We start from the raw sequence: 57,671 nt of genomic DNA on the forward strand, positions 1-57,671 counted from the left end.
CGCATTCTAATAAAGAGTTACTCGCCAAGCGGTTTGCGCCATGCAAACCAGTATAAGCTACCTCGCCAGCAGCGTATAATCCTTGTACATCGGTTAAGCCGTTTGCGCAAGTAACTATGCCACCACAACTATAGTGGGCGGTAGGCGCAACAGGAATGGGATCGGTGGTTATATCAATACCTAGGTCTAATAAGGTCTGATAAATCTGCGGAAAATGCTGCTGCAAAAAGTCTGCTGGTAGGTGACTGACATCGAGATAGACATAACCCATACCATTATTCTTAATTTGCTCAGCAATGGCACGCGCGACAATATCCCGCGGTGCCAGCTCAGCGCGTGCATCATAATCTAGCATGAAGCGTTCGCGTGTCTGCGGACAATATAAATGTCCACCTTCGCCGCGCAAAGCTTCTGAGATTAAAAAACTACTTGTCCCTAATGCCAAGCCTGTCGGGTGAAACTGAATAAATTCCAAATTTGCCAACCGACAGCCCGCTTGCCATGCCATCATTACTCCATCGCCCACACAGACATTGGGGGCGCTGGCACGTTGAAACAGGTGTCCTAAGCCGCCACTGGTCAGTACCACCGCGCGACTAACAATACTCAATTGCTGCCTAGTATTATGGTCAAAGGCTATCGCCCCTCGGCAATATTGGGGCTTGCTTGACGCTTTCGATTGAGAAGCAAAAGTAGTTTCATTGAGTGGCTTATTCAATAACGTCAGAGCTTCATGGTAAGGCAAAATAGTGATGTTAGTGGCTGCCTGAGCTTTCGCAGCTAACGTTTGCATGATATGCCGACCCGAGGCATCGTCAGCATGCGCTACTCGCCGGCAACCATGACCACCTTCATGAGTCAAATGCAAATTAGCCGTTTTTAAGGCAGCTAGAGAATTTGTATTGCTGTTTTGCTGGGCATCATTAATTTTAGAAATTTGGGTAAATGGCACGCCTTGCGCACATAGCCACTGTACTGCTTGTTGCCCAGCGCTTAAAATACGAGTGGTGTTATCAGGAGCACATAGGCCTGCACCTGCGGTCAGCGTATCTGCCACATGCGCGGCGATAGTGTCATTTTTATCTAAGCTAGCTGCGATACCACCTTGGGCATAATGACTTGAGCAGTTCTCAAGCGCCGCTTTGCTTAATATGGTAATACTAAGTGATTTTGGCAACGCTAGTGCGGTACTTAGCCCTGCTAATCCTGCGCCAATAATAAGAACATCTGTTTTGATAGAAACATGAGGTCCAGTAGTCGTTGTTTTATTAGTGTTAGGCTTTTTAATGCTGAGCTTTTTGAAATCAGGCTCATCAATACTTAAATTCTTAATGCTTACTATCGCGCTCATGTTAGGCCGCTCCAACATTAGCAAATAAAGATCGGTCTTTGACAATATCGCCACTCGTTGTCACGCATTGCTGTTGATCTTTGGCAAAATCAAGCATACGTTGTAATGGCTTTCTTGCCGCTGCTGCCAGCTCAAACGTTAGCGTCACTTCGCCGCTATGATGAGTTAAGCACTGCTCAATACCTTGCAAGCCATTCATTGCCATCCATGGACAAAAAGCGCAGCTTTTACAGCTTGCGCTCTCGCCTGCAGTGGGTGCTGCTAAAAAGCGTTTGTGCGGTGAACGCTTTTGCATTTCATGTAGGATACCTAAGTCGGTGGCGACAATAAAGGTATCGGCATCCATCTCATAGGTTGATTTTAGTAGCTTACTGGTAGAGCCCACCACGTCCGCTAGCTGCACCACGCTATCAGGCGATTCAGGATGTACTAAGACTTTAGCTTGTGGATAATCTGCCTTTAATTGCTGAAGCTCCGTTGCCTTAAACTCATTATGTACCATGCACGACCCTTGCCATAACAACATATCCGCACCGGTCTCACGGGCGATATATTTACCTAAATGCCGATCCGGGCCCCAAATAATCGTTTCGCCTTGCGCATGCAAGTGACGGACGATATCTATGCCAACTGATGAGGTCACTACCCAATCTGCGCGCGCTTTGACCGCGGCGCTAGTATTGGCATAGACCACTACCGTACGTTCAGGGTGGGCGTCACAAAAGGCGGAAAATTCATCAGCAGGGCAGCCCAAATCTAAGGAACATTCCGCTTCCAAGTCGGGCATTAACACTGTTTTTTCCATACTCAAAATTTTGGCAGATTCACCCATAAAGCGTACGCCTGCGACCACTAAAGTTTGTGCGCTATGAGCTTGGCCAAAACGTGCCATCTCCAACGAATCACCGACACAACCACCGGTTGCCAGTGCCAAGTCTTGAATGAACGGATCAACATAGTAATGGGCGACCAACACTGCATTATTATCTATTAATAGCTGCTTAATGTTGGCCTCAACAGCCTGTCGCTCGGAACGGGATAAATCTGCTGGCATTTTAGCCTTGGCATATTCGACATTAAGCTGAATAGCGCTGCGATTATCAGTGCTTAATAGTGGCGCGTCATAGGGATAAGTTTTCATAAGTGCAAACCTCTGGTGCGATAGCGACGATAAATGAGCTGCTAAAATGGAGCACATGACAGCAGCTACTTAATAAACTATGTCAATTATGCTCATTTTGAGCATAAAAACAAGTAATTTTTATAGAGTTTATAACTGAGGATCACTTACTCTTATTAATTAACAGGGTTATAAGATTAATTTGAGTGAGTAGTCCTGTGTTTTTATTATAATAATTACTACCGTCGCCTACGATAAAGTGGTATTCACGCTATACTGAGTCCTATTCTCAATACCTTTTATCAATACCTTGTTTTATTCCCATATTATTAACATCCATCATGACTAACAAAGGGTAATCATTAAGAGCTATGACGTTGTCTTATTCACATGCGCACCAGCAAGGTAGTGGTACGACCGAAGTGGTGGCGGTACTGATTGCTATCACTGATCATACGGCGCGCGTTTTAACGGTAGATCAAGGTAAGCTATTACCCAATGGACCTCTTATGCCTCTGCATCGCTCATTGCAGTCAGGTGTGCGTCAGTGGGTTGAGGAACAAACTCAGCAACAGCTCGGTTATCTTGAGCAGTTATATACCTTTGTCGATACCAATCGGCGCAATATTGATGGTCATGCGTTGGTCTATGTTAGCTATTTAGGATTGGTACAAGAAACTCAAACAGCCCAGCTACAAAGCCAAGCGTTATGGTGCGATTGGTACGACTATTTTCCATGGGAAAATCATTTGAATGGTGAACCCGAAATAATTAAGCAGATGATTGTCCCAGCGTTATCGGATTGGGCAAAGACAGCGGTAGATGCTGCCACTCAGCATCGTCGACAGCAGCGCATTTGTTTATGTTGGGGCGTAGACGACAAGACATTAGATGAAACAGCCAATAATCAGAAAATAGCTGATATGCCTCATCGTTTTGGGCGGACAGATAATAGTGATTGGGTCGCAGAGCACGTCTTGCTACGTTATGAGATGTTATATGAAGCGGGATTGATTCAAGAAGCGTCAAATTATCAGCCTAATAAATTGCCTGCGGATTGGTCACAGATGATAGGTGCGCCGATGTATTATGATCACCGCCGTGTGATTGCCACTGCCATCTCAAGGCTACGCGCCAAGATAGAATATCGCCCACTAATTTTTGGTTTGATGCCGGATGTATTTACCTTATTGCAGCTTCAACAAAGTGTTGAAGCCTTGTCAGGAGTGCGTTTGCATAAGCAAAACTTTCGTCGTTTGTTAGATTCACAGAACTTAGTTATGCCGACAGGGAACAGCAGTAGTGCTCAGCGTGGGCGTCCAGCGAAGCTATATCGCTTTTGCCATGATATTGAGCTCCAAAGCTTATTAATGGACAGTAAATTGCCCAAACGTAAATAGTTTTTATACTAATCCCAAAAAATAAGCTAATGTGGTCAGACGCTTTAAGCCCAACAACGTAATGCTGATTATCCTAATACTTACAGTTATTTTTCTGGTTATCTTTAAGTTTCGGAAACGGTATTAATTATAATAATAAACAGCTATAAAAAGTACCTATAAAAAAATGTCGCCTTATCTTGCGGGTAGGCTTGCTTTACGCTATATTTATGCTCAATTTGAGGGTAAGTAATTAGTATTGATACTGATAAAAAGTGAAATAAGGGATAAATATGACAGATAAAGCAGAGCCAGCGTTAGATGAGATATTACTCAAGCCCTTGGTTGAGGCCGCATTGATTGAAGATTTGGGACGGCGCGGCGATGTGACTTCGCAAGCGACTATCCCTGCTGATATGCAAGCACAACTGCAAATTCGAGCGCGGCAGGCAGGTGTGATTTGCGGTATGGATTTAGCACGCTTGGCCTTTGCATCAATTGATACGCAAATTGAGTTTATAACGCAGGTTGTCGATGGTGATTCAGTCGAGGCCAATATGGTATTAGCAATTGTTCGTGGCAATGCGCGGCATCTACTGACCGCAGAACGAACCGCACTAAATTTTATGACCCATTTGAGCGGTATTGCTACCGCCACCCAGAAAATTGTTGATAGTGTGGCAGATTATCCAGCGCAAATTACTTGTACCCGCAAGACCATTCCCGGGCTGCGAATTGTGCAAAAGTATGCGGTACGCTGCGGCGGCGGTCGCAATCATCGCTTAGGATTAGATGACGCGATTTTGATTAAAGACAATCATATCGCGATTGCCGGCGATATCACCACTGCCATTCAACAAGCGCAAGATTTTGCTGGGCATTTGATTCCGATTGAGGTTGAGGTCGATACCTTAGCTCAGTTAGAATTGGCATTAGACGCTGGCGTCAGCTTGGTGTTATTAGATAATATGGCACCCAAATTGCTGCGGCAAGCGGTTATTCTCTGTCAAGGGCGGGCAAAGACTGAAGCGTCAGGTGGCATTACGCCTGCAAGTGTTCAAGCGGTCGCAAAAACAGGCGTTGATTTTATCGCCATGGGTTATTTGACTCACAGTACCACCGCCCTAGATATTGGCCTTGATTTCAGTGCGTAGCTCTAAAAGCACTCTTATGCGTTCATTTAATAATCGCTTTATTGTGGTTTTTAAGGTAGGCATTGATTAGTACTGTAGCGTTCAAAAGTCATATGAAGTTAATGATTTAATTGACTTATCCGCCTATGCTACAATACCCCTGCTAACCGCCTATTGGGTCATCGTTGCACTCGCACGATGGCCTTATCTTTTTGCCGATCGACAAGCGAGCGCTCAGTGAATACTGAAATTATCAAAATTATCTTAGCTTTTATGGTGCTGATTAACCCGTTTAGTGCTTTGACGCTATTTTTAGATTTAACCCGTGGCTACTCGATGACCAATCGACGTAAAGTTGCGCGCGTTGCCTGTCTGACTATTTTTATTACTATTAGTTTTTTTACGGTGGCAGGTGAGTCGTTGCTCAAAATATTAGGCATCTCTATCGGCTCGTTTCAATTGGCAGGCGGGATACTGGTATTTTTGATTGCTCTTAATATGATGAATGGTGATGGTAATCCGGTCAAACCAGACCAAGAAAACTTCGATGTTGATCATGTGCAAAGTTCACCGCCAACCACAGCAGCAGCGGTCGTACCACTTGCTATTCCGATGATGATTGGACCTGGCGGTATCTCAACCGTTATTATTTATTCTTCACAAATCTCCGGCTTACTGCGGGTCTCTGCAGTACTTATTGCGGGTCTATTAATTAGTATTTTTTGTTATTTGGCTTTGATGGCAGCAGGCCGTATCAGTCGTTTGCTGGGTGATACCGGACTTAATATCATGAGCCGGATTATGGGGATGCTACTGGCAGCGGTTTCCATCGAAATTATCGTCAGTGGCCTACGCACGCTGTTTCCTGATTTGATTTAATGATATTGCTTACTATTAATTCAAAATAGTATTCAAATTAATGTCGCGCTTTATAACGATTTATTAAAGAAGCTATTTAAGAGAAAACCTTTAACTTCACTGCCCGTGAATGCTCAAAGTTGCTCGTTTATCTCTAACAAATCGCATCTACCGCTTTTTTATTCAGCTTCAATATAAATGTTACGTCAAGTACCGTATTAATATGCCTAGATCAACCCTGTTATGATACTAATTATATCAGGCATCGAATATATAAACTCTAAATTACATGCCACGCTTTTAGCGATCGCAAACGGTGATCTTAATAGCGGTCATATAACATCCCTCCAGCACTTGTATTAATTACCAAAATTTCTCCTCTAAACGCTATCTATAAAAAAATGTTATAGTAACAACCCCTTATTTTTATAGGAGCTAGTGTTGAGTAAGCAAAAAATTGCTATATTAGGTTCAGGTCCAAGTGGTTTGGCACAATTGCGGGCTTTTGAAGCGGCTCGTTTAGCGGGTGTTAAAGATTTGCCAGAGATAGTTTGCTATGAGAAGCAAAACGATATTGGCGGTATGTGGAATTACACTTGGCGTACAGGCTTAGATAAAAATGGTGAGCCGGTACATGGCAGCATGTATCGCTATCTGTGGTCTAATGGTCCAAAAGAATGCTTGGAGTTTGCAGACTATTCTTTTGAGGAACATTTTGGTCAGGCTATTCCGTCGTATCCACCGCGTGAAGTGCTTAAAGACTACATTATGGGGCGAATTAATAAGCAAGATATTCGTAAATATATACGTTTTGAATGCCCGGTACGTTGGGTAACTTTTGACGATGAAACAAAGAAGTTTACGGTCACGGTTATGAATCATAAAACCGAGGAACAGGAAACGGAAGAGTTTGATTACGTAATAGTTGCTACCGGTCATTTTTCAACACCGAATATGCCTTATTTTGAAGGGCTAGAAGAGTTTCCTGGCCGCGTTATGCATGCCCATGACTTCCGCGATGCTCTAGAGTTTAAAGACCAAGATATTTTATTGGTGGGCAGTAGTTATTCAGCAGAAGATATTGGGACGCAGTGTTATAAGTATGGCACCAAATCTGTCACTATTAGTTATCGCAGTGCAGCGCTAGGTTATGACTGGCCCGAAGGCATTTGTGAGGTGCCATTAATTACGCATTTTGATGGTAATATGGCTCATTTTGTAGATGGCACTAGTCAGCGTTTTGATGCTGTGATTATGTGTACGGGTTATCTATTTCACTTTCCTTTCTTGCCTGATGAACTGCGTTTGCAAACCCATAATTGCTTGTATCCCGCTAATTTATATAAAGGCATTTTTTGGCAGCCTAACCCGCAGTTGATTTATTTAGGTATGCAAGATCAGTACTTCACTTTTAATATGTTTGATGCCCAAGCTTGGTTTGTACGTGATGTCATTTTAGACCACATTCAATTGCCTGATTTAGCGACACGGGAAGAAGGTGAACAAAGTTGGTTAGCAGAATATGAACAGGTAAAAACAGTTGAGAACGCGATAGATTTTCAAGCCAAATATATTCGTGATTTGACCAATGCGACAGATTACCCAGAGTTTGCCGTTGAGAAACAAGCCGATATCTTAAAGCAATGGCAAAAAGATAAGGTCGCAGACATTATGGGTTTTAGAGAAAAAGCTTACCGTTCTACTTCGACTGACACCTTAGCGCCCGAACTACCAGAGCCTTGGTTGGATATTCTTGATGACTCACTAGAACACTTTCTGAATTTATCATTTATTAAAAGTAAAAAGACCAAAAAAGCATCCTAGATACAGGTAAATTGTTTGGTTGCCGTCTTTGCTGATAGCTACCTTGGTTACTATCAATGAGATGATCTACTAAAACCAAATACGTCAATTAGGCGTGTTTGGTTTTTTCATTTTATATGCTTATGTTTATTTTAGCTCTGATATAAATGCCAGGCTAAGTACAGCATTAGTATGCCTACCAGTGCATCCAATATATTCCAAGCCTTTGGTTTCGAAAAAATTGGTCTGAGTAGCTGCGAGCCATAACCCAGTGCAAAAAAGAATAAAAACGAGGCACTGACGGCACCACTGGTAAACAGCAATTTGCTGCTTGCTCCTGTCGACACCATACCGACCAGTACCAAGGTATCTAAATAGACGTGCGGATTCAACCAAGTAAAACCAAAACATAATAGCAGCGCTTTTTTTAAGCTGGTCACTACTTGGCCTTCGACACTCAGCGCATGCGATAGGCGTATACTGGCATATAAGCTTTGTAAGCCATAACCGAGCAAAAATACCACCCCAGCAAGCTTGGCTATATTGACCAACTGTGGATAGCGTGTCGTCACTGTGCCAAATCCTGCCACACCTGCCGATATTAATAACGCATCACTAACGGCACAAAACAGACAGATAAAAAAGATATGCTCACGCTTAAGCCCTTGTTTGAGGACAAAAGCGTTTTGTGAACCGATGGCAATAATCAGTGACAATCCAAGTAGAAAGCCGGAAAAATAATCAGTGACATTCATAGTATGTGCTTTTTAGATAGTAGGAACATTGACGTTTGCTTACTGGCAGACACGCAAAAAACTGTTAAGATACGCTATTGAATGAGTACGTGCAATATGGAATAAATAGGCGAGGAGCATAGTAGGTTATGGTCATAAGTTTGACGAGAATGCTAAAGTCATTTGGACAAGCACAAGATGACCTGCCGACGACGGCTGCCAAAAATGCCAAGCAAGCTGCTGCCAGTAGTATAAACAGTAATGTAAATAACGAGGCTAGTAGTGACGGCGATATCAGGGTCAGTGATAAGCAAGCACGTACTGACGAGTCGCCGCTTACGGCGCCTCAACGTGTCGACCGTATTTGTACTGCATTAGCACAAGTGAGTGATATCCGTACGCCAACGCCGCTAACCGATCGCTACTTAGCCAATCGCGCGCAGCTGCGCCCGACCAATCGCCCGCCTTTTGATCCCAATACTTTATGGACTCTCAAACATGGACGCTGCCCGATTATGACTGAACTTATCGATGTGGTCGATGAAGCCACTTTAAACGCTATGCCCATTGAAGCGGTAGCAATTCTCGACCGAATTAACAGTAAGTTGAAACGTTACCATGACTGGAGCAAAGAGCTCAACGAGCAGCAACAACAGCAGAACAATGAACGGCAATTTGTCATTGATAAACTGGTAACCGAGAGTATTCCGGAGGCACTGCACCATTATGAACAGCTATTGCGCTTCAGCCCCCATCGAACTAAAAACAATACGGTACAGGGCAATATGACGGCAGGTGGGATGCTAACTGATTTGTTTTTAGAAATTGATTATGAGCTGGATGAATTATTAGATGACCTGCACCAAATGGTACTTAATCGCTTAGCCTCAACACATCGTTATGTTAAAAGCCGCACTAAAAATTGAGCTTGATTTAATTTTGGTATCACCTCATTAAACACAAGTGGTGACTTGTATACTAAGTCGCATAACAATATAGGGCTTTAACAAGGCCTTATTTTTTTGTTTAATATCAAAGGTAACTATCTAGAAAAAACCTTAATTTAACCAAAATTATAAAAATAATGAAGTCTCTATATAAGTGAACAATAAGGACCATACAATGACTCAAATAACGGCGATGTTAGTGATGTTTGTGTTGTACGGTGTACTACCAGTAGCTGGGTTATATTTGGGCTATCGTGGTATCAAAAAAGTCACGGCGCCTAAAATGTTGGAATATAAAGCGATGCCACAATTAGGTTATATTCCTGAAAAGAGCCTACCGGAAGCGGTCAAAATATCACTTGCTCAAATCAACCAAAAAGGGGAGAAGCTGCGGGTGATTTATGGTGATACCAATAACGACGGTAAAATTGATGATACTGATACTGTGACCGAAACCTACATCATGATCCAAAACTTAATGGATAAACATATCCCGCAAGCGGTAGCTGATTACCGCCGTTTACATGATTTAGAAGGTGCGCGCGCTGACAATACCAAAATTAAAAACTCTGATGTCACGGGTAAAGAAGCGCTATTAGAAGTGCTTGGAACCATTAATACCCAGTTTGACGACTTACTTGATGCGTCATATCACCAAGATGGGCAAAAGTTATTGGTGACCAACCGTTATTTACAGCAGCGTTTTGATAACCCCTCATCTGACGTTGAGATGCTCCATTCTACGAGTATTCATTCTAGCGATAACGTTAATATTGATAACAGTAAAGGTTAGGCGTCGATAATAGGGGGTAGCGGATAAAGGGTCAGCAGCTATGAGCATACTACTAGGCATTGGCATAACGGCTACCATTACCGTCTTATATTTAGGTAAAAAAGGCTGGCAAATGCTGCATAAAGTGGTCGGTATCACTCCAGGCGTGCTCACTTACCAAGACCCTAACGCCCCTTTATTATTGTCTGATATGACTTGGCAACAGCTTACTTTAAATGTGCAACATCTTAGTGGTTTGTCAGATTCGCAACTGCGCCAACTGCAGCGCATCGATGCAAAGGTAGCCACTTATTATAATTACCAGCAGGTTCGGCAAGCGCAAAACATAACGCCAGCAGTTAACGAAGCACAATTTGTATTACATAAATTGCTGTATGCTCGCCTTCCAGAGATGCTTGCTAGCCACTATCATCTGCTAAATATCATCGATAACCCAAAGGTTAATACGGCTAATAAAACCCAATGTATTGAAGCGGGTCAATTACTGCAGGACGCCTTAGATAGTATTGAGAGGCGCGTTGATACAGAATTAATGCAAATAGAGACGCAGCATTTACAAGACCTGCGAGTGATGAAACGTTATGTAGATAGCCATAAAAATTAAACCATTAGATCGCCATAGCATACTATAAAAAAACCGCCAACGATAAGTTATCATTGGCGGTTTTTTTATAAGCAAGGTTGTTAAACTTGCAGTAAGACTATTATAAAGGACAGCTAGGCCTTTAATTTAACGCTGGTTGTTACGATCACGGGTATTACGCGAACCACGACTAGCAGGGCTTGCACTGCTCTTAGGTTTCGCGCTATGACTACGCGTGCTATCACTGCGGCGAGCTTTGAGTGGCTTATTTTTAATACGTTCTTGCTTGTCTTTAGCGGCGCCGTGCAGCCCAGTACCATGGCGCGGACGTAAGCTAACCAAGTCAGTTAGGGTATTGATATCTTTTTTATCCAGCTCTAAAAAACGACCAGTACGCAACTCTTTTGGTAGTGCAATGCTACCATAGCTGGTGCGTAATAGACGGCTAACCTTTAGGCCTTGCGACTCAAATAAACGGCGCACTTCGCGGTTACGGCCTTCTTGTAGTTTGACGTGATGCCACTTATTGACACCCTCACCACCACCTTCTTTGATGTCCTCAAACTTGGCCAAGCCATCTTCTAACATGACACCTGTAGTCATCGCCCGTGCCATATCTGGAGTGACGTCACCCAATACGCGTACGGCGTACTCACGAGTAACTTCACTGGAGGGATGCATCAAACGGTGCGCCATCTCGCCATCGTTAGTAAATAATAACAAGCCTGTAGAGTTGATATCCAAACGCCCAACCATGACCCAACGATCGTGAGTCAGTTTAGGCAGACGCTCAAACACCGTTGGACGACCTTCTGGATCGTTGGCGGAGCAAACCTCACCTTCAGGCTTGTAATACGCTAATACGCGGCGACGCTTTTCATTCTCAGCGGTATATTTAATCTGACGACCATCAACACGAATCTCATCGCCTTGACTAACGCGATCGCCAATAGTTGCCGGGCCACTGTTGACGGATACGCGTCCCGCTTTAATCACTTCTTCCATCTGGCGGCGTGAGCCAAGTCCCATACGGGCGAGGGCTTTTTGCAATTTTTCATCTTTCATAATGATGTCCTTGAGTCGGTTGGGTTTACATTTCGCAATGTATGAATTTTCAGGGAGAGATTATACGCTATTTTAAGATATTTAGCACACAAATTGATATTTTTCCTCTATAGCAGGTCGAAGGTTACTTGCCTGATTAAAAGCGAACTTAAGTTTTTATTTTTTTCTAAAAAGCTTAAATAAACATCTATTGTTAGTATGTTTTTTGCCAGATTTTCAACTACTTTTTCTCAATAAAGAGACCTATTATTTCTTTATTTGACAGTGGATAGTGCTGACAAATTTCCTACCTATTTTGTGCTTGATTCAGTCTCTTGTAAGAAAGTATATATGACTTTATACCATTGAAAGCAGTATAAAGACCGTCCATACCGTTTCTTGATGCTTTATTGTGTTGATTGAGATATCTTAAATCTTGATAAGAAGTGTTGTAAATAAAGGCATACAGCCATGCTATATAATGATTGATTACTTTTCGATTGCAAAAATTTATAGATATTGCACTGTGTTTAGTTTGCGTGTATATTCAGTAACCATTAATTCACATTTGTGAATATACAAGTAACTTAATCGTTTTCCCGAATATAATTTTGAGTGACTACTATGGTCTATAAGTATTTTGTCTCTGTACGTCAATCAGCTACGTTAATAAGTGCTTCGTGCTTATTGTCTATTAGTATGCTTAGTGGCTGTGTAGCTATAAGTCCTGGACTTCAATCTGGAGATTTACCTCCTATTGGCGCATTTACTGCAGCTAATGGCTTACAGTTCAATGTACAACCGTTAAGTCTACTTACTCTGCCTCCTAAGCAAGTCGCTATTCCAAATAATGATATAAATCGTTTAATCCAAGGATCTAGAAAAGCCGACTATCGCATTGCCCAAGGAGACGTTCTGAGCATCATGCTCATTGGTTATCCGGATATTACGCCTGCAGCTACTGCTGGTTTTCCAGTAGATCAGCAAGGCTATGTCCAATTTCCATTAATTGGACGTATTAAAGCCAGTGGTATAAGTGTTCCACAGTTCACTACGAATTTGCGCAGCAAGCTGCAACGCTATCTTAAGTACTCGGACCCACAAGTGAAAATTACTGAGTATCGTGGTAATAAGTTTTTTATCGATGGCGATGTTAAACAGCCAGGTGAATTTGCTATTACGGATGCACCCGTTTCACTATATAGCGCAATTTCCATGGCAGGCGGGGCAACATTGACTGGTGACTCAGATAATATCGTATTGAATCGCAAAGGTATCAGCTATCCACTGGGTCTACAATCACTGCGTGAAATAGGATCGTCAGCCAATCAAATTTATTTACAAAATGGCGACTCGATTCATGTCAATAGCCAAAGCCGTAACAAGGTTTATGTCTTAGGTGAGTTTGGTAAGGTTGAGCCGGTAGCGATACCGGAGCAAGGGCTTAGTTTGGCTCATGTGCTAGGCGAGTCAAGAGGACTAGACCCTAATACGGCCAATGCGGCCAAAGTATATGTTATCAGGGACAATCTGAATGAACAACGTACTAATATTTATTATGTTGATATGAAAACCGTGACTAACTTTGCTCTGGCGAATCGTTTTGATATGCAGGCAAATGACATTGTCTATGTCGACCCAACTGGTTTAGCTCGTTGGAATCGTATCATCAGTTTAATATTACCATCTACAGCTACGGCTAGTACGATTTCAGGTTTCTAAACCGAAGCATACCAGCATTAGCAGTAAGCGTTCGAAGTGGCTAAACAAGGTATTATTGAGAGCCTTTATCAATAGAATGATGAATTTAAGTAGCGGGTATTTATGAGCAACAATACACAGAGTTTACCAAAAACTGCCGTCGATCAAGGCAATGATGAAATTGATCTATCGGCTCTAATGCTAACGCTATTACGTGGCTGGAAAGTCATCGTTCTGTTAGCTATATTAGGCCTAATAGTAGGTATGCTATATACCCGATACGTTAACCCAATATTTGAAGCAGATGCCCTTATTCAAGTTGAAGATAACAAATCTCAAGGTATATCGGCACTTGGTGCCAACATCTCTCAGCTGGTCGCGCCGATATCCAGCCAGTCTCAAACAGAGGCGGAGCTGATAAAATCGCGCATGGTACTAAAACCAGTTGTCGATTTGCTGCATTTAGATATCCAGTTGAGTGATCCGATAATCGGATATCTAGGCCGCTTGCAAAAAGACCGCATCAACACTCAGATAAATACGCCAGAGGGAATATCTCTAAAAACTAGAGATGGGCAAGTACGAATCAGCGAATTTGTAGTACCTCAAGCGTATTTGAATCAGACTTTCACTTTAATGCGAACTGATACAGGATTCGTTCTCAGTGACGACATCAACCGTTACGAAGGCAGTTTTAATCAACTAAATAGCTTTAGAACCACTGCCGGTGAGATTCAGATCATTGTCACCGACCTACCTACTGATCAACATCCTATTAAGATAACCAAACAGACGCTACAGACCACCACCGATGCTATTAATAAGTCTTTGACTGTAGCTGAAATGGGCAAGCTAGCGCCAACAGGCATTATAAAGCTGTCTTTGAAAGGCACGAATCAGCAGCAAGTCAGCTTAATCTTAAATGAGATTGTTCTGTCTTATATCGATCAAAACCAATCTCGGGGCTCTGAAGAAACCACTAGAACACTTAAGTTTATGGAAACACAAATTCCTGCACTTAAGCAAAAACTTGATATGTCCGAGGCTGCCTATAATAAATTTCGTGAAAAATCTGGCACTATCGATATTGGCAAAGAAGCAGAACTATTGGTAACAGAGAACTATCAAATTGATGCTCAGATTAATGAGCTGAAACTAAAGAAAGCGGAACTGACCACTTATTATACTGGAGAGCATCCGCTTGTTATTCAGATCAATGATCAGCTTAGAACCCTAAATGCTAGACAAGCTGAGATAAGTAATACTGTTGAGCGGCTACCTGAGATACAAAGAGAGTTCTTGAAGCTATCAGAAGATGCCAATATTAATAAAGAAATCTATCTGACCATGCTCAAAAACTATGAGCAATTAAAAATTGTAAAAGCCGGACAAATTGGCTTCGCGCGTATTGTTGATTTACCTATCAGTACCTTCAATATTGTTGCTCCTAAAAGTTTATTAATATGGTTACTGGCTCTGCTGATTGGCGGAATACTAGGAACGCTGCTAGTACTGTTTAGAAGTTTAACGCGCAACGTTGTCACAGACCCTGAGCGTCTTGAAGCGAAAATGGGGGTTCCGGTAGTCGCGACGATTCCGCGCTCAAAATCGCTAATACGCTTAAGCAAGAATAAACGCGCTACTAATCCGGTGAAAGCAGGGCAGGTTGGAAGTCTAAATCTGAGCAAGAACAAACGCGCTACTAATCAGTTACTGTCATATGTTGATCACAACAGCTTAAGTTATGAAGCCATTAAAAGCCTCAGGACGTTCTTGATGTTTGGTATGCTCGATCAAGGCAAAGTAGATCAAATTAGCCAAGTCATTGTCCTTACCGCTGAAAGCCCAGACGTTGGTAAATCATTCATCTGCGCCAATTTAGCAGAAGTGTTCTCTCAGCTAGACAAGAAAATTCTCATTATCGATGCTGATATGCGTTTAGGAGATATGCACAAAACCTTCAATGTAGAACAAGATACCGGCCTCGCTGATTATTTTTCATCAGATAATAATACGGTTTCTAGCATTACACACTCGACCAATATAGATAACATTGATCTGATCCCTTGCGGCGAGCGGCCATCTAATCCATCTTCACTACTGGCCAGTAATAAGTTTGGCAAATTGATGGCTGAGCTGACTACCCACTACGACTATATCTTTATCAACTCACCACCTATATTGGCTGCTACAGATGCAGTGATATTGGCGCAGTATGCAGACAAAGTACTGATGGTGACCAGATATAACGACTCATTGGAAGGTCAGCTGGCTTATGCAATCAAACAGATGAATAAAGCGAATGTCGAGGTAGATGGCATTGTATTAAATGATATGCAGCAAGGGATGCTGGATAAGCACAGTTATAACTATGCCTACACCTATGGCAATAGTAAGTAGCGATAACATAACCAGGTGAGTCTTATGTCTATGAAGCCAGAGCTTAATAATACTTATTCTGTATCCAGTAACGCTGGTAGTTGGTACCAGCGTAATGCTCGGCGGTTGTTGTCCCTGCCACGGGGAGCGAAGCACAGCATTTTAATTGGTGCCGATTTCTTAATGTCAGTGGTCTGCCTGTTTCTTGCCTTGTCATTGAGATATGGTTATATCGCTAACCATGTTAGTCCTTTAACGCTGTGTCTTTTTGCATTACCCCCTGTAATCTTATTATATGTTATTGGTTTCTATCGAGGTGTATCGAGAATATTTTCTGACACTGTAATGCGTAATGTATTACAGCTATTTATTGTACTCATCATCGTCTATGAAATCGTTCACTCTTTTGAGATGTTTTCTGCTATCCCACGCTCGGTTCCTATCTTATATTTATTTTTATTCTTTATTTGGTTATGGAACAGTCGATTAAGTATTCGAGAAATATTAGAGCGTAGTAACGGGGGGAAAAATAAACATCATAAAGACAACGATACTCAAGAAAACGTCATTATTTATGGTGCTGGTTCAGCAGGTAGAGAGTTATTTGATGCCTTAGAACGCTCTCATAAATACCATACAGTCGCTTTCGTGGATGACAATTCACAACTGGCAGGCGGGTATCTACTGGGTAAGAAAATTCACGCTGCTGATGAGACTATAGGACTCGTGGACAAGCTAACCGTCTCGCAAGTATTTTTGGCAATGCCTTCTATCAGTCGAACCCGTCGCAGACAGATTATTGAAAATTTCTCAGAAGTTTCTGTCAAGATTAAGCAGTTGCCTAGCCTGCATGAGATTGCCGATGGAAAAGTGACTGTTAGTAATATGCGTTCAGTGGACATATTAGACGTGTTAGATCGGCAGACAGTCGAACCTGATGTCATGCTATTAAGCAAAAACATCGAGGGTAAAAACATACTGGTTACTGGTGCTGGTGGATCTATTGGTAGTGAATTGTGTCGCCAGATTATTAAAAATAAACCTCAATGCTTGATACTTTATGAGCTATGCGAATACGCTTTATATGCTATCCACCAAGAGCTCAAAAGCCAGCAAGCACTTAATCATGCCTATGAAGACATTGAGATCATTGGCATGATTGGTAATGTGACCAATGAAGACAAGCTACTTAGAGTATTTAAAAACTATCGTATACAGACGGTATATCACGCTGCTGCTTATAAGCATGTGCCAATTGTTGAGTTCAACCCTTTTGAGGGCGTTATCAATAACTCTAAAGGCACTTATCATTGTGCTTATGCGGCGATGCAGGCTAAAGTTGAGACCTTTGTACTTATCTCTACTGACAAAGCGGTCAGACCCACCAATATTATGGGGGCCTCCAAGCGCCTAGCTGAACTGGTATGTCAGGGGCTCAGCCAAGTGAATAGCAAAACTTGTTTTAGCATGGTGCGCTTTGGCAATGTATTAGGCTCATCTGGCTCTGTCATCCCTTTATTCACTAAGCAGATTGAGAACGGTGGCCCCATTACGGTGACTCATTCAGAGGTGACACGATATTTTATGACCATCCCAGAAGCGGCAAGTTTAGTAATTCAGGCAGGCGCAATGGCAAAGGGTGGTGAAGTGTTTGTTCTTGATATGGGAGAGCCTGTAAAGATTGTGGATCTTGCCAAGCGGATGATTTCCTTAACAGGTTGTAAGCTAAAAGATGATAATAATCCCGATGGTGATATGGAGATTGTCGTTACGGGATTAAGACCAGGTGAAAAGCTCTATGAAGAACTTATCATCGGTGATGATAATGTTGAGCCCACTCATCATCCGTTGATCCGGCAGGCGATAGAGCATAGCTTCCCATTAATGGATATTGAAAATATGTTGTCGCAGCTTACCCACAGAGCTCAATCAGATGATGTTGATTGGCTCAAGCAGGAATTTACATACTTTGTAGAGGGCTATCATGAAGGATCTGCACCTACATTACAGTGCAATTCACAAGCCAGTCTATCTGTTGTGACTTCCCAGAATCAGACATCAAAAGAATGTCCTAGTAGATTAATTCAAAATTAAAAGTTAAATAAGGTTTTTATGAGAATATTAATTACTGGTGGTGCAGGTTTTATCGGTTCTGCTGTGGTACGCCATATTATAAATAATACCGATGATACCGTTTTAAATATTGATAAATTAACCTACGCCGGCAACTTAGAATCGCTCATAGATATTGAAGACAACGCTAGATATGAGTTTCAGAAAATTGATATCTGCGATACAGAAGCGTTGGAAGAAGCGTTTGATAACTTTAAACCCAACTTAGTGATGCACCTAGCTGCTGAATCGCATGTGGATCGTTCAATCGACGGGCCAGCGGAATTTATTACCACCAATATCGTCGGTACCTATACGTTACTCGAGGTTGCGCGTAGATACTGGCACAGTCTTAACGAAGCAGAAAAATCTGAATTTAAGTTTCATCATATCTCTACCGACGAAGTTTATGGCGATTTAGAAGGAACGACAGATTTGTTTACTGAGTCCACTCCTTATGCGCCAAGTTCGCCATATTCTGCTTCTAAAGCAAGCTCTGATCATCTGGTTCGTGCTTGGTATCGTACTTATGGTTTTCCTATGTTGGTAACTAATTGCTCCAATAACTATGGTCCTTATCACTTTCCTGAAAAACTTATTCCTCTTGTTATTTTGAATGCCTTGGATGGAAAAGCACTGCCCATTTATGGTAAGGGAGATCAGATTCGTGATTGGCTCTTTGTTGAAGATCATGCACGGGCCTTATATAAAGTAGTGACAAAAGGAGTGATCGGTGAAACCTATAATATTGGCGGCCATAACGAAAAACAAAATATTGAAGTGGTCAGAGTTATTTGCAAAATTCTAGATGAGCTAAAACCTCAAGCTAATGCGGTCCCCTATGACTCATTAATCTCTTTCGTAACAGACCGCCCAGGACATGACTTACGTTATGCGATTGACGCCAGCAAGATTGCAAATGATTTGGGCTGGACACCAGAAGAGACGTTTGAGACCGGTATTCGTAAAACAGTCAATTGGTATTTAAATAATTTAGAGTGGTGCCGCCGAGTACAAGACGGTAGTTATCAACGGGAAAGATTAGGGGTAAGTGAATAATGGACACAAAAGGTATCATTCTAGCAGGTGGTTCAGGGACACGGTTATATCCAATTACTAGAGGTGTGTCTAAACAATTGCTTCCCATCTATGATAAACCTATGGTTTATTACCCTTTATCTGTACTTATGCTTGCCGGTATTCGTGATGTGTTAATCATTAGCACACCTGACGATATCGAAGGCTTCCAGCGTTTACTTGGCGATGGCACGGAGTTTGGCATCACGCTCAGTTATGCCATTCAGCCAAGTCCAGATGGTTTGGCTCAAGCATTTATCATCGGTGAAGAATTCATTGGCAATAGTAATGTTTGTTTGGTTTTGGGTGATAATATTTTCTACGGGCATAGGTTTACAACCATGTTGCAACATGCAGTCAATCGTCAAAAAGGGGCAACCGTTTTTGGTTATCAGGTCAAAGATCCTGAGCGTTTTGGGGTGGTTGAGTTCGATGAAGAACTACGAGCAATTTCAATAGAGGAAAAACCAAAACAGCCTAAATCTAACTTCGCAGTGACTGGCTTATACTTTTATGATAATGATGTCATTCAAATGGCCAAACAAGTAAAACCTTCTGAGCGCGGTGAACTTGAGATTACCACCATCAATCAGATGTATATGGAACGCGGTGACTTAAATGTAGAACTGCTAGGGCGAGGTTTTGCTTGGTTAGATACGGGTACCCATGAAAGTTTACTAGAAGCAGCACAGTTTGTAGAGACTATTGAAAAACGCCAAGGCTATAAAGTGGCGTGTTTAGAGGAAATTGCACTCAACAACGGCTGGTTGAGTAAACAACAAGTCTTAGACGTTGGCAAAAGTATGAGTAAGAATTCCTATGGTCAATATTTAATTTCTTTAGTGGAAGATCAGATATGAGTAATCCCATTTATGTTACTCAGCCTGTCCTGCCAGATCTAAAAGAGTTCATTCCTTATTTAGAGCAAATTTGGGCAAAAAAAATACTAACCAATGGCGGCCCACTCCATCAACAACTAGAGCAAGAGTTATGTGACTATCTTAATGTCGATTACATTTCGTTATTTAACAACGGCACAATTGCGCTCATAACGGCCTTACAAGCTTTAGATTTAAAAGCAGGTGAAGTCATTACCACACCTTATACCTTTTTGGCGACAGCTCACGCTATCGTTTGGAATAATCTAACCCCCGTTTTTGTAGATATTGACCCCATTACCTCAAATATTGATCCCAAAAAAGTAGAAGAAGCCATCACTGATGACACCGTTGCTATTCTACCAGTACATTGTTATGGCATACCTTGTGATGTAGTAGCCCTACAAGTACTAGCGACAAAGCATAAGCTAAAACTTGTTTATGATGCGGCGCATGCTTTTGGTGTTACATGTAATAACCACAGCCTATTAAATTATGGGGATTTAAGTACTATTAGCTTTCATGCTACCAAAGTCTTCAATACTTTTGAGGGTGGTGCCATTGTTTGCCATAGTGCGGAGATGAAACAGCGTATTGATCAATTAAAGAACTTTGGTATTGTTGATGAAACGACAGTTAATGATATCTCACTGAATGGAAAGCTCAGTGAAGTCCATGCAGCGCTAGGTTTGCTTCAACTCAAAACTATTGATCAAACGCTGCAAGCCCGCGGAGAGGTCGATCATTATTACCGTGAATTACTAGCTGACATAGATGGAATACGCTGTATTCAACGAGAAAATTTAGAAAAAGACAACTACGCCTATTTTCCAATTGTAATATCTGAGCCTTATCCGCTAAGCCGTGACGAGTTGTTCGAAAAGTTCAAGCAACACAATGTTTTTGCACGCAAATATTTCTATCCCCTCATGACCGAATTAAGTGTTTATCAGCAATACCAATCAGACACGCCAAATGCAAAGCTGTTGTCTGAACAAGTACTTTGCTTACCCATGTATCCAGCTCTAGAGGGTAGTGATATTCAGAAAATTGTACAAATAATTAAAGGTAGGATTTAATAATGACTAAACGAATTCTTTTCTTAGGTGCAGCACCAACACAAATACCACCAATTAAATATGCCTTAGAACAAGGTCATTACGTAATTACTTGTGATTACCTACCTGAAAATCCAGGTCATAAACTTGCTCACGAATACCATAATATTTCAACGACAGATAAAGAAGCAGTGTTGGCGCTTGCTCAAAAATTAAAAATAGATGGCATTGTTGCTTATGCTTCTGATCCTGCAGCGCCCACAGCAGCTTATGTAGCTGAAAAAATGGGGCTGCCAGGTAATCCTTATGCATCGGTAGAGATACTTGCACGCAAAGATTATTTTAGAGCTTTTCTCGCAGAAAATGGATTCAATGTTCCAAGTTCAAAGTCATTTTATGAACTAGAAGAAGCACGTCGTTGGTTAAATAAAATTGGTGTCCCTGCGTTCATAAAACCTATCGACTCTTCAGGTAGTAAAGGTGTTACACACATACAAAATTATGAAGACTTTGACAATGCTTTTGAGTATGCACTCTCTTTTTCCCGTGAAAAGAAAGTGGTTGTGGAAGAGGTAATACCAAGGAGCGGATATCAAGTAGACAGTGATGTCTTTATGAGTCGTGGGAAAATAGCTTTCTGGCTGTGGGGTAATCAACATCAAGATACCCTATGTCATCCCTATGCGCCTATTGCTATTAGTTTTCCTTCTATATTGGATTATGAATTACAACAAAAAGCAAAAAACGAAATTGAGGCAATTCTAAAAAAGCTAGGTTTTGAGACAGGCGCCTTTAATGTTGAGTTTGTCGTTGATACAAATGGTGAGGTTTGGGTTATTGAAATTGGGCCAAGAAATGGTGGGAATCTAATTCCGCAAGTTATCAAGTATGCTTCAGATATAGATACTATTGCTGCGACAGTAGATGAAGCTATTGGCATAAAGTTTAATGAAAAAAATGAACAGAAATCGAATGGATATTGGTCAAGCTATATCGTACATGCGCGTGAAGATGGTGTGTTCAAAGAAATATGGCTGTCAGATAGAGTAAAGCAATATATCGTAGAGCAAGATATTCAAGTTAAGCCGGGAGATAAGGTAAGAAAATTTAGTGGCTCGCACGATACATTGGGTACTATGATTATCAAATTTCCATCGATGAAGGTAATGTTAGAAATGGTAGATAATATGGAGCAAGATATCTATGTTGCTGTCAAGTGATGGAGGAATTGGAGGGTATTTTGAATTTGATCTACCTAACCTTGGACAGTTTCCTTATCCTCAAGCAAAAAAATATAATTCTGCGCGCTCAGCTTTCTTTGACTTATTAAGCCAGAGTGACATTAAAAAGATATGGATGCCTAAGTTTATTTGTAACTCTATGATTGAGCCGTTATTAATATTAGGTATAAAAATCTATTATTATGACTTAAATAACGAATTCTATCCAAAAATACCAAGCTATTTGGGAGAAGATGAATATATTTTTTATGTTAACTATTTTGGATTGTGTACCTCTGTGCAACAGAAACTGCTGAGCATTTACCCTAATAAAAAGATAATATTTGATCATTCACAAGCTTTTTTTGTTGAGCCTTTTGAATGCTTTGGCACTATATATTCTTTGAGAAAGTTTTTACCTTTAGCTGAAGGTGGGTTGCTAATTAGTAAATCGCTTACCACTCCAAGTTACAATGGTAGAAGTATAGAAGAAATGATTCAGCAGTATAACCATCTATTTATACGACGTTTGTCAGATTCATCTCAGGCATATGAGGTTTTTAAAAAAAACGAAGATTCACTAAATGACTGCGTACCTAAAAATATTTCGAAAATTACTCAAGATTTGATGGATTGCTTTGATTACAAAAATATTAAATCAAAAAGGTTGGAAAATTTTACATTCTTGCACGATCAATTAGGAAAAATAAATCAGCTAAATATAGATATTGATAAAATTGAATCGCCTTTAACTTATCCATTATTATTAGATAAAAAAATCTCTAAAGAATTAATAATTAATAAAGTGTTTACGCCTACTTACTGGTTTGATAGCTTGGAGAGAGTAACAGTCGGTAGTTTTGAGCATAGATTAATTTCAAACACTACCCATTTAATATGTGATCAAAGATATTTTCAAAAAGAAATGCAAATCCAAATAAATATAGTCAAGGAGTATTTATAATGAATATTAAAGGTAAGTTAGTAATATTGCGTGCTATAGAACTAGATGATTTAGACCTTTTAGTAAAATGGTCAAATTCCCCTGAACTTTGGCATGGTCTAGGAGGGTGGCATTTTCCATACTCTAAGTTAAGTACTGAAGCCTATATTAAAAATATTGATCACGGTAATATGAAGAATCAAGTTTTTGCTATAGAAGCTAATGATATTGGGTTAATTGGTACGTACAGCCTAACTGATATTGATTGGAAAAATAAAAGTGCCGATCATGGGATTATGCTGGGTGATGTTGATACTAGAGGCAAAGGATATGCTTTGGATGCAGTAATGACTATCATACGGTATGCATTTAAAGAGCTAGGGTTAAACCGTATGGGTGCAGAAATAATAGACTACAATATTAGATCTCTTGATTTTGCCACTCAAAAATGTGGATTTCAGATTGAAGGTAGGAGAGCTGAAGCGGTTTATCGTAATGGTAGATACCATGACCAATTTCTACTTGGTATGACTCATCAGCAATATGATGAGTTTATGGAAAACAATGACTACTGGAATAACTAAGTGTTAAGACCTTCATTAAAGCTTAACGTTATAGCGAGTTATACTAGCCAAATTTACTTAATTATTATTAGTATTGCAATTTTGCCATTGTATATAAAATATATGGGGGCAGAAGCATACGGCTTAGTGGGTTTCTTTGCGATGCTACAGGGCTTATTTAACCTACTTGATTTTGGTCTAACGCCCACTATTAGCCGCCAAACTGCGCAGTATAATGCGGGTATAGAAACTGCTTTAAATTTTAGACAATTATTTAGAGCCTTAAGTTTAATATTCGTAGTAATTGCAATTATAGGCGGTGGTATTTTATTTTCATTAGATAATTATATCGCTGCGCATTGGTTGAAATTAGAAAATTTAAGCATCAAAGACGTCTTATTTTGTCTTCAAGTTATGGCAATATGCGTGGCCCTACGCTGGATGACTGGCTTATATCGTGGCGTAATATCTGGGTTTGAGCAAATCGTTTGGTTAAGTGTGGTCAATAGTATTATTGCCACTTTGAGGTTCCCAGGTGTATTGCTATACATGTATTATTTTGGCTTTACTGTCAAAAGCTTTTTCGTTTTTCAGTTACTTATAGCATTATTAGAATTCTTGATTTTAGTGATAAAAAGCTACTTGTTATTACCTAAGCTACCTTCACAGCATCCAATTGGGTGGTCTATAAAACCAGTTAAGCCTTTATTGAGTTTTGCTTTGACTATTGCTTTCACTTCTTCAATTTGGGTATTATTTACCCAGCTGGATAAATTTGTACTATCTGGTATTTTGCCTTTAGCTGATTACGGGTACTTCACTTTAGCAGTATTAGTAGCAGGTGGGGTATTACAACTTAGTGCACCAATCAGTTCGCCGATTATGCCACGTATGGCGCGCTTAGATGCTGAGCAGCAATATGAGCAAATGCGTCAAGTCTATCTGAATGCAACGCAATTTATTGCTGTGATTGTAGTTACCGCAGGTATAGTACTGGCTGGTTTAGCTAAACCAGTACTATATGCTTGGACTGGAGATATCGCTTTGGCAGATCAAGCCGGCCCAGTTTTACGGTTATATGCATTAGGTAATGCGCTTTTAGCACTTGCCGCTTTTCCCTACTACTTACAGTATGCCAAGGGTAACTTAAAATATCACTTGATAGGGAATATTGTAAGTGTGGTCATATTGGTACCTGCTGTCGTTTGGGCAGCGACCCATTATGGGGCTATTGGCGCCGGTTGGGTTTGGTTCTTAATGCAGCTGATGTATTTAGTATTTTGGGTAAGTTATGTCCACGTAAAGCTCGAGCCCAATATTAATCTGCTATGGTTTAAAACCTTTTTACCAAGTTTAATAGCAGTATCTATTTTTGTATTATTATCAACACAATGGGTAGAGTATTCAGGTGACCGCTTACTGATCTTGCTCAAAATTATTATTATCAGTTTTTGTAGTGTACTGATTGCAATGTTGAGTTCTGTTCGAGTTCTAAATATATTCAAAGCAAAAATCTATAGGAGAGCCATATGAATATTAATAACCAAATCCAAGTGTCAGTATGTGTGGTGACTTACAACCAAGAAAAATATATTGCAGAGTGCTTAGATAGCTTAGTAACCCAGCAAACTAATTTTAAGTTCGAGATTATTGTTGGTGAAGACTGCTCCACTGATAATACGCGCGCGATCGTACAGCAATATGTAGAGAAATATCCTGATTTGATCGTTCCTATTTTTCATGTGGAAAATGTAGGAGCTGTTGAAAACATCAAGCAAGTCTATAAAAAAGCCAGAGGCAAATATATTGCACATGTGGATGGCGATGATATGGCATTGCCTAATAAGTTGCAAAAGCAGTTTGATGTTTTGGAGTCGAATCCAGATTGCTCCATGTGTGTACATAATGTGAAAGCAGTAGACTCTAATAGTAAACCCATGAAAGAGTTTTTTAAATTATTCGATGAGAGAAAATTTAAATTACTAGACATGTATTTAATTGATGCACTTTTTATCCATTCATCTAAAATGTTTGTGAATAAAATTGAAGATTATATAGATGATAATAAAATATTAGATATAGAGTTTCATATTGAACAAGCAAAGCAAGGGGATATTTATTTTCTAAAGGAAAAGCTTGGTGTTTATAGACAGTTTGTTGGAATAACTTATGAAAAAAACTTTGTTAGTTCATTTGTAAGAGATAGGATTATATTTGTTTATGAAAATATTGACGAAAGCTATTTTTCTATCGAAGAGATAATTAAAATAAAAGAAAGATATGCAAAAATTCTTTTAGAGTATGCTTATCAATGTTCTATTTCTATAAAAGACAAAGAGTTATTCAGTAAATATGTCATTAGTTCCTGGAAGACAAAAAAAATAGGAATAGTTTCTTACGCCTTTAGGATATCGTTATTAAGCCCAGATTTATTTTTTATCTTATTTGACTTAAGGAAAAAAACTCGTACTAAATTGGGATTACAAAAATGAAGAAAATATGTTTCCTGATAGGAGATCTTAATAATTGTGGTGGAACCGAAAGAGTAACGAGTTTAATTGCTGATAAACTAGTTAAAAAAAATTTTAATGTTTCAATCCTAAGCCTTACGGATGGAATGAGTCCTTTTTTCGCTTTAGATAATGATATCCAAACTTACTCTTTATATTCTAAAAATATATCCTTTAAGAAGAATTTTATCGGAGTGATTTGGAAGATACGTCAATTTGTGCAACAAAATAAAATCGATACGCTCATTGTAGTGGATAGTATCTCGTGTATGTTTACAGTGCCTGCCCTCTATGGTTTAGAAGTGAATCATATTTGCTGGGAACATTTTAATTTTAACGTTAACCTAGGCGTAAAGGCACGAGATTTAGGCCGAAAGTGGGCTGCAAAACATTGTGATTATATTGTTACGCTTACCAAACGTGATAAAGAATTGTGGGAAGAAGGTTTAAAAAATATCAAAGCTGAAATTATCCCAATCGCAAACCCTACACCCTATGAAAATATAGAACATACGCCTAGTCTTGAGTTTAAAACCGTACTTGCGTTGGGTAGGTTGACCTATCAAAAGGGATTCGATTTTCTGATCGAAGCTTGGGCTCAGGTATGTCAGACTAACGATGATTGGACATTGCGTATAGTGGGTAGTGGCGAGAATGAAGAGTCGTTAAAAACTCAGGCTAGGAAGTTAAAAATTTCTGGTCGTATTGATTTTGTACCGGCGACTAAAAAAGTTGAGCAATATTATAAGACCAGTTCATTCTACTGCTTGAGTTCAAGATTTGAAGGCTTTGGAATGGTGCTGCTCGAAGCCCAAGCTTTTGGTCTACCTATCGTTGCTTTTGACTGTGACTGTGGACCACGCGATTTGATTGAAGATGGAAAAAGTGGCTGGTTAAGTGAGAATGGCAATGTCGAGGATTTAGCTAAAAAACTTTCCAAAGTAACAGAACTAGACGAACTTGACTATCTGCAATTAAGTAGTAACGCAAAAAAATCATCTCTAGAATTTTCGACAGATAAGATATCAAAAATTTGGGTTAATATTTTATAGGCTATTAATGAAAATATTATATGTTATCACAGGATTGGCTCAAGGCGGCGCAGAACGTGTCGTTTGTGATCTGGCTGATAAAATGTATGAAAAAGGCAATGAGGTAAAAATAGCCTATTTGACAGGCGAAGTTTTAACGCACCCTCTTCATGAAGAGATTGAGCTTATTAAAGTCAATTTAAACAATCTTAGCTCATTAATACCCGCGTATATGAATCTAGTGAAAATAGTTAAAAACTATCGGCCAGATGTTATTCACTCACATATGGTACATGCTAATTTATTAACACGTTTGGTTAGATTAGCAGTACCTACGGGGAAATTAATCTCTACTGCTCATAGTAATAATGAAGGTGGTCGGGCACGAATGTTGCTTTATAGAATAACGCATAGTTTAGCAGATGCTACTACTAACGTAAGTAAGGAGGCCACACTCGCTTTTGTAGATAAGGGTGCTGTCCCAGAAAATGGAATGAGAACGGTATATAATGGTATAGATTTAGGTAAATTTAAACGCTCTATAAATACTAGATTAGAATTAAATAAAGAATTAAACGTTAGTGAAGATTTTAAAATAATTTTAGCAGTAGGTCGATTCAACGAGGCAAAAGACTATCCAGGTTTATTAAAAGCTGTTCATATTTTAAAAAAAGAAACATCGCTTTCATTTAAACTAGCGATAGCCGGTGATGGCGAACTAAGATTCTTATTAGAGCGCATAATCAACGAGCTAGGTTTAGAGAAAGAGGTAATTTTGTTAGGTAGAAGAAACGATATATCTGAACTTATGAGTGCTGCAGACTTGTTTGTTCTTGCTTCTAAGTATGAAGGCTTTGGTCTAGTAGTTGCAGAAGCAATGGCATGTGAATGCTTAGTCGTTGCAACAGATTGTGGGGGAGTTGCTGAAGTTTTAAATTCTCCATATTTTTTGGTGCCACCATGTGATTCTATAGCTTTAGCGGATAAAATAGAATACGCACTTAGTCTTGATAAAAATATAAAAAAAGATATTATTCGTAAAAACTTAGAACATGTTTGGAACAACTTTTCTTTAATTTCTATAGCTGACAAGTGGATTGGTATATATAATGAAAAATAATAATGTATTTTTTAATAGAATCTCCAATACCGCTATTTTTTTAATTATAGTCATACTATTTTTTTTAAAGTTAATTTTATATATTTTAATAAAGAATCAATTTGTAGATATTGGGATTGGAGGTGGTAGTGATGCTGATTATTATAATGCATATGCTGAAGGGCTTTCACAAGTCGCGGTAAATACTTGGCCAGTAATGTTAAGGTACCTTAATGATTTTGGTCTATATTCACGTGTTGGGATATCCTATATTCTTTTATCTTTTAGTCTATTTGTTATTCCTTTATTAGTTAATAAACTTGCAGGTTTAGATTTTAAAAAGAATCAAAAGTATTACCTTTATAGCTTTTTATTATGCTCAATATATCCAACGATATATTTCTACATAATGGATGTATATCGTGATGTGTTCATGTTGTTTAGTTTTTTAATAGGATGTTTAGTAGTTAAGAAATCATTAGATAGTTCAAGCTTTCTACAATTTTCTTTTCTATTCGTACTATCAGTGCTAATTGGTTGGTTTTTGATAGGACTACGCCCGTATTTGGGCTATGCCTTTTTATTATCTCTTCTGTTATGGAAAATAAAGTTTACTAAAAAAAGAATTATATTTCTTGGTATTCTATACTTTATAGCTCTTTTTACAGCAAACTATGTAGGCGCTTTTGAGTTTCTTACCGAATACCGTGCAGGTTTTGACGAAGGAAATGGTGGATCTACTTTAGGCTTAGATTTCTCCAATCCTATAATGTTTATTCCTAATTTTATACTAAGTTTCCTAGGGCAAATGCTTGGATTGTATATTACCAATCCATTAGCTATCGTTTTATTGTTACTTGAGACTATACCTTTCTTACTTACGCTAATCTATGTGATAAAAAATATTAATTTAGCAGATAATTTCTTACGATTTTTATTTATTTTCTTTATTATTTATGGAAGTGTTTGGCTGATTTCTAATGATAATTTGGGTACTGCTGTTCGGTTGAGAATGTATAACTATTTAGCTATATATATATGTTTTTTCTATATTTTAAGAGTTAAAAGTTATCTACGAAAATCTAAAGGATTATTAAAAGATGAAGATCATACTGATAGGAACGGTAGCGAGTAGCTTTTTAGGATTTCGTGCAGATTTAATACAGGCTTTACGTAAAAAAGACTATATTATATATGCCTTTACATCAGAATATGTAGAAGAAGATTTAGAGGAAATTAAGTCCTTAGGGGCTATACCCGTTACTTATGAGTTAAATCGTGGTGGCTTAAACCCATTAAAAGATATAAAGTCAACTTATTTACTAGCTAAAAAAATAAAAAAAATAGCACCGGACATTGTTTTTTCCTATTTTGTAAAACCTGTTATTTTTGGTACTCTAGCGGCTAAGCTAGCTAAGGTACCTCAAGTCATAGGAATGCTGGAGGGATTAGGCTATGCCTTTACTGATCAACCTGATGGATTGAATAAAAAAACACAGATTATAAAAAATATTCAAGTTTTCCTTTACAAAATAGCGTTACCTAAACTAGATAAACTTATTTTTTTAAATCCTGATGATCAAGTAGATTTAGTAGAAAGATATTTGATAAAAGTAAGAAAAGTAGAAATTCTAGGAGGTATTGGTTTAGATCTTAATGAGTATGTTTATACTCCCGTATCTAGTAATAATTTACCTATTAAATTTTTATTTATTGGTCGTCTACTTAAAGAAAAAGGTATTCATGATTTTGTGTTAGCTGCTAAGAAGGTAAAAGAGAAATATCCTAAAACTCAATTCACAGTTTTAGGAGAAATTGATTCTTCTAACTTGGGTGCACTACATCAATCAGAATTGAATAATTTGATATCAACACAAATAATAAATTATCCTGGATATGTCAATAATGTACAAGACTGGATTGTTAATAGTCATGTCTTTGTATTGCCGTCTTACCGTGAAGGGGTACCACGTAGCACTCAAGAAGCAATGGCTATTGGACGAGCAGTTATTACTACAGATGTTCCAGGTTGTCGCGAAACCGTTGTAGACGGGGTAAATGGGTTCTTAGTCGAAAAGTGGAATCCGCAAGCTTTGGCTGAAAAAATGATCTATTTTATAAACCATCCTGAGCAAATTGCAAAAATGGGACATGAGAGTTATAAAATAGCTCAAGAAAAATTTGACGCTGATAAAGTCAATCAACGATTATTAAGAATTATGGATTTATAGAGGTTACGAATGCTAAAAAGAATTTTTGATATTACTGCTGCAGCTACTGCCTTAGTTATTTTATCTCCTGTATATGTCGTTGTGGCTTATAAGGTCAAAAAAAACCTTGGTTCCCCAGTGCTGTTTCGGCAGACACGGCCAGGTTTAAATGGCAAGCCATTTGAGATGATAAAATTTCGTTCTATGAAAGATGCTACAGATAATGAAGGCAATCTTTTATCAGAGAGTGAGCGTCTTACTTCATTTGGTCAGAATCTACGAAATACCAGTCTCGACGAACTACCAGAGCTATGGAATGTTATTAAAGGTGATATGAGCATAGTAGGGCCTCGTCCTTTATTGATGGAGTATCTGCCGTTATATAATCAAGAGCAGAACCGTCGTCATTCATTGCTTCCTGGCATTACTGGTTATGCACAAATTAATGGTCGCAATACCATCAGTTGGGATGAGAAGTTTAAACTTGACACCTGGTATGTTGACAATCAGTCATTGTGGCTAGATGTTAATATTTTGTTTAAAACAGTGAAGAAAGTACTTATTAGAGATGGAATTAATGCTGATGGTGAAGCGACTATGAGTAAGTTTACTGGTAGTAACATCAATGATGCTTAGCAAATCAATTAAGCGTCCATTAATTTTAACCCTATCAATAACTATTAAAATAAATACTTAATTTTTTATATAGATTTTGAAAGTATTTTAAATGAAGACTACTTTGTTATGAGATAACGAAGAAAAACTTATAAAGGATTTTTATTATTATGAATATATTATTTTGTAGTGTGGGCCGCAGATCAAGACTTCTTATTGATCTTAAAAAGAGTGACAGTCAAGTCAATATTTTAGCAACTGACTGTAGTCCTTATGCACCTGCCTTGTATTTTTCTGATCAACCGTTTGTATCTCCCAGAGTTGATGATGATTCTTATTTACAGTATATACTAAAAACATGTAAAGAAAATGAAGTACGCGCTATAACTACATTAATAGATCCTGAAATAGAGATTTTAGCAAAAAATAGGTCTCATTTTATTGATATTGGTGTTTTACCTCTCTGTCCTTCATATGATACTTCATTACTTTGTTTTGATAAATTTAAAATGTACGAGTTTTTAAAGAAAAATAATATTAATACTGTTTTGACCTACGATAACCTTGAAAGCTTTAAGGTTGGTTTAGAAAGTAAAGAAATAGAATTTCCAGTGTTTATAAAGCCACGAGCTGGTAGCGCTAGTGTTGGTGCTGAGAAAATTAGTGATCTTACTCAACTTGAAGAAAAGTTAGAAAATAATGCTCAGGCTGATTACATCATTCAAGAGCTAATGATTGGTGATGATCTGGATGTAGATGTCTATGTGGACTGTATAAGTAATAAGCCTGTAGCTGCTTTTTCAAAAAGGAAGATTGAGACAAAAATTGGTGGAGCTAGCAAAACAATATCATTTAAAGATAACGCTTTATTCGATTTCATAAAAGAAATAGTACCTAAATTTGAGTTCTATGGACCTATTGATATGGATTTCTTTTACAAGAATGGGCAGTATTACCTCTCCGAAATAAATCCACGTTTTGGTGGGGCTTACCCTCATGCATATGGTTCTGGTATTGATTTTTACAAAATGATAATTAACAATATAAATGGTATTAAGAATACAGAAAATTTCGGAAATTATGAAGATGACATAGTAATGATGATGTACGACGACGTTGTCATTAAACCTAAGTCAGAGCTTGCTTAGACTTTAAATTTTTTAAGTAGTGACTTAATTTTATTCATTATAAGAGCATCCATCCCTTATGCTAAATACTCAATTTTCACCATGGCCAAGCTTCACTCAGCAAGAAGCGGATGCTGTCAGCCAAGTACTATTATCCAATAAGGTCAACTATTGGACGGGTCAAGAATGCCGGCAGTTTGAGCAAGAGTTTGCTGATTGGTCAGACAGTAGTTATGCCATCGCTTTAGGTAATGGCACTCTGGCATTAGATGTGGCTTTGATAGCACTCGGTATAGGTACTGGTGATGAAGTTATCGTTACCCCGCGTACCTTTATCGCTAGCATCTCATGTGTAGTCAATGTTGGCGCGACGCCTATTTTTGCTGATATCGATGCGCAGGCAGGCAATATTACTGCTGAGACCATCGCTGCAGTCATAACCGACAAAACAAAAGCGATTATCTGTGTACATCTAGCAGGCTGGCCATGTGATATGGATAGCATTATGGCATTAGCAGAGAAACACGATCTGTATGTCATAGAAGATTGTGCACAGGCGCATGGTACGCGCTATAAAGGGCGTAGTGTCGGTAGTATTGGTCATATTGGCGCTTGGAGTTTTTGCCAAGACAAGATTATGACGACCGGTGGTGAGGGCGGTATGGTTACCACCAATGATGAGCAGCTATGGCGTAAAATGTGGGCATATAAAGACCACGGCAAGAGCTACGCTGCCGTATATGAAAAGCAGCATCCACCTGGCTATCGCTGGTTACACGAGAGCTTTGGTACTAACTGGCGAATGACCGAGATGCAAGCGGTGATAGGCCGTATTCAGCTTGAGAGGATGCCTGATTGGACAGCTAAGCGTACTGACAATGCACAGGAAATCTTGCATGCGTGTGACCAGTGGGCAGTCAAAGGCTATTTGTCTGTACCAAAGCTAGAAAAGTCGCCACAGTTTGCAGGCTCTAAACATGCGTACTATAAGCTATATGTTTACGTACAGCCAGAGAACCTACCTGATGGCTGGTCGCGAGATCGTATTATCCAAGAGATTAATGAATTTGGAGTCCCTTGTTTTTCGGGATCGGCTTCTGAAGTCTATTTAGAAAAAGCTTTTAATAATACTGGACTGCGCCCAGAGACAAGACTACCTATGGCGAAGCGGCTAGGTGAGACTAGCTTGATGTTCTTGGTACATCCGACGCTTACTGAAGCAGAGATTGAGCAAAGCGTAGGGGTCATAGATAGGGTGTTTACTAAAATGGATACAAGTAAAGGTTAGGCTATCTATATCAAGTCGTCATCATTTAGCAGTAGGACAAGAGAGAATTGTGAGCTATTAAAAAATATATGCTGATAAGACACATTTATAAAAATATAAAGTACAAAAAACTGAGCGTTTCATTAAGTTTTGAAATGGTATAGCCGATTCACTTTAAAAAAGATACAGTGTGGCTGGTAGAAATTTTTGCAGCCTCTAGAGTGGCATAGCCGCACAGCAAGCCAGAAAATTTTTACCAGCTGCACGTAACTATTAGCGCATCTATTTTATTTAGTATTAACTATAGTCAGTTCACAATAAAAGAAACACATCCCATATCATAAAACAGTTTAGGTGAATTATTCTCCATCCAGCCTTGGTGTAGAAATTTAGCCTGTGCTCATTTCTTTTCAATGGGATTTAAATCAGGGCTGTAAGGTGGCAGCCATAGAATACGATGACCATGCCTGTTCATTAGCTTTTGAATACGTTTGTTCTTATGAAATCTGGCATTATCCATCACAATCACGCATTTAGTCTTAAGGTTTGGAATTAGCGTGTGTTTGTACCAGTGGTAGAATATGTCGCCATTAATATTCTGCTCAAAGTAATTAAGGGCAAACAGCATCTTTTCATATAAAGCGCCGATGACATTGGTACGTTTTTTTGCTTGCCAGTTGTAGCTATCAATGCAAGGTTCGCCTGTCGGTGCATAACCATAAGGTCTGATGGTCTCGGCCTCAAAGCCGCTTTCATCTATATAAACAATGGGATAGCATTGCTGCTTAAAACTGTCAAGTTTACTCTGATACTCGGCTCTTTTGATCGGACAGGCTTTTGAATGTTCCAAGGTCTTTTTTTTGACTGATGCTTAAACGTTTTAGAGCCTTATGAATGCCCGTCTTACTACAATTGAAACGTTGTGCTTGCTCATACAGATAATCGTCTAGATGTTGTTCAATATCTTTTAGTAATAGCTCATCGTGCATTTTACTGGGTGGTTTATTGCGAGTTTGTTTGATACTTGAGTTTTTGAGCCAGCGCTGTAAGGTAGTTTTGCTAATGTTATAGAAAGTGCAAGCTTGGCGGATGCTCATGTCCTTTTGTTTGATACTTTTAATCAATTGAGCTCGAAAGTCTGCTGAATATGTCATGTACTCTTCTGCCATTGTGCTTGTTTTAAAACGATTGTATCTTATTTATAAAGAACTAATTATATATCAGGGCTGGCTTCAGCATATAGTCAATCCAAAATAAAACTGGAACAGCCCATATCATGAAACAGTTTAGGCAGATTATTCTCCATCCATCCTTGGCGTAGAAACTTAGCTTGTGCCCACTTCTTTTCGATAGGGTTCAGATCAGGGATGTACGGTGGTAGAAATAACAAACGGTGACCATGCCTATTAAGCAATCTTTGAACACGTTTGTGAAAGCTGGCATTATCCATAACAATGACGCATTTGGCCTTAAGGGTCGGGATTAGCGTATGTTTGCACCAGTGATAGAATATATCGCCATTAATATTTCTATCAAAGTAATCAAGTGCGAACAGCATTTTCTCATACAATGCACCGATGACATTGGTACGTTTTTTTGATTGCCAATTGTAGTTGTCGATACAAGGTTTACCTATCGTTGCATAGCCATAGGGTCTGATGGTTTCAGCCTCAAATCCGCTTTCATCCATGTAAACAATGGGGTCACTTGCTTTCATGAAGCCTTCAAGCTTACTTTGATACTCAGCTCTTTTTATTAGACAGGATTTCGGGTGTTCTAGTGTCTTTTTTTTGAGTGATGCTAAGACGTTTTAATGCCGCTTCAATACCTGACTTACTACAGCCTAGACGCTGTGCTCGCTCGTACATATAATCGTCTGGATGCTGCTCAACATCTTTTAATAGCGCTTCATTAGATATTTTAGTCGGCGGTTTATTTCTTGTTTTTTTAGGAACTAAGCTCCGTTGCCAGCTGTGAATAGAGCTTGTGCTAAGGTGATAAAAATTAGTGGCTTCTCGAATGGTAATGCCCTCTTTAATACTTGTTTGCGAAAGTCGATTGAGTAGGTCATCGTTTATGTCATTAAATGAGTTGATTATGAACATTGTATCGGTTTTATCTAAGATTGACTATAGAATCCATATGTGAATGATCTTAAAACCATATATGTAGATAAATTAAGTAAAAAAATAATTGGGTGTGACGATTTTACTAGCCCCTCAAATGCAACAATGCTTGATCTAAATAAAGAGAGGTATAAAAGTGAAAGTCGAAAAGCTATCACCTGATTATGCTAATAAAATTAGTACTCTGTATAACACTGAGTATGAACAGCTTTACCTTTTAGGTACGGTGTATCAAAGCCCAAAATTAGCTAACTATCTAAAATTTATTTGTGAAGAAAACTTAGAGGAGTTTTTTGGCATTGTTCAAAATGAGGAGTTAATGGCCGTTGTTCAATATAGGGAAGCTGATAGATATTTACATATAACTCATATTGTAGTCAGCTCGTCGTACCAAGGAATCGGTCTTGGTAAACTATTGCTATCTTGGGTAATCAAACAAGCAGAGTTGAATGGTCTTAATCTATCACTCGATGTAGATTCTTGTAATGTAAAAGCTTTTAATTGGTATTTGGCTACTGGCTTTGAAGTATGTGGTGAGTCTAGATTCTCTGTTTTTAAGTTAGATAGCAAAAATCCCAGTCTTGTTAAATTTCATGATAATCAAAAATATATTGATTTTGGAATTTCAAATGCTCATATAGAAGATATGGCTGATTTAGAGTTCTTTGTTATAGAACCCAGTACTTTTTTATTGAAAAATCCTATGTTGGTAGAAGAAATCCTTTTAGATAAATTACATAATACTATTAATGGTTTTTTAGTTGTAGATTCAAATTCGTTATCAAAAGAATCTATGTCTACCTCTATATACGATAAATTAGTTTTCAGGATGCTAAAAAATATTATTTGATAGATTATTAATAGACCTTATAAAAAATTTACATTCCAAGATTGAAACTAAATAAATCTTCGAGTAGTGTTATTCTCAAATTATCATATTAATCTTGATTTTAGTTATTTTAGAAATGGCCTTAAAAGTCTTAATTAGATCTATTTTTTGATTAATTAAAATATAGTTTTTATCAAAATGACGATTCGCCTGCTTGTAGGTAGCTAATATCAACCTAAAAATGATACATATAAATGATAAAAAAACCTGATAACAAAAATTATATTAATGAGATTTTTATATTGCGAGCAGTTGCTTGTCTCAGTGTGGTTTTATTACATTCAATTGAGGTTACCCAGCTTGACGTATCTATCATCAATGATAAATTAAATATTATTATAACCATTATCAGGGTGTTATTGACATTTGGCACACCAACTTTTATCTTTATCTCTATATTACTAATTTCATATTCATACCCTAACGGTTTACCAAGTAATTTTTTAGTACGAAGGCTTAAGCTTATAATGCTACCCTACTTGTCCATGGCTGTGTTTTATGCAGTTATTGTTGGTGTTGTTGAGTCTATATCTACAAAAGAAATCATTATAAATATTTTTTTTAATATTTTAGGAAATTATCATGGCTATTTCGTCTTAATAATATTCCAGTTTTATTTGTTATCTTACTTTTTCCATAACTACCTCTCAAGAAAGAATCCATTTGTCATTATAACAATCTCATTAATCATAAATTTATTTTATTTAGGGGTATTTAACTTCTCAAACTCACCCATAGATAGTGAGCTAGTCAATTATTTTTGGAAGAGAGGTCATTGGATACCTTTCATAGGCTGGGTTTTTTATTTTACATTAGCTTATTATATTGGTAGGAATTATAGTCTATTTTTATCTATTTTAGATAAAAATAGAAGACTGATTCTAGTTGCTACTATCTTTTTTGCTATCCTTACCGCTATATTATCTTCCCTTGAGTTAATTCCAGTATCTTCAAAAAGTTATATTATGGTTTTTTTTACAACTAGCATGATTGGTACGCTCTATAATATATTTACCAAGATAAAAAATACTCCTTATTTGATAATGCAAATAAGTCGATACTCTTTTCCAATATACTTACTCCATCTATTTTATTTGATAATTATCAACAAAGTATTAGGGATATTAGGTGTTGATTGGACAGTTTTTAAGATAGTCTTTTTGTTTATAGGAAGTATTATAGCTTCTATGATTACAACCTACTTATTAAACAAATTAAAAATTGGAAAGTATTTGGTTGGTGGTATAAATAACATTGGCGCAGTCAGTTCAAAATAAAGTGAGTACAGCCTATATCATGAAACAGTTTATCTAAATCATTCTACATATAGTCAGTTCACAATAAAAGAGAGTCGCGTATAACAACGTGCCACTGGTATAAATTTTTCTTGCGTGCTGTTCGCAAGCGTGATAAAGGCTGCAAAAAATTGATATCAGTAGCACTGTATCGTTTTTAAATTGAATCGACTACATATCTTTATCATAAGGATTTCGTCGATGTCTGTTTTTTTGATAAGATTTAAATCGAGCCTATAAGGTAAAATATTCAAGAATGCAAAAATAGAATGTTTAAGAAGCTGCCCCAATCGCTGTCATATCCGGCATCGGCGGTAGCTCATCTAAACGATTGAGTCCAAAAGCGTCTAAAAACTGCGCTGTAGTATATAGTAGCGCTGGACGACCTAAGGTGTCTTTATAACCGTTCTCCATAATCCAGCCTTTATCAAATAGCTGACGCAATATATTGCTCGATAGCGTTACGCCGCGTACCTGTTCGATATCACTACGGGTCACTGGTTGCTTATAAGCAATCACGCTTAGGGTTTCTAGTAGTGCTTGGCTCAAACGCTCCTGGCGCTGCGGGAATACACACTGAACAAGCGCACTATAACTGTCTGAAATTTGTAAGCGGTAGCCACTGACAGTTTCACTAAGATCGAGCACACCATTACTTAAGCGCTCTCGTAGTATAGCTAATGCCAGCTGTAGCTCTTGAGTGGATAAGGACAAATGCTTTTTGAGCATATGGGCAGTTAGTGGCGTTTCGGAAGCATGGAGTAGCACTTCAATATGCTTGCTGATGATGGCAAGCTGGGAATGCGGTTGTAAGGACAACGTGGAATTCAAAGGTGTTGAGGTTAGCGTGGGTTCTCTATCGCTATTCTGTTTGGGGTCGTCAATGTCTAACATTACGGGTTTACTCTTTTCAAAAATGATATTATTTGCTGATTGAACAAGTGACGCTATATCGACCATTGCAAGGTTAATGGGTTAAAATTAATATTAGTGTCAGCATTTGGGACTTCATTATTAATACCGGTATTACCATCTATCTTCTTACTGACCACACTCACCAGCTGGCGTTTCATCAGCTCAAGTACCGCTATAAAGCTAACCACTACCCCGATTCTGCCTTGTGATTTATCAAGGAGCTGATAAAAAGAGCGCGCGCCATCAGTGCTCAGCTGCTGACTAATACTGGCGATTCGGTCAGCGAGCGGCACAGAATCCATTTTGACGGTATGCATTTGCATATGATAGCCGGGCTGTAATTGCATTTTAAATAAGCTATCAATCAATAAATTTGGTGAGTAGCAGGGTAACTCGGCACTCATAATGTCTTTATTTGGCATACTGACCATCGCTAAGAATACATCACGCTCAAGGCGCACTAAGTTGTCCAAGCGCTGGCTAGCCGCTTTGATTTGGGCATACGCTTCAAGGCGTTCAATCAATTCTACTTTTGGGTCACGCTCATCGGTAGGCGTTTGCGGCGTGGGTAAAAGCAGTTCAGTCTTGATCGCAATCAAAGTAGATGCCATCAGTAGATAGTCACCAGCCAACTCAAAATGATCGGTATCTAACTCGCCAATATAGGCCAAATATTGCTCAGTGATCGGCAATATTGGCATTTGGGTGAGATCAACGTTGTTCTTTTTGACCAGATATAATAAAAAATCTAGCGGCCCTGCAAATTGCTCTAGCCAAATGGCAAACGCTTGCGGCGGCACATATAAATCCTCCGGTAAGTGCTGTACTGGCGTTTTATAAATACGCAATGGCATATCATGAGCATCAGATACAATCGATGTGGGGCTGATGCTTGATAGTGTCTGCGATTCAGGGTAGATGGTTGATGTCATTTGCATAAGTTGGAATCTATATTGATTGCAATGACAAATAGCCATTTGGTTTAATTGTTAAAGTTAAGCGATTGTTTAAGCCATCATTTAATTTTAGCAAGTGGGCGGATACCGATAGCGCGTCGGGTTTTATCTAACTGTTTACGGCTATGGCGTCGTGCTTTGTCTGCGCCCATTTGTAATATTTCTTCTAGTTCTTTCGGGTTGGCCATCAGCTCTTGATAACGGGCGCGGAACGGCGCAATTTCAGTATTTATTTTTTCAAAAAGCGCTTGTTTGGCATCACCCCAACCAATACCCGCCGCGAATTGTGTGCGCATATCGGTGATTTCCTCAGGTGTGGCAAATGCTTTATAAATCTCAAAAATGGCCGAATCGTCAGCATCTTTGGGCTCAGCGGGTAGTTGCGAATTAGTGACGATTTTCATAATCGCTTTATGCATCTGCTTTTCAGGAGTTACTTGCGGATTAATCTCACCAAATAATGGAATAGTATTGCCGTAGCTTTTACTCATTTTGCGCCCATCAAGACCAGTGAGTAAAGGCGTGTCATTATCAACTACTGCATTTGGCAGGGTAAAAAGCGGTTTGTATTTATGATTAAAGGTACCAGCAATATCACGTGCCATTTCAATATGCTGAATTTGATCTCGGCCAACAGGAACGTGAGTGGCGTTAAACATTAAGATATCTGCAGCCATCAGTACTGGATAGCCAAACAATCCCATGGTGACCCCTTGATCCGCATCAACGTTGTTGTCTATGTTGACATCGACTGAAGCCTTATAAGCGTGGGCGCGATTCATCAGACCTTTGGCACACGAGCAATTTAAGATCCAAGCCAATTCTGGGATTTCTGGTACATCCGATTGACGATAAAAGGTCACGCGCTCAGGATCTAGACCGCAAGCAAGCCAAGTTGCTGCAATTGATTTAGTAGATTCATGAATGACCACAGGATCATGACAGCCGATAATGCCATGATAATCCGCTAAAAAGAAAAACGCTTCATCATCACTATTTTGGATAGACTTAATAGCTGGACGAATCGCGCCAACATAATTACCCAAGTGCAGGGTACCCGTTGGTTTAATGCCCGTTAAAATACGCTTGGCAGCGTTTGAATTATTGGGGACGCTGTTTTCTGAAATAATATTATCGGAAGTACTGTTATTGCTCATGAAAAATCCGTTATGGTCACGTATAAAGTTATGGTAATAATAAAGCTAAAGGCGATGACGATATTAATTTTTATTATTGAATAAAAGCCGTGAAGTATAGCAAATTTGTGCGGTAGCTCACATCATCTTAGCTTATGTTACTTATAGATGTCGGTACGACCATCCAGACCATTTTTGAAGCGTCGATGGAACCACATCCACTGAGTCGGATCAATGCGAATCAATCCTTCTAAAATCTCATTAACACGGGTAGCATCAGCAACTTCATCATTACTAGGATAATTATCTAGTTCTGGCGTGATGGTCAGATGATAATGGGGACGTTTGCCGCTGGGTAGGTTATCAGGCGTTTGCCGATAAGTATGCAGCGCTATGACTGCAGGTGGATGCTCTTTGTTACCAAGTTTCGCCAGGCGTCGCGTTGCAGTGATAGTCGCTGCTGGCACGCCAAAGAATGGGGCCATAACGCCTTGCTTAAGACCATAATCTTGATCCGGTGAATACCAAATCACGTGCCCAGCTTTGATAGAGCTCACTAAACTGCGCATGTCACGATTGGAGATTTGCTTACCCAATATACTACGGCGACCATTATAAACGAACCAATCTAGTAGCGCATTATTCTGCGGTCGATACATCCCATCCATGGGGAAGAACTGCGTACACAACATGCCGCCTAGATCAAGCATAGTATAGTGCGCACCCAATAAGATAACCGCTCGGCCTTCATTTTGGGCATTGACAATATGCTGCAACCCAGAGATAGAGACCGTTCGAGTAAATACATTTGGGCGAAACCAAGCACATAAGGTCTCAAACACGCCGATACCTTGATTGACAAAGACTTGCTTGGCCATCAGTTCACGTTCAACCTCAGGCTTTTCAGGAAAAGCCAGTCTAAGGTTAGTCAAAGTATCGCGTCGCCGCGAGCCAATAAGTTTATAGATTGAAATACCCAACTTGCTCCCCAGCAAAAACTGCCAACGCAAGGGTAAATATATCATTGGGAGAAAAATAACCAATAGTAGCCAAATACCCCAATATTTAGGCAATAAAAATTGCCACTCAAACGGCTTTTTAGCCGCTGATGCTGTTTGCTTATGAGTCTGCTTGATAGTTGGCGTACCAGCAGCAATGGCTGGCGATTTAGGCGGCTTACCATTATTCATTGAGTCCGGCGGCGGCGTATTGGTCTTTAAAGAAGGTTTGCTAGGGTCAAATTGTTCGGGCGCTCTCATGATATTGTTGTTCGTAGTGAAAGTTATTATTATGATGAGGGAGTAGGCCTTACTTTGCAAGCGCTATAGCCAAATCCCAATGAATCGCTTACAGTATTAGATTTGCTAGGCGTACCTAGTGTACTGGCTGCATTATTACCTTTTGCATACAAATCATATGATTTCAACCATACGAGAGAATTTTTTGTACGAGATAGATAGTCGAATAATTAAAAAAATGCATAAAAAAACCTTATAAGCTGTGACCAGCTTACAAGGTTTTGCAAATCTATTACTTTATTAGCTACTGCTAAAGTATGGCTCTTACTACATGGTTATTGTAAGGCCAGTAGCCACAACAGTAAGCAAATAAAAAATAGCTTTGATTAACGTTTTGAGAATTGTGGACGTTTACGTGCTTTACGTAGGCCCAATTTCTTACGTTCAACCTGACGTGAGTCACGAGTCACAAAACCAGCTGCTTTTAGGGCAGGTTTTAAAGTTTCGTCAGACTGAATAAGTGCGCGAGTGATACCGTGGCGAATTGCGCCTGCTTGACCAGTACTACCACCGCCTGTAACAGTGACATATAAGTCATAAGCGCTGCCAGAATCAAGTAACTCTAATGGCTGACGAACAACCATACGTGAGGTTTCGCGGCTGAAGTATTCATCAAGTGGCTTACCGTTAACAACAATACTACCAGTACCTTTTGATAAAAAGACACGAGCGGTAGAAGTCTTGCGGCGACCAGTTCCGTAATTGCGTTCCATAAGTGATTCCTTAGATGTCTAGTTCTTTAGGTTGCTGAGCTTCATGTGGATGTTCGGTACCCGCATATAGTTTCAGCTTCTTGATCATCGCATAGCCAAGAGGACCCTTTGGAAGCATACCCTTAACGGCTTTGTGTAGAACATCTTCAGGCTTATGTGCAAGCAGCTTGGTGAAGTTAGTTTCTTTAATACCACCTGGATAGCCACTATGACGATAGTATTTTTTATCTTGCGCTTTTTTACCGGTTACCGCAATTTTTTCAGCGTTGATGACGACAATGAAGTCACCAGTGTCAACGTGCGGGGTAAAAGAAGCCTTATGCTTACCACGTAGGCGGTGAGCGATTTGGCTAGCTAGGCGACCAAGGGTTTTGCCGTCAGCATCTACGACATACCAGTCATGGGTCACTTCAGCTGGTTTTGCACTAAGTGTTTTCATGATAAAACCTTAAATTTAAAATTCGTTGAGAGTTTGTCTGGGAACGGGGCTCTCAAAAAACAGACTGCACATTATAAGCAGTAGCGCCTACGCTTGCAAGCTGCATTGTGGTTTATTTTAGCCTGCTAAGCATTAAATACGAGCATCTAGCTGCATTTTTAGCAGTTTTTAGCGTTTCTTAATAGTAGCTGCCTGATTATGACGATGCCAGCCGATAAAGTCCAGCGACAACTTGCCCGACTTTGGTCTGTTTAATACACTCAAAACCACTTAGGCCTTGCGTTGCAAGGTGCGAGCTAAGAGATAAGGCCAGTTCATCTAATTGTTCATTTAATTCTTTATCCGCTTCTAGATATATAAGGGTTCCTGCAGTGATCAAGGTTTGTTCGATTAGAGCAGACAAAATCGGTTGCCATAAATTTTCTGCATAGGGAGGATCGATAAAGACCACGTCAAAAATCTGCTGAGAAGGGGACTTAAACAACTTTTCAATACTGGGATGTTGGCCCAAAACTTGCTCTGCTGCACCATAAATAATGCGATAACTGCTAGGATCAATGCCTAACTGCTCGGCGCTTTGCAGTAGCATTTGGCTCTGTGCGTGATTGGCTTCAATAAAGGTGCAGTACGCCGCGCCACGAGACAATGCTTCAAACCCTAATACACCGCTACCGGCACAGCTATCAAGTACGCATGCGCCATGAATATCAGCCAGTAACCAATTAAATAAGGTTTCACGCAAGCGATCTGGGGTAGGGCGCAGTCCGTCTGCATCAATAAAGGCGACATTTCGGCGTTTAAATTGGCCACCGATAATCCGCACACTGCCAGCGGCTGTGTTTTTGGTTTTATTAACTGTTTTAGGTTTGGGCTTATGTGCTGCTGTTGATTTTTTCATAATGTTTAAATCGTCTTTATTCGGACGTATTGGTAGATTCTAATGTGGTTACTGCTTCAGATTCTGTCTGTTCTTTAAGCGCCTCTTCTCGATCGCGGATGGCATCACGTCCAGCTTTGTCTTGTGCTTTTTGACGTTTGATCACCTTAAGCTCGCTCGCACTTGGCGGCAAGATAGGATTGTCTTTACGCTGGAGTACCCAGTAGTCAAACAATGCCCGCCCGATAGGAGCGGCAACGGTACTGCCACCACCCGCGTTTTCAACCAGTACCGCAAGCGCAATCTGTGGGTCTTCAACAGGGGCAAAGCCATTGAACCAGGCGTGGTCCCAGTAACGCTTATCTAGCGATGCTTTATCATAGCTTTTACCTTGAGCAATAGACTTTACCTGCGCTGTACCTGTCTTACCCGCGATACGGTAATCTGGTGTATAGATACGGCGACCAGTACCACTTTTGACGACCTCTTCCATTGCATCTTGCATGCGTGTCCAGTCGGAATCCTCACCATTATAATCAATTTTGCCATCAGCTTTGTCTATCGTCTTAATCTCTGCCGCACCATTACTGCGTTTTAACAGATGGGGAGTAACATGATAGCCCTTATTGGCGGTTATAGCGGTGGCATTAGCAATTTGCAGTGGCGTGGCTAAAAAGTACCCTTGGCCAATACTGACAGAGATGGTCTCACCTGGTAGCCAGTTTCTATTGTAAGTGTCTTTTTTCCATTTTGGTGATGGCATAATACCCGCTTTTTCATGAGGTAAGTCTATACCCGTTTTTGAACCAAAACCAAAGCGCACCATCCAGTCATGTAGGCGTTGAATGCCCATCTCGTAAGCCAATTTATAATAATAAGTATCAACCGACATCACGATAGATTTTTTTAGATTGACCGTACCATGACCGCTGGGTTTCCAATTGCGAAATCGATGCGAATCACCAGGTAAACTAAAATAGCCGGGATCATAAATGGTAGTATTCCAATTGCGTAAGCCATAATGAATGCCACCTAAGCCTTCAAACGGCTTGATAGTCGATCCTGGTGGATACATTCCTTGTAGAGCCCGGTTGTATAAGGGTTGATCAAGATCTTCACGTAAGGCGTCGTAGTCTCTAAAAGAGATACCGGAGATAAAGGGGTTAGGGTCGTAGCTGGGGTTACTAACAAATGCCAGCACCTCGCCATTTTTGGGATCTATCGCCACAATCGCTCCGCGACGACCCGCTAACTGCTGCTGAGCGACCATTTGCAAGCCATAATCTAAACTTAAGGTAATGTCGTTACCTGCGATTGGCGGCTTAGTATCTAATTGACGCAGAATATTACCGTGAGCATCGGTTTCCACTGATTTATAACCTGGTTGCCCTATTAAAGCATCCTCATAAAACTCTTCAATACCAATTTTACCAATGAGATCAGTACCGGCGTAGCGATCCTTATTAATCTGCTTGGTTTCTTTGTCATTAATGCGGCCAACATAGCCGATAACATGGGCAAACAGCTCATCATAAGGGTAGGAACGGGTCATTTTACTCTGAATAGTCACCCCGCGAAAAAATGGCTTACGCTCACTAAACTGTGCTAATTGCCTATCTGTTAAGTCAATTTTAATGGTAACAGGATTATTTTTGCTTTTGGTAAGCCGCGCTAATATATCAATAATATCTGTATCAGTCAGCTCAAAAATAGGCGCAAGCAAGGCTAAGGTACGCTCTGGATTTTCCACTTCATGAGGGCTTAGCATAGCAGTAAACACCGGCTGATTGTCCGCCAGTAGTATCCCATTACGGTCATAAATATAACCACGGCTTGGTGGCGCTGATATGAGTTTAATACGGTTATTATCCGCCTGAGTTTTATATTTATCGTGGTTATAGACTTGCAGATAACTATAGCGCAATAGCAAGACACTCAAACCGACAATGATCAGTAGGCCAAAAATAATAATCCGATGCATAAAGATGCGGTTGATCTGTTCGGGGTCTGACGTAAGCGGTTTATTCATGTCGCGATGTATTCATATACAAGTAGTACCCAAAATATCGGTGATTATTGCTCGAGTAAAGATAATTGATTGCTGTCATTAGATTATGCATCGGCATAAAGTTATAGCAGAACAACGACAGTCATGTTGAGTTTGGCTAATCATGACACAACAGTCCTAATAATGAGGGTTCACTGTTTATTATAAACCTTGTGAGTTTAAGAAGAATGATAAAACGTCACTCTCTTAAGGGACTCATTAAAAATGCTATCTGCAGTCATTTATCAGGGAGGGTAATATGTGCTAATAAATGGCAAGTATGCTAAAATTAAACGGTTTATTTATAGTAAATATCATTGCTAATTGTGCGGTTCTGCCAAGTATTGGTTGAAACGCTCAGTACCACAGCAGTTAACCGCCAACCAATATTAGTAACGACAGTAGATTAACGATAATTGCTACGTCAGGAACCCAAAAAGTCATGTTCGCAACTTCAATATGGCAGACACTCGCTGAGCATCCAGAATTTTTTGCCATGCTGACCATTCCACCGGTGACCGCATTTGTCACCTGGGTACATGTATGGATGGCGTTAAAAATGCTGTTTTATCCCATTAAGTTTCGGGGTATTCGCGTTCCACACTTTCCCTTTTTTGGGCTTCCCGGCATTGGTTGGCAAGGTATCGTACCACGTAAAGCGGGTAAAATATCAGGGGTTATTGTCGATCAGACGTTATCCAAGCTCGGCTCGCTTGACGAGTTTTTTCAAGCGATGGAACCGGCGCAGATGGCGATATTTATCACTGATACGGTTGACCAAAACCTTGAAGCCTTGATTGATGAGATTATGTTGGAGCGCTCAGAGACTCTATGGGGCAACATTCCTTACGCGCTAAAGCGGCGAATATATAAGCAAGCGCACCAAGCACTACCGGAAATTATGCAGTCGTTAGTGACCGATCTGACCTATCATGTTGAAGATTTGGTTGATATGCGTCAGATGATTGTCAATAAGATGGAAAGTGATCGGCGCTTGATGGTCAATATGTTCTTAAAAGTTGGCCAAAAAGAAATTGATTTTATTTGGCATATTAGTGCGTTAATTGGACTGGTCTTTGGCATTATTCAGATGTTCATTTTTCTAGTAGTACCGCAACATTGGACCGTACCGTTTTTTGCCGCGGTCTGGGGGCTATTGACCAACTGGATTGCGATTTGGATGGTATTTAATCCAGTTGAGCCACGCTTTATACCTTATTTAAAGTTTTTTGCCCGCAGCAAAACCTTTCCATTTATTAAGCTGCAACTGCCACATGTGGCGCAGTTTCGTTGGCAAGGCGGCTTTATGAAGCGCCAAGAGGAAGTGTCTGAGGTGTTCGCCGAGATTGTGGTTACGGACTTGGTCACGCTTGAGAATATTATGAATGAGATGATGTATGGTGAAAAAGCCGCGCAGACGCGTGAACTGATGAAGGCACATCTCTATCAACTGCTAGAGTCGCCAGTAGTGAGCACCACATTACGCATGGGACTCGGCCGCCGTGAGTTTGGTCAGCTAAAGAATACCATTATTGATAAATCAATCACTGCGACTATGATACCGCTGCGTGACCCTGAGCTTAATGAAAGTCGCGCCAGTAAAATATTTGGGTTATTTCGTGACCGTATCCGTGCCCTATCGCCAGATGAGTTTCAAAACTTATTACGTCCGGCGTTTCGTGAAGATGAGATGACATTAATTGTACTTGGCGGTTTGACTGGATTTTTGGCCGGCTGGTTGCATTTAATTTTGGTGTTTTTTCCAGCCATGCAATAGAGCGCTCAGTTCAATATTGGAAAGATTTATTTAAAGAGTTATGTAGCCAAAATCGTCGTCTACATAGCCCATACATAATAGATACAACACCGTGACAAGTTAACGGTAACGTACGACGAAGTAAGTGCAGTAAGTAGAAAAATCATCTTAAGATAACAGCACTAGTAACAATAGCCATACAGATGCTGGGTGTTTTTAGAAGTGTTAAAAGCCCGCTCCGTAGCCGTAAACTATGACCGTATTAAGGTAAACAAGGTTAGACCGTATGTTAATCACAGAATTGGGTTATTTTGCCTTGCTCGCCGGCTTTGTGTTGGCGATTTTGCAGGTAGTATTACCAACCATTGGCGTCATGCGCGACCAAGTTGCTTGGCAGCGGTTGGCTCCAAGTTTGGCTTGGGCACAGTTTGCAGCCATGATTACGTCGTTTGGTGCACTAATGGCAGGCTTTTATTATAACGATTTCAGCCTCGTTTACGTTGCGCAGCATTCCAATACGTTGTTGCCTTGGTATTATAAGCTTTCAGCGACATGGGGCGGGCATGAAGGCTCGCTGCTACTGTGGATGACCATCATGGCCACTTGGTGTGCGCTGGTATCTTACTTTAGCCGTGGTTTACCTTTGTCGATGCGGGCACGAGTATTGGTAATTTTGGCGGGCGTACAGATGATGATGCTGGCGATGCTGATTTTTACCTCGTCACCGTTTAATCGCACACTGCCTAACTTGCCCGTAGATGGCGCAGATCTGAACCCTGTATTGCAAGATTTTGGTCTGATTATTCATCCGCCGATGCTCTATATGGGTTATGTAGGTATGGTCGTGCCGTTTGCTTTCTGTATGGCAGCATTATGGGAAGGGCGTTTAGATGCTGCCTGGACTCGCTGGTCGCGGCCTTGGACGCTTGCTGCTTGGGGGTTTTTGACCGTTGGTATCGCCCTAGGTTCATGGTGGGCATATTATGAGCTTGGCTGGGGCGGCTGGTGGTTCTGGGATCCGGTAGAGAATGCATCCTTGATGCCGTGGCTTGCCGGTACCGCACTACTGCATTCACTGGCAGTCACTGAAAAGCGTGGGGTATTTAAAGCGTGGACAATTATGCTAGCAATTTTTGCCTTTGCCCTTAGTCTGCTTGGTACGTTCTTAGTACGTTCTGGGGTTATTACCTCAGTGCATTCGTTTGCCGCTGACCCGACTCGTGGTCTAGTGATCTTAGTGATTCTTGGTATTATCATTGGTGGCGGTTTACTGATGTTTGCGGTACGCGGTTGGCGTTTGACCGTTGAAAGTCAGTATCAATTGATTTCACGTGAGTCATTTTTGGTAATTAATAACGCCATCATTTTGATTGCTACTCTAGTGGTGTTGCTAGGCACGCTCTATCCCATTATTGCCGACGCCTTTGGTTTAGGTCAGGTATCGGTTGGCCCTCCCTACTTTAATGCGCTGTTTGTACCGTTAACTTGGCTACTATTATTTGCGATGGGTATGGGCTCTAATATTCGTTGGAAACAAGAGAAACGTCCGCTATTGGGCGTGGGTATGGCGATTGCAGTCAGCAGTCTCATATTAGCAGCGATTATCACTTACTTTGTTCACCCGTCGTCAATGCTCAATATCGGCGTGACTTTAGCAGTCAGCTTTTGGGTACTATTATGGATGGTGGTAGATTTTAGAGATAAGACCAAAAATGCACCGAATGTCCTTAACGGTTTGCGTCAGTTGCGCTTGAGCTATTGGGGCCAGCAAACTGCCCATATTGGGGTGTTAATCGCAGTTATTGGTATTGCCTTTACCACCAGCCTAAGTGTTGAGCGTGATGTGGCACTGGGTATTGGTGATACGGTCAGTGTCCAAGGTTATGACTTTGAAATCGCTGATTTTCATGAGGTCAAAGGCAGTAACTTTGATGGTATGCAAGCCCAAGTTGAGGTCACCAAAGACGGCCGTGCTGTGACCACTTTATATCCTGAAAAACGTACTTATGTGGTCAGCATGATGCCGATGACTGAAGCGGCCATTGATGCCAGTTTAATGCGTGACGTATATGTGGCACTTGGTGAGCCAATTGCTGAAGACAGCAATCAATGGGCTGTCCGTATCTATGTCAAACCGATGATTCGCTGGATTTGGCTGGGAGCGCTTATTATGGCTTTTGGTAGTGTATTAAGCATATTTGATAAGCGTTATCGTATTAAAAAAACCAAAGCGCCGGATCAAGTTGCTGGTATTGCTACTGAAAATGCTATGACCACCCCAGTCTCAACGATAGGGGAAAAGTAAAATGAGTACACCAGACAATACGCCCAATCAAAACGACAGTCAGAACCGCAAGCAAAGTGGTAAAACGATCAATAAAAAGCAGCTAAAGATATGGTTCTTGATCCCGCTGATCGTCTTTTTTGGCTTGATAGTTATGTTGTATATGCGTCTTGGTAAGCCGGTAGAGATTGTAACCAATACAGCCCTTGAGCGTCCGGTTCCTGCCTTTGAGCTACCATTATTGTCAGATACTACCCGTACTATGATCAACGATAATCTACCTGATCAGCCATTTTTGATCAATGTTTGGGGCTCTTGGTGTCCAACTTGTATTATTGAGCATCCGTTTTTAATGGAACTTGAAGAGCGCGGCGTCAATATCGTTGGGGTAAATTATAAAGATGACATTGGTAATGCGCTCAGCTATCTCAATCAGCGCGGTGACCCATTCTCCATGTCGATTCAAGATCTACCCGGACAGTTTGCGTTGGATTTAGGATTGACTGGTGCGCCTGAAACCTTTGTTGTTGATGGCAAAGGTATCATTCGCCAGCATATTATTGGTGAAATCAATGAGGCCAGTTGGCAAAGTCGTATTGCGCCGTGCTTAATAGTGCTCAATGAGGCAAATAAAAACAACGATAATCCCGATCCAAGTCAACTTGAGGAGGTTTGCAAATGAAACTCACTGACATGAAAACCCCTCGAATAATGACCGTTATAGTATCGAGGCTGGCAAGTGTGATGCTGGCATTTTTGCTAAGTATATCGGCACACGCCGCTATCAATGTGTACGATTTTGACTCTGTTCAGCAGGAGGCTCAGTATCGTGGTCTTATCGAAGAGCTGCGTTGTCCAAAATGTCAAAACCAAAACCTAGCGGCTTCGGATGCGCCGATTGCGCAAGACTTGAAGCAAAAAATATATGATTTGATTAAAGATGGTCGTAGTGATGCTGAGATACGCGACTATATGCAGGAGCGCTATGGCGACTTTATCAGTTACAAGCCGCCTGTGCGACCATCGACATGGATATTATGGTTTTTTCCGCCATTATTATTAATCGTTCTGATTACTGGCTGGTTTTGGCAGAGCAAACGTCGTCAGGTGGTTGCCCGAGGTCAAAGCGGTGTGACGGTTGACGCCACAGCCGACGCCTTAACCCCTGCAGAGAAAGCTGAACTTGATCGTCTGTTATCGCGCTCCGCAGACATTGATCATGACATCACCAGTACAAAGGACAAAAAATGACCATATTTTCTACTGCTGGCTTATTTATCGCCCTAAGCTTACTGATTGCTCTCATACTCGCTGCTATTGTCATTATGCCGTGGCTACGCCCATCACGCTTGCAAGACAAGCCTGTGGACAACCAGCTATTGGATGTCAATGTCGCAGTATTTCGTGAGCGCCTCGCCGAGCTTCAATCGGACAAAGACAGCGGCACCATTGATGACAGTCACTATCAAAACCAAAAGCTTGAGCTTGAGCGGCAGTTATTAGATGCGCAGCGCCAAATAGCACCAATGGTTACCCCTGGTATCAAAAGCCGATTGATTATCACCATTTGGGTGCCAGTCCTGGCGGCGATGGCGTATCTATTGGTAAGCGACCGTACGCCAGTGTTTGAGCTGTGGGCTGCTGAAGACAAAGTCGGACAAGTTGCCGATGATTTATTAACGGGCAAAATTGATCAGCCCCCAGAATGGGCGATTGAAGATGGTCGCCAGCTGATTACTGCTATGCAGACCAATGTCTATCGTCATGCTGATGACCCCAATCGCTGGATGCGCTTATCTGAGCTATTCTTATCACTCGAGGTGACGGATTCAGCAATAGAAGCACTATCTCGCGCGTACCGTTTATCACCTAATAATGAAGAAATTGCTACCACTTATGCACAGATTAGTTTTTTTGCAAATAATGGACAGTTAGATGCTAATAGTCGCCGTGTATTACAAGAGGTATTGGCCAAGAACCCACAACATGAAGGGGCGCAAATGCTGATGGCAATGGGTGAGGCACGTGGCAGTAATTTTGAGCAGGCAAAAGGTTGGATTCAACGCTTGCGTGACAGTATTTCTGCCAAACCAGGAGATCATACTCAAGCACTGGCAAGCCTAGATGAGCTGAGTGCTAACGTCAATATCCAACAGCAGCAAGCTGCCGAAGGTATTAATGTAACAGTGAATATCAACTCCAGTTTGCTACCCTTGGTAAAAGGTGATGATGTATTATTCATTGCGATTCGTAATGTCAAAGGAGGACCACCCTTTGCCGCTAAGCGCTTGCCTATTAGTGTTATCAAGCAAGGTGAAGCCAGCGTTAGCCTAAGTGATTTAGATGCGATGATGCCTAGTCGCACCATAAAGTCTGCGCGCGCAGAAAAAATCCAGTTAGCGGTAGTGGCTCGCATTAGCCATAGCGGTAATGCTGTCGCAGAATCAGGAGACTTATCTGGTAATCCGGTAGTAATTAGCGCTGATCAAACCCAAGTCAATATCGAAATCAATAAACAAGTTCCATAATAAATAAGTACTTTATTAATCCTCATAGCTATTATAAATGCTCCGTAATATATAGCGCTGTAGCTCACCGCTACAGCGTTTGATTCCATGACATAAACGGTCTAATATGAACAAGTAGTCAGTATAACTTGCTACATTGATGCTAAAAAAACTTGAGGTTTATTGACTCACAAGGTAAGGTAAGCCCTGTAATCAGTCAATCTCTAAGTTTTATATATCCTAAAATCCAATTTATTGAGGAGAGTCGTGTAATGATGCGTATTATTTTGCTAGGTCCACCGGGCGCCGGTAAAGGCACTCAAGCCCAGTTTATCTCTAAAGAATACGATATTCCGCAGATCTCTACTGGCGATATGCTGCGTGCAGCGATCAAAGAAGGCAGCGAGCTTGGCAAACAGGCTGAAGGTGTCATGAACGCTGGCGGTCTAGTTTCTGATGATCTTATCATCAACTTAGTGAAAGAACGTATCAGCAAGCCTGACTGTGCTAATGGCTGTATCCTTGATGGTTTTCCGCGCACGATTCCTCAAGCGCAAGCGCTTGCAGAAGCTGACGTGGCGATTAATCATGTGGTCGAGATTAGTGTTCCTGATGACGAGATTGTAAAGCGTTTATCCGGTCGTCGCCAGCATGCAGGCTCAGGCCGTGTCTATCACGTTGAGCACAACCCTCCTAAGCAAGAGGGTATCGATGACGTCACTGGTGAAGCGCTTATCCAGCGTGAAGATGATAAAGAGTCTACTATTCGTGAGCGCCTTGCCACTTATCATCAGCAGACATCCGCTTTGGTAGGTTTTTATCAAGACAAAGCCAAAGAAGGCAATGATGCTCCTAAATATGATAAATTTGATGGCACGCAGCCTATTGATGATGTCAAGCAGCAAGTATTATCGGCTCTAAAAGGCTAGAAAAAGCGAGGCTTTTTCTAGCTGGATTTATTATCCGATAGTGTTATTAAAAACCCGGCAAATAATTATTTGCCGGGTTTTTAATAATGGTGCTAAAAGTAAAAGAACAGCACACTAAAACTCAGCAGGAAAAATCACGCCAAAAAAAACCGCCTACAATGAAGAGTAGGCGGTTTTTCTGTATTGGCTTTTTTTATCTAAACTTTAGACTTAAGCATTACCTTCAGCATCTATTTGTGCTTGCTGTTGGCTTTGGGCGTAGGCTTGGTCAAAATTAACAGGTGCTAACAATAACTGCGGGAAGCTACCACGAGTGACAATGTCGCTAATCACTTCACGAGCATATGGGAACAAGACGTTAGGGCAATACGCACCTAATATTTGCCCAATTTGGTCTTCTGGAATATCTTTTAATAAGAAAATACCAGCTTGATGTACTTCTGCGATAAATGCTGGTTGTTCCGCATTCTTAGCAGTCACACTGACGGTCAAAATCACTTGATAATGGTCATCATCGAGCTTGTCGGCGTTGCTTGATAAATTGATATCTAGCTCAGGGTTCCACTCTTTAGTGAATACATCTGCACCCGGTACTTCAAGTGACATGTCTTTTACATAAATGCGTTCTAGTGCCAATTGCGGTTGTGCTTGTTCTTCAGCCATGATAATTCCTCAGATAGTTGGACAGTATACAATTATAATATTAAGGATAATTTAATCTTAATACTAATATTTTTATCAAGCCCTATTGCTGTCATGATAGACAGTAAGGCAAGATAGCAGATTAACCAGCCAATAGTTCGTCAAGCTTACCTTGTTGGTTGAACTGGTTGAGCTCATCAAAGCCGCCGACAAAGGTATCGCCGACGAATATTTGCGGTACCGTGCGATAGTTATTGGTTTTTTGCATTAATGCACGGCGATCATCACTGCTCATGTCATGCATGCCAATCTCTTCGTATTCAACGCCTTTAGATTTTAATAATTGTTTGGCATTTGAGCAGTATGGGCAAATAGGCGTGGTATAAACTTTAACAGATACGGTCATAATAGTTCCCTAATTTATAAATTTATAAAGCAATATTAGTATTATAAAAGTTGCTATTGTTGGCTGCAATCAAGTTAATCGCAAGCCTATATTTGATTGCGCTCATTATAAAGTGGGGATGGTGCTCATAAATTCAAGTAAGCTTGCTTTAAAAGCCATTAAAAATCATGTAGTCCGCAAACAAAAAAGACACCATTTTTATAGGGCGTCTTTTTTGTTTATTAGCGATTGATAATAGTATTTTGCTGTAATTGTTAGTGCTTAAGCCACTATTATTTGAGCCACTATTATTTATGCAGGCTTGGTTTCGCTTTGCCTTTATTTTTAGGCTCAGCGTCTTTTAGACCAACGAGTGGCATACCGCCACTTTGCCAGCCACCAATACCACCTTCTAGGCGATAGACGTTATCTTTACCAATCATCTGTACCGCTGCGCCTGCTTGCACACCCATATCGCAGATGATAATTACTGGCTGTTCAATAGCACGTACTTCTTCCAAACGCTCTTTAAGATCCGTAAAAGGAATGTTACGACTGCCTTGTATATAGCCGGTGGTAAACTTCTTTTTGGCGCGGATATCGATAAGTTGCGCATTTTGGGAGTTGACCATCATGCCCAGTGTATTTGGCGACACTTTTTTGCCGCTACGTTTGTTTTCAATAGCAAAAAACAGTACGGCAAGTACTGCTAAAATACCAAATAAAAACGGGTGGTTGCCCACAAATCCAAGCGCACGATCCAAACCATACCTCCAAAAAATAAGTGTTCTACTAAGCCGTAAATACAGCTTAACATTGTCGAACAAGGCGCTATTATACCGATAAGGTTCTATATAGTAAACGTGCGATAATTAAGCGTTTACTTTAATGATAAGCGCTATCATTGCTGTGATTAATAAGGTTTATCATTAGTAAGGCTTAGTGTCGGCCTCGATTTGTAAAGTGACCAGGTTCTCAACGCGGCGTTGGAGTACCTGACCGTCAGCTATGGCTTGCCATAACGCACAGCCTTTACTGTTATGAGTATGTCTGCAATCTCGAAATTTACAGTCGCCTGCTAACGGCGCCAGCTCAATAAAACCGGAGATAATATCGTCAGGGGTCAAATGCCAAATACCGTATTCACGAATACCCGGCGTATCAACAATACCGCCTTGGGTTAGATCATCGGGATTAAACGGTAATAAGCGGCTGGTAGTGGTCGTATGCTGACCGAGTTTTGAGTTATCAGAGATAATATTAACGCTTTGTGCCGATTCAGGCAGTAGCGCGTTGATTAAGCTGCTTTTACCAACACCCGATTGACCGGCAAAAATGACCAATTTATTATCGATATGGCGTTTTAGCTCATCAAGTCCTTGCTGATCATTGCTGTCAGCGACATTTTCAGGACAATCAACTGAGGTTAATACATTTTCATAACCCAGTGCCGCATATTGCGTCAGTAACTCATTGGTATTGGCATCATCGTTTTCTGCCAATAAATCTGCTTTATTCAAGACTAGTAGCGGCTTGATACCCGCATGATGGCAGACGACCAAATAACGGTCAATTAAGGTTGGCGCAGCGGCTGGCAAAGGTGCAAATACAATTGCCAGAATATCGACATTGGCGGCGACGGGCTTGAGCTTATGATAGCGATCAGGACGTGAGACTAATGAGGTGCGTGGTTTCACCGCTTCAATGCGCCCAAAACCAGTATTAGAATCAGCACTCCAGCGCACTTGGTCACCTGCTGCTAGCATCGGTAAGTTGGTGCGTACGTGACAACGCCAAATATCACCCAGTGCTAGTGTTTGCCAAAATGGCTCAGGATCATCAGGCGCAAACTCGGGTTGCACTGGTATCACGGCGGGCAGGCTGGTCACTTGTACCTCTAGTTGCTTACCATAGTGCGCCATGACCACGCCATCCATCAAGCTATCATCAATGCTGTCTTGATTGGACAGCTGTTGTTTATCGATGCGACGAATCTGCTGTTTGGTCAGTTTGCGTTGCCGGATTAATGCCATGGGTGGTGCCTATTATAAAAATATTGTTAAGTGTAGCGTGAAAATTTGCTAACATACAGCCTAAAGCGACTGCAGCAGACAGTGGTTTTGTAACGTTTTACGTGCTACGAATGCCTAGGCGTTATACTATTTATTTTATTGAGGCACAACTGTTTCAAAGTTGCTTCAAAATTTATTGACCATAGGACAGCTTATGAGCACCACCGACCATCCCAATAAGATTAAAATTAAAAACCAAGGTAAAAAAGGGCTGGTATGGATTGATTTAGAGATGACAGGGCTTGATACCTTAAATGATGAGATTATCGAAATTGCCACGGTTGTCACTGATGAAGATTTAAACGTTCTTGCCGAAGGTCCGGTTTTTGCTATTAAGGTATCCGATCGTATCTTAAACGGTATGGATGACTGGAATACTAAGCAACATGGCCAGTCAGGGCTGGTCGATCGTATTCGCCGCAGTACCGTGACCTTGGCCGAAGCTGAAGCCGAGACTATCAAGTTTTTAAATAAGTGGGTCGATAGCGGTAAGTCGCCGATGTGCGGTAACTCTATTTGCCAAGATCGACGCTTTATGGCACGGCAAATGCCAGAGCTAGAAAAATTCTTCCATTACCGCAATCTTGATGTATCCTCAATCAAAGAGCTGTGCTTCCGCTGGCGTCCTGATGTGCTTAGGAACTTTGAAAAAAATGGCAGCCATTTAGCCTTAGATGATATTCGTGATTCTATTCGTGAACTTAAGCATTATCGTCAGCACTTCTTTAATTTGATACCTTAGGCTTAATTTGTAAAGCTAGATAGTTTACGAATAAAAAAGAGGGTCTGTTAAATATTTAGCAGACTCTCTTTTTTTAAACTAATATTTTAAATCCCAATAATTCTCTAGGGTACGATTTATCTTAGTAA

The 57,671-nt window shown here is 40.3% G+C and carries 55 protein-coding genes (2 of these 55 cut by a window edge); 34 read left to right on the plus strand and 21 right to left on the minus strand.

Annotated features, from left to right (window positions below):
* A protein-coding gene (gene nadB / locus AAEY88_RS06275; RefSeq protein WP_350560571.1) for an L-aspartate oxidase crosses the window boundary here: on the minus strand, positions 1-1,351 show its 5' portion. It extends 611 nt beyond the left edge of the window; the window shows 1,351 of its 1,962 coding nt (coding positions 1-1,351); it begins with the start codon at positions 1,349-1,351; the stop codon falls past the left edge of the window.
* 1 nt (position 1,352) lies between these two features.
* Entirely contained in the window at positions 1,353-2,492 is a 1,140-nt protein-coding gene (gene nadA, locus AAEY88_RS06280; RefSeq protein WP_350560573.1) for a quinolinate synthase NadA, read from the minus strand.
* A gap of 350 nt (positions 2,493-2,842) precedes the next feature.
* On the opposite strand from nadA, the gene AAEY88_RS06285 reads away from it, so the two are divergent.
* From AAEY88_RS06285 to AAEY88_RS06300, 4 genes are all read left to right on the plus strand, one after another.
* Positions 2,843-3,871: an NrtR DNA-binding winged helix domain-containing protein gene (locus tag AAEY88_RS06285; protein WP_350560575.1), complete on the plus strand. Its 1,029-nt coding sequence runs from the start codon at positions 2,843-2,845 to the stop codon at positions 3,869-3,871.
* A 272-nt stretch (positions 3,872-4,143) separates the two neighbouring features.
* The gene (nadC, locus tag AAEY88_RS06290) at positions 4,144-5,004 is read left to right on the plus strand and encodes a carboxylating nicotinate-nucleotide diphosphorylase (protein WP_350560577.1); all 861 of its coding nucleotides are present in this window, start codon (positions 4,144-4,146) and stop codon (positions 5,002-5,004) included.
* Between the two features lie 216 nt (positions 5,005-5,220).
* A complete protein-coding gene (locus AAEY88_RS06295; RefSeq protein WP_350560579.1) occupies positions 5,221-5,862 on the plus strand; it encodes a MarC family protein in 642 nt (213 codons plus the stop codon).
* 420 nt (positions 5,863-6,282) lie between these two features.
* Positions 6,283-7,665 (plus strand): NAD(P)/FAD-dependent oxidoreductase, encoded by a 1,383-nt coding sequence (locus AAEY88_RS06300; RefSeq protein WP_350560581.1) that lies wholly within the window; start codon positions 6,283-6,285, stop codon positions 7,663-7,665.
* Positions 7,666-7,796: 131 nt separating this feature from the next.
* Here AAEY88_RS06300 and AAEY88_RS06305 read toward each other — a convergent pair whose 3' ends face one another.
* The gene (locus tag AAEY88_RS06305; RefSeq protein WP_350560583.1) at positions 7,797-8,399 is read right to left on the minus strand and encodes a LysE/ArgO family amino acid transporter; all 603 of its coding nucleotides are present in this window, start codon (positions 8,397-8,399) and stop codon (positions 7,797-7,799) included.
* 149 nt (positions 8,400-8,548) lie between these two features.
* On the opposite strand from AAEY88_RS06305, the gene AAEY88_RS06310 reads away from it, so the two are divergent.
* The 3 genes from AAEY88_RS06310 to AAEY88_RS06320 all read left to right on the plus strand — a co-directional run bounded on the left by AAEY88_RS06310 (position 8,549) and on the right by AAEY88_RS06320 (position 10,722).
* Positions 8,549-9,304 carry a hypothetical protein gene (locus tag AAEY88_RS06310; RefSeq protein ID WP_350560585.1) on the plus strand — a complete coding sequence of 252 codons (756 nt, stop codon included), beginning with the start codon at positions 8,549-8,551 and terminating at the stop codon, positions 9,302-9,304.
* Positions 9,305-9,500: 196 nt separating this feature from the next.
* Complete coding sequence (locus tag AAEY88_RS06315) at positions 9,501-10,118, plus strand: hypothetical protein (RefSeq protein ID WP_350560587.1); 618 nt, start codon at positions 9,501-9,503, stop codon at positions 10,116-10,118.
* Positions 10,119-10,158: 40 nt separating this feature from the next.
* Complete coding sequence (locus AAEY88_RS06320; protein WP_350560589.1) at positions 10,159-10,722, plus strand: hypothetical protein; 564 nt, start codon at positions 10,159-10,161, stop codon at positions 10,720-10,722.
* Between the two features lie 126 nt (positions 10,723-10,848).
* Here AAEY88_RS06320 and rluB read toward each other — a convergent pair whose 3' ends face one another.
* A complete protein-coding gene (gene rluB / locus AAEY88_RS06325) occupies positions 10,849-11,766 on the minus strand; it encodes a 23S rRNA pseudouridine(2605) synthase RluB (RefSeq protein WP_350560591.1) in 918 nt (305 codons plus the stop codon).
* 603 nt (positions 11,767-12,369) lie between these two features.
* Between rluB and AAEY88_RS06330 the strand changes: the two genes are divergently transcribed.
* From AAEY88_RS06330 to AAEY88_RS06415, 18 genes are all read left to right on the plus strand, one after another.
* Positions 12,370-13,467 carry a polysaccharide biosynthesis/export family protein gene (locus tag AAEY88_RS06330; protein ID WP_350560593.1) on the plus strand — a complete coding sequence of 366 codons (1,098 nt, stop codon included), beginning with the start codon at positions 12,370-12,372 and terminating at the stop codon, positions 13,465-13,467.
* A gap of 102 nt (positions 13,468-13,569) precedes the next feature.
* Positions 13,570-15,846, plus strand: a complete 2,277-nt coding sequence (locus tag AAEY88_RS06335) for a polysaccharide biosynthesis tyrosine autokinase (protein WP_350560595.1) — start codon at positions 13,570-13,572, stop codon at positions 15,844-15,846.
* A gap of 24 nt (positions 15,847-15,870) precedes the next feature.
* On the plus strand, positions 15,871-17,919 hold the full coding sequence (locus AAEY88_RS06340) for a nucleoside-diphosphate sugar epimerase/dehydratase (protein ID WP_350560597.1): 2,049 nt from the start codon (positions 15,871-15,873) through the stop codon (positions 17,917-17,919).
* 18 nt (positions 17,920-17,937) lie between these two features.
* Entirely contained in the window at positions 17,938-18,996 is a 1,059-nt protein-coding gene (gene rfbB / locus AAEY88_RS06345) for a dTDP-glucose 4,6-dehydratase (protein WP_350560599.1), read from the plus strand.
* A complete protein-coding gene (gene rfbA, locus AAEY88_RS06350; protein WP_350560601.1) occupies positions 18,996-19,874 on the plus strand; it encodes a glucose-1-phosphate thymidylyltransferase RfbA in 879 nt (292 codons plus the stop codon). The genes rfbB and rfbA overlap by 1 nt, the downstream gene beginning before the upstream one ends.
* The gene (locus AAEY88_RS06355) at positions 19,871-20,971 is read left to right on the plus strand and encodes a DegT/DnrJ/EryC1/StrS family aminotransferase (protein ID WP_350560603.1); all 1,101 of its coding nucleotides are present in this window, start codon (positions 19,871-19,873) and stop codon (positions 20,969-20,971) included. The genes rfbA and AAEY88_RS06355 overlap by 4 nt, the downstream gene beginning before the upstream one ends.
* A gap of 2 nt (positions 20,972-20,973) precedes the next feature.
* Entirely contained in the window at positions 20,974-22,170 is a 1,197-nt protein-coding gene (locus tag AAEY88_RS06360) for an ATP-grasp domain-containing protein (RefSeq protein WP_350560605.1), read from the plus strand.
* Positions 22,154-23,134 carry a hypothetical protein gene (locus AAEY88_RS06365; protein ID WP_350560607.1) on the plus strand — a complete coding sequence of 327 codons (981 nt, stop codon included), beginning with the start codon at positions 22,154-22,156 and terminating at the stop codon, positions 23,132-23,134. Before AAEY88_RS06360 ends, AAEY88_RS06365 begins: the two co-directional genes overlap by 17 nt.
* Positions 23,134-23,697, plus strand: coding sequence for a GNAT family protein (locus tag AAEY88_RS06370; protein ID WP_350560609.1), 564 nt, complete (start codon positions 23,134-23,136; stop codon positions 23,695-23,697). Before AAEY88_RS06365 ends, AAEY88_RS06370 begins: the two co-directional genes overlap by 1 nt.
* Positions 23,698-25,209, plus strand: coding sequence for an oligosaccharide flippase family protein (locus tag AAEY88_RS06375; RefSeq protein WP_350560611.1), 1,512 nt, complete (start codon positions 23,698-23,700; stop codon positions 25,207-25,209).
* A complete protein-coding gene (locus AAEY88_RS06380) occupies positions 25,206-26,168 on the plus strand; it encodes a glycosyltransferase (RefSeq protein ID WP_350560613.1) in 963 nt (320 codons plus the stop codon). The genes AAEY88_RS06375 and AAEY88_RS06380 overlap by 4 nt, the downstream gene beginning before the upstream one ends.
* Positions 26,165-27,238, plus strand: coding sequence for a glycosyltransferase family 4 protein (locus tag AAEY88_RS06385; protein WP_350560615.1), 1,074 nt, complete (start codon positions 26,165-26,167; stop codon positions 27,236-27,238). Before AAEY88_RS06380 ends, AAEY88_RS06385 begins: the two co-directional genes overlap by 4 nt.
* Positions 27,239-27,245: 7 nt before the next feature.
* A complete protein-coding gene (locus tag AAEY88_RS06390; protein WP_350560617.1) occupies positions 27,246-28,337 on the plus strand; it encodes a glycosyltransferase in 1,092 nt (363 codons plus the stop codon).
* Positions 28,327-29,451: a hypothetical protein gene (locus AAEY88_RS06395; protein ID WP_350560619.1), complete on the plus strand. Its 1,125-nt coding sequence runs from the start codon at positions 28,327-28,329 to the stop codon at positions 29,449-29,451. Before AAEY88_RS06390 ends, AAEY88_RS06395 begins: the two co-directional genes overlap by 11 nt.
* Positions 29,417-30,547, plus strand: a complete 1,131-nt coding sequence (locus AAEY88_RS06400; RefSeq protein WP_350560621.1) for a glycosyltransferase family 4 protein — start codon at positions 29,417-29,419, stop codon at positions 30,545-30,547. Before AAEY88_RS06395 ends, AAEY88_RS06400 begins: the two co-directional genes overlap by 35 nt.
* A gap of 9 nt (positions 30,548-30,556) precedes the next feature.
* Positions 30,557-31,162 carry a sugar transferase gene (locus AAEY88_RS06405; protein ID WP_350560623.1) on the plus strand — a complete coding sequence of 202 codons (606 nt, stop codon included), beginning with the start codon at positions 30,557-30,559 and terminating at the stop codon, positions 31,160-31,162.
* 149 nt (positions 31,163-31,311) lie between these two features.
* Entirely contained in the window at positions 31,312-32,289 is a 978-nt protein-coding gene (locus tag AAEY88_RS06410; protein WP_350560625.1) for an ATP-grasp domain-containing protein, read from the plus strand.
* Positions 32,290-32,347: 58 nt separating this feature from the next.
* Positions 32,348-33,556 carry a DegT/DnrJ/EryC1/StrS aminotransferase family protein gene (locus tag AAEY88_RS06415; protein WP_350560627.1) on the plus strand — a complete coding sequence of 403 codons (1,209 nt, stop codon included), beginning with the start codon at positions 32,348-32,350 and terminating at the stop codon, positions 33,554-33,556.
* A gap of 379 nt (positions 33,557-33,935) precedes the next feature.
* Here AAEY88_RS06415 and AAEY88_RS06420 read toward each other — a convergent pair whose 3' ends face one another.
* The 4 genes from AAEY88_RS06420 to AAEY88_RS06435 form a co-directional block, all read right to left on the minus strand.
* Positions 33,936-34,385, minus strand: coding sequence for an IS630 family transposase (locus tag AAEY88_RS06420; protein WP_350560629.1), 450 nt, complete (start codon positions 34,383-34,385; stop codon positions 33,936-33,938).
* A complete protein-coding gene (locus AAEY88_RS06425; RefSeq protein ID WP_350560631.1) occupies positions 34,336-34,689 on the minus strand; it encodes an IS630 transposase-related protein in 354 nt (117 codons plus the stop codon). Before AAEY88_RS06425 ends, AAEY88_RS06420 begins: the two co-directional genes overlap by 50 nt.
* An 89-nt stretch (positions 34,690-34,778) precedes the next feature.
* Positions 34,779-35,252: an IS630 family transposase gene (locus AAEY88_RS06430; RefSeq protein ID WP_350560633.1), complete on the minus strand. Its 474-nt coding sequence runs from the start codon at positions 35,250-35,252 to the stop codon at positions 34,779-34,781.
* Between the two features lie 25 nt (positions 35,253-35,277).
* Complete coding sequence (locus tag AAEY88_RS06435; RefSeq protein ID WP_350560634.1) at positions 35,278-35,640, minus strand: IS630 transposase-related protein; 363 nt, start codon at positions 35,638-35,640, stop codon at positions 35,278-35,280.
* A 157-nt stretch (positions 35,641-35,797) separates the two neighbouring features.
* On the opposite strand from AAEY88_RS06435, the gene AAEY88_RS06440 reads away from it, so the two are divergent.
* Together AAEY88_RS06440 and AAEY88_RS06445 are read left to right on the plus strand one after the other, a co-directional pair.
* Positions 35,798-36,511, plus strand: a complete 714-nt coding sequence (locus AAEY88_RS06440) for a GNAT family N-acetyltransferase (RefSeq protein WP_350560635.1) — start codon at positions 35,798-35,800, stop codon at positions 36,509-36,511.
* A gap of 233 nt (positions 36,512-36,744) precedes the next feature.
* Positions 36,745-37,827, plus strand: a complete 1,083-nt coding sequence (locus AAEY88_RS06445) for an acyltransferase family protein (RefSeq protein ID WP_350560636.1) — start codon at positions 36,745-36,747, stop codon at positions 37,825-37,827.
* 291 nt (positions 37,828-38,118) lie between these two features.
* On the opposite strand, the gene scpB is transcribed toward AAEY88_RS06445, so the two are convergent.
* From scpB to mrdA, 8 genes are all read right to left on the minus strand, one after another.
* Positions 38,119-38,739: an SMC-Scp complex subunit ScpB gene (scpB, locus tag AAEY88_RS06450; protein ID WP_350560637.1), complete on the minus strand. Its 621-nt coding sequence runs from the start codon at positions 38,737-38,739 to the stop codon at positions 38,119-38,121.
* Between the two features lie 53 nt (positions 38,740-38,792).
* Positions 38,793-39,614, minus strand: coding sequence for a segregation/condensation protein A (locus AAEY88_RS06455; RefSeq protein ID WP_350561093.1), 822 nt, complete (start codon positions 39,612-39,614; stop codon positions 38,793-38,795).
* A gap of 161 nt (positions 39,615-39,775) precedes the next feature.
* Complete coding sequence (locus tag AAEY88_RS06460; RefSeq protein ID WP_350560638.1) at positions 39,776-40,873, minus strand: tryptophan--tRNA ligase; 1,098 nt, start codon at positions 40,871-40,873, stop codon at positions 39,776-39,778.
* Between the two features lie 137 nt (positions 40,874-41,010).
* Complete coding sequence (locus AAEY88_RS06465) at positions 41,011-42,111, minus strand: lysophospholipid acyltransferase family protein (protein WP_350560639.1); 1,101 nt, start codon at positions 42,109-42,111, stop codon at positions 41,011-41,013.
* A gap of 365 nt (positions 42,112-42,476) precedes the next feature.
* Positions 42,477-42,863: a 30S ribosomal protein S9 gene (gene rpsI, locus AAEY88_RS06470; RefSeq protein ID WP_350560641.1), complete on the minus strand. Its 387-nt coding sequence runs from the start codon at positions 42,861-42,863 to the stop codon at positions 42,477-42,479.
* A gap of 10 nt (positions 42,864-42,873) precedes the next feature.
* On the minus strand, positions 42,874-43,302 hold the full coding sequence (gene rplM, locus AAEY88_RS06475) for a 50S ribosomal protein L13 (RefSeq protein ID WP_350560643.1): 429 nt from the start codon (positions 43,300-43,302) through the stop codon (positions 42,874-42,876).
* A gap of 196 nt (positions 43,303-43,498) precedes the next feature.
* The gene (gene rsmD / locus AAEY88_RS06480; protein WP_350560645.1) at positions 43,499-44,200 is read right to left on the minus strand and encodes a 16S rRNA (guanine(966)-N(2))-methyltransferase RsmD; all 702 of its coding nucleotides are present in this window, start codon (positions 44,198-44,200) and stop codon (positions 43,499-43,501) included.
* A gap of 16 nt (positions 44,201-44,216) precedes the next feature.
* Entirely contained in the window at positions 44,217-46,208 is a 1,992-nt protein-coding gene (gene mrdA / locus AAEY88_RS06485; RefSeq protein WP_350560647.1) for a penicillin-binding protein 2, read from the minus strand.
* A gap of 460 nt (positions 46,209-46,668) precedes the next feature.
* On the opposite strand from mrdA, the gene AAEY88_RS06490 reads away from it, so the two are divergent.
* From AAEY88_RS06490 to adk, 6 genes are all read left to right on the plus strand, one after another.
* Complete coding sequence (locus AAEY88_RS06490; protein ID WP_350560649.1) at positions 46,669-48,003, plus strand: hypothetical protein; 1,335 nt, start codon at positions 46,669-46,671, stop codon at positions 48,001-48,003.
* Between the two features lie 265 nt (positions 48,004-48,268).
* Positions 48,269-50,287: a heme lyase CcmF/NrfE family subunit gene (locus tag AAEY88_RS06495; RefSeq protein ID WP_350560651.1), complete on the plus strand. Its 2,019-nt coding sequence runs from the start codon at positions 48,269-48,271 to the stop codon at positions 50,285-50,287.
* Position 50,288: 1 nt separating this feature from the next.
* Positions 50,289-50,948, plus strand: coding sequence for a DsbE family thiol:disulfide interchange protein (locus AAEY88_RS06500; RefSeq protein WP_350560653.1), 660 nt, complete (start codon positions 50,289-50,291; stop codon positions 50,946-50,948).
* Positions 50,949-51,010: 62 nt separating this feature from the next.
* The gene (locus AAEY88_RS06505; RefSeq protein WP_407074436.1) at positions 51,011-51,517 is read left to right on the plus strand and encodes a cytochrome c-type biogenesis protein; all 507 of its coding nucleotides are present in this window, start codon (positions 51,011-51,013) and stop codon (positions 51,515-51,517) included.
* On the plus strand, positions 51,514-52,794 hold the full coding sequence (ccmI, locus tag AAEY88_RS06510; protein ID WP_350560655.1) for a c-type cytochrome biogenesis protein CcmI: 1,281 nt from the start codon (positions 51,514-51,516) through the stop codon (positions 52,792-52,794). The genes AAEY88_RS06505 and ccmI overlap by 4 nt, the downstream gene beginning before the upstream one ends.
* Positions 52,795-53,045: 251 nt before the next feature.
* On the plus strand, positions 53,046-53,702 hold the full coding sequence (adk, locus tag AAEY88_RS06515; protein ID WP_350560657.1) for an adenylate kinase: 657 nt from the start codon (positions 53,046-53,048) through the stop codon (positions 53,700-53,702).
* Positions 53,703-53,912: 210 nt separating this feature from the next.
* On the opposite strand, the gene secB is transcribed toward adk, so the two are convergent.
* The 4 genes from secB to rsgA form a co-directional block, all read right to left on the minus strand.
* Positions 53,913-54,365, minus strand: a complete 453-nt coding sequence (secB, locus tag AAEY88_RS06520; protein ID WP_350560659.1) for a protein-export chaperone SecB — start codon at positions 54,363-54,365, stop codon at positions 53,913-53,915.
* A gap of 121 nt (positions 54,366-54,486) precedes the next feature.
* A complete protein-coding gene (grxC, locus tag AAEY88_RS06525) occupies positions 54,487-54,750 on the minus strand; it encodes a glutaredoxin 3 (RefSeq protein ID WP_201527866.1) in 264 nt (87 codons plus the stop codon).
* A 287-nt stretch (positions 54,751-55,037) separates the two neighbouring features.
* Positions 55,038-55,493: a rhodanese-like domain-containing protein gene (locus AAEY88_RS06530; RefSeq protein WP_350560661.1), complete on the minus strand. Its 456-nt coding sequence runs from the start codon at positions 55,491-55,493 to the stop codon at positions 55,038-55,040.
* Positions 55,494-55,658: 165 nt separating this feature from the next.
* Positions 55,659-56,762: a ribosome small subunit-dependent GTPase A gene (gene rsgA, locus AAEY88_RS06535; protein ID WP_350560663.1), complete on the minus strand. Its 1,104-nt coding sequence runs from the start codon at positions 56,760-56,762 to the stop codon at positions 55,659-55,661.
* A 193-nt stretch (positions 56,763-56,955) separates the two neighbouring features.
* Here rsgA and orn point away from each other — a divergent pair, with 193 nt between their 5' ends.
* Complete coding sequence (gene orn / locus AAEY88_RS06540; protein ID WP_350560665.1) at positions 56,956-57,543, plus strand: oligoribonuclease; 588 nt, start codon at positions 56,956-56,958, stop codon at positions 57,541-57,543.
* A gap of 116 nt (positions 57,544-57,659) precedes the next feature.
* Here the strand turns inward: orn and AAEY88_RS06545 are convergent, their stop codons facing one another.
* Positions 57,660-57,671, minus strand: partial view of a UDP-2,3-diacylglucosamine diphosphatase gene (locus AAEY88_RS06545; protein WP_350560667.1) — the end only. 855 nt of this gene lie beyond the right edge of the window; the window shows 12 of its 867 coding nt (coding positions 856-867); its start codon lies beyond the right edge, outside the window; the stop codon is at positions 57,660-57,662.

Origin of the sequence: Psychrobacter sp. CAL346-MNA-CIBAN-0220, assembly GCF_040309805.1 — a bacterium.
Classification (GTDB): domain Bacteria; phylum Pseudomonadota; class Gammaproteobacteria; order Pseudomonadales; family Moraxellaceae; genus Psychrobacter.

Excerpts from the sequence above, each read along its gene's own strand:
- nadA (WP_350560573.1), bottom strand. The coding sequence starts at position 2,492 with ATGAAAACTTATCCCTATGACGCGCCACTATTAAGCACTGATAATCGC.
- AAEY88_RS06285 (WP_350560575.1), top strand. The coding sequence starts at position 2,843 with ATGACGTTGTCTTATTCACATGCGCACCAGCAAGGTAGTGGTACGACC.
- nadC (WP_350560577.1), top strand. The coding sequence starts at position 4,144 with ATGACAGATAAAGCAGAGCCAGCGTTAGATGAGATATTACTCAAGCCC.
- AAEY88_RS06305 (WP_350560583.1), bottom strand. The coding sequence starts at position 8,399 with ATGAATGTCACTGATTATTTTTCCGGCTTTCTACTTGGATTGTCACTG.
- AAEY88_RS06310 (WP_350560585.1), top strand. The coding sequence starts at position 8,549 with ATGCTAAAGTCATTTGGACAAGCACAAGATGACCTGCCGACGACGGCT.
- AAEY88_RS06315 (WP_350560587.1), top strand. The coding sequence starts at position 9,501 with ATGACTCAAATAACGGCGATGTTAGTGATGTTTGTGTTGTACGGTGTA.
- AAEY88_RS06320 (WP_350560589.1), top strand. The coding sequence starts at position 10,159 with ATGAGCATACTACTAGGCATTGGCATAACGGCTACCATTACCGTCTTA.
- rluB (WP_350560591.1), bottom strand. The coding sequence starts at position 11,766 with ATGAAAGATGAAAAATTGCAAAAAGCCCTCGCCCGTATGGGACTTGGC.
- AAEY88_RS06330 (WP_350560593.1), top strand. The coding sequence starts at position 12,370 with ATGGTCTATAAGTATTTTGTCTCTGTACGTCAATCAGCTACGTTAATA.
- AAEY88_RS06335 (WP_350560595.1), top strand. The coding sequence starts at position 13,570 with ATGAGCAACAATACACAGAGTTTACCAAAAACTGCCGTCGATCAAGGC.
- AAEY88_RS06340 (WP_350560597.1), top strand. The coding sequence starts at position 15,871 with ATGTCTATGAAGCCAGAGCTTAATAATACTTATTCTGTATCCAGTAAC.
- rfbB (WP_350560599.1), top strand. The coding sequence starts at position 17,938 with ATGAGAATATTAATTACTGGTGGTGCAGGTTTTATCGGTTCTGCTGTG.
- rfbA (WP_350560601.1), top strand. The coding sequence starts at position 18,996 with ATGGACACAAAAGGTATCATTCTAGCAGGTGGTTCAGGGACACGGTTA.
- AAEY88_RS06355 (WP_350560603.1), top strand. The coding sequence starts at position 19,871 with ATGAGTAATCCCATTTATGTTACTCAGCCTGTCCTGCCAGATCTAAAA.
- AAEY88_RS06360 (WP_350560605.1), top strand. The coding sequence starts at position 20,974 with ATGACTAAACGAATTCTTTTCTTAGGTGCAGCACCAACACAAATACCA.
- AAEY88_RS06365 (WP_350560607.1), top strand. The coding sequence starts at position 22,154 with ATGTTGCTGTCAAGTGATGGAGGAATTGGAGGGTATTTTGAATTTGAT.
- AAEY88_RS06370 (WP_350560609.1), top strand. The coding sequence starts at position 23,134 with ATGAATATTAAAGGTAAGTTAGTAATATTGCGTGCTATAGAACTAGAT.
- AAEY88_RS06380 (WP_350560613.1), top strand. The coding sequence starts at position 25,206 with ATGAATATTAATAACCAAATCCAAGTGTCAGTATGTGTGGTGACTTAC.
- AAEY88_RS06385 (WP_350560615.1), top strand. The coding sequence starts at position 26,165 with ATGAAGAAAATATGTTTCCTGATAGGAGATCTTAATAATTGTGGTGGA.
- AAEY88_RS06390 (WP_350560617.1), top strand. The coding sequence starts at position 27,246 with ATGAAAATATTATATGTTATCACAGGATTGGCTCAAGGCGGCGCAGAA.
- AAEY88_RS06395 (WP_350560619.1), top strand. The coding sequence starts at position 28,327 with ATGAAAAATAATAATGTATTTTTTAATAGAATCTCCAATACCGCTATT.
- AAEY88_RS06400 (WP_350560621.1), top strand. The coding sequence starts at position 29,417 with ATGAAGATCATACTGATAGGAACGGTAGCGAGTAGCTTTTTAGGATTT.
- AAEY88_RS06405 (WP_350560623.1), top strand. The coding sequence starts at position 30,557 with ATGCTAAAAAGAATTTTTGATATTACTGCTGCAGCTACTGCCTTAGTT.
- AAEY88_RS06410 (WP_350560625.1), top strand. The coding sequence starts at position 31,312 with ATGAATATATTATTTTGTAGTGTGGGCCGCAGATCAAGACTTCTTATT.
- AAEY88_RS06415 (WP_350560627.1), top strand. The coding sequence starts at position 32,348 with ATGCTAAATACTCAATTTTCACCATGGCCAAGCTTCACTCAGCAAGAA.
- AAEY88_RS06425 (WP_350560631.1), bottom strand. The coding sequence starts at position 34,689 with ATGACATATTCAGCAGACTTTCGAGCTCAATTGATTAAAAGTATCAAA.
- AAEY88_RS06430 (WP_350560633.1), bottom strand. The coding sequence starts at position 35,252 with ATGAAAGCAAGTGACCCCATTGTTTACATGGATGAAAGCGGATTTGAG.
- AAEY88_RS06435 (WP_350560634.1), bottom strand. The coding sequence starts at position 35,640 with ATGTTCATAATCAACTCATTTAATGACATAAACGATGACCTACTCAAT.
- AAEY88_RS06445 (WP_350560636.1), top strand. The coding sequence starts at position 36,745 with ATGATAAAAAAACCTGATAACAAAAATTATATTAATGAGATTTTTATA.
- scpB (WP_350560637.1), bottom strand. The coding sequence starts at position 38,739 with ATGTTAGACATTGACGACCCCAAACAGAATAGCGATAGAGAACCCACG.
- AAEY88_RS06455 (WP_350561093.1), bottom strand. The coding sequence starts at position 39,614 with ATGCCATTGCGTATTTATAAAACGCCAGTACAGCACTTACCGGAGGAT.
- AAEY88_RS06460 (WP_350560638.1), bottom strand. The coding sequence starts at position 40,873 with ATGAGCAATAACAGTACTTCCGATAATATTATTTCAGAAAACAGCGTC.
- AAEY88_RS06465 (WP_350560639.1), bottom strand. The coding sequence starts at position 42,111 with ATGAGAGCGCCCGAACAATTTGACCCTAGCAAACCTTCTTTAAAGACC.
- rpsI (WP_350560641.1), bottom strand. The coding sequence starts at position 42,863 with ATGGAACGCAATTACGGAACTGGTCGCCGCAAGACTTCTACCGCTCGT.
- rplM (WP_350560643.1), bottom strand. The coding sequence starts at position 43,302 with ATGAAAACACTTAGTGCAAAACCAGCTGAAGTGACCCATGACTGGTAT.
- rsmD (WP_350560645.1), bottom strand. The coding sequence starts at position 44,200 with ATGAAAAAATCAACAGCAGCACATAAGCCCAAACCTAAAACAGTTAAT.
- mrdA (WP_350560647.1), bottom strand. The coding sequence starts at position 46,208 with ATGAATAAACCGCTTACGTCAGACCCCGAACAGATCAACCGCATCTTT.
- AAEY88_RS06490 (WP_350560649.1), top strand. The coding sequence starts at position 46,669 with ATGTTCGCAACTTCAATATGGCAGACACTCGCTGAGCATCCAGAATTT.
- AAEY88_RS06495 (WP_350560651.1), top strand. The coding sequence starts at position 48,269 with ATGTTAATCACAGAATTGGGTTATTTTGCCTTGCTCGCCGGCTTTGTG.
- AAEY88_RS06500 (WP_350560653.1), top strand. The coding sequence starts at position 50,289 with ATGAGTACACCAGACAATACGCCCAATCAAAACGACAGTCAGAACCGC.
- AAEY88_RS06505 (WP_407074436.1), top strand. The coding sequence starts at position 51,011 with ATGCTGGCATTTTTGCTAAGTATATCGGCACACGCCGCTATCAATGTG.
- ccmI (WP_350560655.1), top strand. The coding sequence starts at position 51,514 with ATGACCATATTTTCTACTGCTGGCTTATTTATCGCCCTAAGCTTACTG.
- adk (WP_350560657.1), top strand. The coding sequence starts at position 53,046 with ATGATGCGTATTATTTTGCTAGGTCCACCGGGCGCCGGTAAAGGCACT.
- secB (WP_350560659.1), bottom strand. The coding sequence starts at position 54,365 with ATGGCTGAAGAACAAGCACAACCGCAATTGGCACTAGAACGCATTTAT.
- grxC (WP_201527866.1), bottom strand. The coding sequence starts at position 54,750 with ATGACCGTATCTGTTAAAGTTTATACCACGCCTATTTGCCCATACTGC.
- rsgA (WP_350560663.1), bottom strand. The coding sequence starts at position 56,762 with ATGGCATTAATCCGGCAACGCAAACTGACCAAACAGCAGATTCGTCGC.
- orn (WP_350560665.1), top strand. The coding sequence starts at position 56,956 with ATGAGCACCACCGACCATCCCAATAAGATTAAAATTAAAAACCAAGGT.